Below are 55,446 nucleotides of genomic sequence, written 5' to 3' on the forward strand. Positions count from 1 at the left end.
TGGAAACCTTCCGCCGTGTGCTGAACACAACTGCGATCAAGCTACCGGATGGACAAGCCAGTCATGTACTGCGCCATACCTTCGCCAGCCACTTCGTCATGCGCGGGGGAAACATCCTGGTCTTGCAGCGCATCCTCGGCCATTCGTCGCTGACAATGACCATGCGCTATGCGCATTTGGCACCGGACCATTTGCAGGAAGCCGTCCAGCTTAATCCTTTCGACGGTTCTTCGACACCTGTCAGGGGCGGAAAATAAAAAGCCCCGAAAACTTCTTGGTTTTCAGGGCTTTATATATCTGAAAGTGGCGGTGAGGGAGGGATTCGAACCCTCGATACAGTTTCCTGTATACACACTTTCCAGGCGTGCTCCTTCAACCGCTCGGACACCTCACCGGATCTCGCTGGACCATCAGGTCCGTCGAGGCGCGCTAATCTAGCCGAACGGATCGCTAAAGGCAAAGTTTTTTTTCAGGAGATTCATGCGCTTAAGGGAAAGCGCGGAGATTCGCCGCTTCGCCCCCACCTGGCGCCCTTGGGGCTGGTGAATGACCGACCAGTCCGACGGCCTGCTTTACCCGGTGAGGAGGGATGGGTAACGTCTGCCCACCGCATCAATCACCGCCCAACCTTAAGGATTCCCCCATGAGCGACCTGATCAGCTACCAGTTGGAAGATGGCATCGCCACCCTCACCCTGAGCAACGGCAAGGTCAATGCCATCTCGCCGGACGTGATCGCGGCCTTCAACGCGGCGCTGGACCGCGCCGAGCAGGACCGCGCGGTAGTGATCATCACCGGCCAGCCGGGCATCCTTTCCGGCGGCTACGACCTCAAGGTGATGACTTCCGGCCCACAGAACGCCATCGACCTGGTCGCCGCCGGCTCCGCCCTGGCGCGTCGCATGCTCGCCCATCCGTTCCCGGTGATCGTCGCCTGCCCCGGCCACGCGGTGGCCAAGGGTGCCTTCATCCTGCTCTCGGCCGACTACCGGATCGGAGTCGAGGGGCCGTTCAGCATCGGCCTGAACGAAGTGCAGATCGGCATGACCATGCACCACGTCGGCATCGAGCTGGCCCGTGACCGCCTGCGCAAGTCGGCCTTCCACCGCTCGGTGATCAATGGCGAGATGTTCGACCCGCAAAGCGCGGTGGACGCCGGCTTCCTCGACAAGGTGGTGCCCGCCGAGCAGTTGCAGGCCACTGCGCTCGCCGCCGCGCAGCAACTGAAGAAGATCAACATGACCGCTCACCGCAACACCAAGCTGAAGGTGCGCAAGGCCCTGCTGGAAACCCTCGACAAGGCCATCGAGCTGGATCGCCAGCACATCGCCTGATCGCGACAGCGGCCCCGTCCTCTCCAGGGCGGGGCTTTCCATTCAGAGTCTCCGAAATGAGAACTGGCTGGAACTTTCCATGCTTGTACGGTAACCGGGTCTACCGCAGACTGCCTCCTCTCGTCCTCGCGCTCCATGTCCGAGGCCGCATTCCAATCCAAAACCAGCCGTCTCTTTGCTCGCACAATGCGAGTTCCGCCCTCACCGTCCGCTGAGGAAAGCGGCGGCTGCTCGCATTTCCGGAGGGACCCAATGCTCAGATCGTGCGCCGCGGCGCTTGCCGCGCTATCCATTCTGTTTTCCTCGACCGCCCTGGGCGCGGACGGCCCCATCGTCATCAAGTTCTCGCACGTGGTGGCGGACGACACGCCCAAGGGCAAGGGAGCGTTGCTGTTCAAGAAACTGGCCGAGGAACGCCTGGCCGGCCAGGTGCAAGTCGAGGTCTACTCGAACTCCAAGCTGTACGGCGATGCGGACGAGATGCAGGCATTGCTGGATAACAAGGTGCAGATGCTGGCGCCGTCGCTGTCCAAGTTCGATCCCTACACCAAGCAATTGCAGGTGTTCGACCTGCCGTTCCTGTTCGACGACGCCGAGGCGGTCAAGCGCTTTCAGAAGCGCGAAGCGAGCAACAAGCTGCTGAACTCGATGTCCGGCCACGGCATCTACGGCCTGGCCTACTGGAACAACGGCCTCAAGCAACTGTCCGCCACCCACGCACTGCACCAACCGGAGGACGCCGCCGGCCTGTCGTTCCGGGTCCAGCCGTCCAAGGTGCTCGAGTCGCAATTCGAGGCGCTGAACGCCAAGACCGTGCGCCTGTCCTTCAGCGAGGTCTTCAAGGCGCTGCAGGATGGAACGGTGCAAGGCGCCGAAAACCCCTGGTCGAACATCGCCAGCCAGAAGCTGCATACCGTGCAGCCCTACATCACCGAGAGCAACCACGGGATGCTCAACTACATGCTGATCACCAACTCCAAGTTCTGGCTCGGCATCCCCTTCGCCGTGCGCAGCGAACTGGAGGGCATCATCCAGGAGGTCACCCAGGCCGTGAACAACGAGGCCGAGGCGCTCAACCGGCGCGACCGCGAGCGGATCCTGGCTAGCGGCACACAGGTGCTCAGTCTTACCCCGGAAGAGCGCCAGCGCTGGCGCGAGAAGATGCGGCCGGTGTGGGAAGCCTACGAGGCGGAGATCGGCGCGGACGTGATCCGCGCGGCCCAGGCGGTCAATCGCCAGCGCTGAAAGGCATCGTCCCCGCAATCACGACCTCGGCTCCAAGGAACCGCCCAGCCAGTCACGGCAATTCCAGTTGCCCCGCTGGCCGTGGCGGGCGCCCCCGCTACCTGGCCGCCACGTGCACGAAGTCGACAACCTACGGGACCATCACGGCGCCGCGATCAGGCCGCGCTGTAAAATTAAGTAAATCGATATTTACCATTGAGATTGCGCGCTAATTAATTCGAAACAATCAATATAAATTTGTGCTCACCGATCAACCACGGTCCTGGAGAGCACAGCAATGAACAGTCCCGCCCGCTACGTCCGCAACGGTGCCTTCGCCGGCATCGGCCTGTATTCGATCATCGTCCTCGTCCTTCTCGCCCAGAGCCTCGTCCAGACGGCTCCGAGCGCCGACTTCCAGTTCGGTCAGCCCATCGCGAGCGACCGTGGGGGTGCCAGATGAGAAGACAAAGACGCAAGTTACTGTTCATGGCCGGACTGGCGGTGATGACCAATATGTTCACGTTGCTCGGCATCAACCATGGCTCGGCTGGCGCGATCGCCCGCACCATCGAGAACGCCCACAACCTGTCGCGCGACCTGACCGTTTCCGAAGCCTTCAAATACCTGCCTGGCGATCCGCCCAAGCGCAGCCAGCCGCGCCTCGACGTCACGGCCTTCATCTGCAACGACTCGATCTGCGCGGCGAGCTGATCAGGCCGTCCGCGTCAACCAGCCAGCAACCCGTTCTGTCACCATCTGCGGTGCCTTCAACCAGGCGCTGTGCGGGTTCTCGCTCGGCGGACGTGGCGATGGCAAAAGCTCGACGTGCGGGCTCACCTGGATCAACCCGGCCAGACCGCTGGTAGATGCCGGCGGCGCGAAGGTATCGCCTTCGATGGCCAGGTACAGCGAAGCGATCGGATTGTCCCGGCTTTCCACCTGGACCAGGCCGGTATGCCGGAAGTGCCCGCTCCAGGCCACCCTCCCCCAGTCACGCATCAGGCTGCGCGCCTCGTGACCGCCGAAGCCGATACGCTTGCCCGGCAGGTAGCCGAGCAGCGCGGTGAGCGTGTTGAAGGCCAGCGCGGCGCTCGGCGTCATCAACCGTCGCCAGCCATCCCAGTAGCGGTAATGGATGTTGCCGCAGGCCACCCCGATCACCGTCACTCCGCTGTGCGGTTGCGCGGCAGCGTACAGCGTGGCGACCTGGCCACCCAGGCTGTGCCCGAGCAGAGTCTGCGGGCTGTCGGGAAAGTGCCGCTCGGCGGCGGCGCGCAACTGCGGTACGAAGTCCTCGACCAACTGTCGATAGCCGTAGTCGAAGCGCCGGGACGGACGTGGCCGGCTCTCACCCTGGCCGGGCCAGTCGGCCGTCAATACGTTCAGGCCGGCCTGCGCCAGGTTCTGCGCCAGCGTCTCGTACTTGCGCGCAGCAACCCCGAGCGCCGGCAGGACGATAACCACCGGCGCGCCGGGCGCGGCGGAATACGGATGGATCGGACACTGGCAACGTCCATCGGCGAACGGCACGGCATCGGGCATGGCAATCAGTCCTTGTTCTTGTCGGCGACAATGGTGCGAATCTAGAGCAATTGCTCCAGCCCCACCATAACCCCTCAGGTAAAGACATCTGCCATGCTGGATAGCTGGATAGAATGGCCCGATCGCCGTACTTCAGGAGAACGAGAACGACATGGCCCAGGTCGTAGCCGCAGCGGTTTATTCCAAAGGCAGGAAAGTCACCGACATCACCCTAGAACAAGGCGCCGAGTGGGCTTCCAGGGAAGGTCACTTCGTCTGGATCGGCCTGCACGACCCCGGCACCGAAGAACTGCTCAGCCTGCAGCGGCAGTTCCAGTTGCACCCGCTGGCCGTGGAGGACGCCCTGCTCCAGCACACCCGGCCGAAGCTGGAGACCTTCGGCGACGCGCTGTTCATGGTGGTCTATTCGCCGGTGCTGAGGGATGACGAACTGGTATTCATCGAGACCCAGTTGTTCGCCGGCAAGGGGTACGTGATCAGCGCCCGCTACGGCGACTCGCCCTCCTACGCGGCGGTCCGCCAGCGCTGCGAGGCGCAGCCCCACATGCTGGAGCATGGCGAGGACTTCGTCCTCTATTCGCTGCTGAGCTTCGTGATCGAGAACTACCGACCCGTGCTGGATATCTTCCACAGCCACCTCGAGGACATGGAGCAGCGGGTGCTCAACCATCCATTGACCCAGGCCGACGTCGAGGGCATCCAGTCGATGCGCCGCGACCTGCTGCGCCTGCGCCGCTATCTCGCGCCGCAGGGGGAAATCTGCCAGGAGCTCCAGCACCTGGACTTCCCCTTCATCGACAAGCACATGCGCCCGTATTTCCGCGACGTGGCGATCCACGTCCAGCGCCTGCTGGAAGACCTCACCAGCATGCGCGAGATGGCCGACCACGCCATCGAGATCGGCCTGCTCCTGGAGGCTTCGCGACAGAGCATCACCCAACGCAAGTTCGCCGCCTGGGCGGCTATCCTCGCCTTCCCGACGGCCATCGCCGGCATTTACGGGATGAACTTCCACAACATGCCGGAGCTGGACTGGCAGTATGGTTACTTCGGGGTTCTGGGGATCATCGCCGTGGGTTGCGGTGGGTTGTATGCCAACTTCAAGCGGATGAATTGGCTTTGAGCGCGTGGCCCGGATGCAATTCGGCCGGGGGTATTTCCCGGATTGCATCCGGGCTGCGTGGTTTTAGGGGCGGGGGAAGAATATGAGGTTCCGAGCGCTATAAAGCCCTCCCTCTCCAAGCCCTCTCCACTAGGCGTGCCCCCATAAATAAGAGAGGGGGCAGGCCGTGCGGGCTGGCAGGTTATGTGGCTTGGAGTGAGGCCGAGGGGCTAGCCAGGTCGTTTCCGGATTGCACGGACAGTTGGCATTCGCAGGACCAGTCCCCTCCCCCTCCGGGAGAGGGTTAGGGTGAGGGACGGAGTTCCGGTACACCACGAAGCCATGCCCCCCAGACTGCATCCAGCACCCCATCAGGCCGACCGCTTCTCTTTCTCCCGACCATTGGCAACGAAACGCATCATCCACTCGGCCACCACATGGCCGTCATGGTCGCGCTCCAGGCTGGCGATGCCCTGCTGGTAGATCTGCTCGCCAAGATGCTGCTGGCGGATTTCCAGCAGCGAGCGCGAATAGTCGTGGACGAATTCCGGGTGGCCCTGGAAGCACAGCACCTGGTCCTCGATGGCGTAGGCGGCGTGCGGGCAGAAGTCGCTGGAGGCGATCAAGCGGGCATTCTCCGGCAGGGCGGTGACCTGATCCTGGTGGCTGATCAGCAGGGTCAGGTCGTCCACCGTCGGGCTCATCCAGGCCGGCTGGTCGGCGATGCGGTACTGGTGGGTGCCGACGCCCCAGCCCTGCGCGGCGCGCTCGGCCTTGCCGCCCAGCAGCAGGGCGAGCAACTGGTGGCCGAAGCAAATACCCAGCAACTTGTCACCGCGCTCGTAACGCTCCAGCAGGTAGGTCTTGAGGGTCTGGATCCATGGATCGCTGCCGAAGGAGTCGGCCTTGCTGCCGGTCACCAGATAGGCGTCGAAGTGCTCGTCATCCGCCGGGTACTGGCCCTCCACCACGTTGTAGGTGATGAACTCCGCGGGAATCGGCTGGCGGCTGAAGAGCTGCTCGAACATCCGCCCGTAGCCCTGGTACTGGTCGATCAGTTCAGGGCGGAGGATATCGGTTTCCAGAATGCAGATGCGAAGCGTCATGAAGATGTCCTGATACCGGTGGGGATTGCCAAATGTGCAATTTATTTAACACAAGCCGCCTTACAAGAGAACAGCCCGCCGATGCAAATCCCCGAACATTTCTGGAGCGATCCCATCCCTGGCCGCCTCAGGCGTCAATAAAACACAACAGCCCCAAAACCATCATCCACCTCGATAGTCACCATGAAGGGCATTCACTTCTGGCTCGGCGGGGCTTGGGCAATTATCCCTCTCACGGGGCCCGCCCCTCCCAACCGACGAGGACATCGCCATGAGCAAATACGCCGCCATCGCCAGCCTGATCGCCGCTTCCGCCTTCACCTCCAGCAGCGCACCGCACCACTACCAGGTCAAGTCGCAAAGCAACGAGAAGCGCGAGAAGAAATCGCAGTAATCCCCCTGGCGCCGCCCGGCGGCGCAGGCATTACGGAGCATCCGCCATGACCATTGCCGAACCGCTTTCCAGCCGGCAAGCCTATGGGGTGACCTACGCCAGCCTCGAGGACGGCCAGTTGCTTTTCGAATCGGAACTCGCCTTCCAACTGGAAGACGGCAGCCTGCTGACCCTGCACCTGCCGACCCCGCCCGGTGAGCGCCAGGCGATCCAGCGGGCGGTCTTGAGGCAGATCGACAGCGTCCCTCCGGGCTGAATGCCCTCGGTCATCCCCCGCACTCCCCAATGAAAAACCGGCCACGAAGGCCGGTTTTTCATTGCCGGAAGCGCCTCAGAAAGCCTCCCCCTTGGCGGCCTTGTCCAGCAGCAGCGCCGGCGGTTCGAAGCGCTCGCCGTACTGCTCGGCGAGGTACTGGGCGCGGGCGATGAAGTCCTTCAGGCCGTACTGGTTGATGAACTGCAACGCGCCGCCGGTCCAGGCGGCGAAGCCGATGCCGAAGATCGAGCCGATGTTGGCGTCGGCGGTGGACAGCAGCACGCCCTCCTCCACGCAACGCACGGTCTCGATGGCCTGGATGAACAGGATGCGGTCGCGCACGTCGACGGCCGGGATCTGCCGGTCGGCCTTTTCGAAGCGCGCCTTCAGCTCGGGCCAGAGGTACTTCTTGCCGCCCTGCGGGTACTCGTAGAAGCCGCCGCCGGCCGCCTTGCCCGGACGCTTGTACTCGTTGACCATCAGGTCGACCACCGCGAACGCCGGGTGCTCGGGCATCGTCTTGCCTTCGGCGGCGAGGTCCTTGCGGGTCTGCTCGCGGATGTGGGTCATCAGGCTCATGGAGACTTCATCGGAAACCGCCAGCGGGCCGACCGGCATGCCGGCCTTGCGCGTCTCGGTCTCGATCATCGCGGCGCTGACGCCCTCGCCGAGCATGGCCAGGCCCTCGTTGGTGAAGGTGCCGAACACCCGCGAGGTGAAGAAGCCGCGGCTGTCGTTGACCACGATGGGCGTCTTCTTGATCTGCAGCACGTAGTCGAAGGCGCGGGCCAGGGTTTCGTCGTTGGTCTTGGCGCCACGGATGATTTCCACCAGCGGCATCTTGTCCACCGGGCTGAAGAAGTGCAGGCCGATGAACTTCTCGGGCTTCTGCACGGCGCAGGCCAGGCCACTGATCGGCAGGGTCGAGGTGTTCGAGGCGATCACCGCATCCGGCAGCGCGGCGGCTTCGGCGGCGGCGGTGACCTTGCCCTTCAGCGCGCGATCCTCGAACACGGCCTCGATGACCAGGTCGCAACCCTCGAAGTCGGCTTCCTTGTCGGTGGGCTTGATGCGCGCCAGGATGGCGTCGCGCTGCTCGGCGGACAGCCGGCCACGGGACACCCGCTTGTCGAGCAGGCCGGCGGAATAGGCCTTGCCCTTCTCCGCCGCCTCGACGGAGACATCCTTGAGCACCACCTCGATGCCGGCCTGCGCCGACACGTAGGCGATGCCCGCGCCCATCATGCCGGCGCCGAGCACGCCGAGCTTCCTGGTCACGTACTGCGGCTGGCCCTGGGGACGGGACTTGCCGGCGTTGATCTCATTGAGCTGGAACCAGAAGGTTCCGATCATGTTCTTCGCCACCTGGCCGGTCACCAGCTCGGTGAAGTAGCGCGCCTCGATGAGCTGCGCGGTGTCGAAGTCGACCTGCGCGCCTTCGACGGCGGCGCAGAGGATCTTCTCCGGCGCCGGGAAGCAGCCTTTGGTCTTGTCGCGCAGCACCGACGGGGCGATGGCCAGCATCTGCGCCACGTTGGGGCTGGACGGCGTGCCGCCGGGGATCTTGTAGCCCTTCACGTCCCAGGGCTGCACGGCGGCCGGGTTGGCGGCGATCCAGGCGCGGGCCTGGGCCAGCATGTCGTCGCGGTCGCTGGCGATGGCGTGGATCAGGCCGGCCCGGAGGGCATCCTGCGGGCTGACCCGCTTGCCTTCCAGCAGATACGGCAGGGCCTTCTCGATGCCCAGCAGGCGCACCATGCGCACTACCCCGCCACCGCCCGGCAGCAGGCCGAGGGTGACTTCCGGCAGGCCGAGCTGCACGCCCTTGTCGCCCAGGGCGATGCGGTGCTGGCAGGCCAGGCAGATTTCCCAGCCGCCGCCCAGCGCGGCGCCGTTGATCGCGGCGACCACCGGCTTGCCGAGGGTTTCCAGGGTGCGCAGTTGCGCCTTGAGGCCCAGCACGTGCCGGTAGAACTCGGCGGCCTCGGCCTTGGTGACCTTGACCAGGTCGTTGAGATCGCCGCCGGCGAAGAAGGTCTTCTTGGCGGAGGTGATGATCACCCCGGCGATGGCGTCCTTTTCCGCCTCCAGGCGGGCGATGGTCTTGCCCATGGCCTCCACGTAGGCGGCGTTCATGGTGTTGGCGCTCTGGCCGGGCATGTCGATGGTCAGGACGACGATATTGTCCTGGCCCTTTTCGTAACGGATGGCGTCAGTCATTGTCTTGTTCTCATCCCAAGGTGGGGACGTAGGATGGGTGGAGCGCAGCGATACCCATCCCACGGTTCAGATACGTTCGATGATCGTTGCGATACCCATGCCGCCACCCACGCAGAGGGTGGCCAGGCCGTAGCGCTTGTTGCGCTTCTCGAGCTCGTCGAGCAGGGTGCCGAGGATGGCGCAGCCGGTGGCGCCGAGCGGGTGGCCCATGGCGATGGAGCCGCCGTTGACGTTGACCTTGTCCTCCGGGACGCCCATGTCCTTCATGAACTTCATCACCACCGAGGCGAAGGCTTCGTTGACCTCGAACAGGTCGATGTCGTCGACCTTCAGGCCGGCCTTGGCCAGCGCCTTGCGGGTGGCCGGCGCCGGGCCGGTGAGCATGATGGTCGGGTCGGTGCTGGTCACCGCGGTGGCGACGATGCGCGCGCGCGGCTTGAGGCCGAGTTCCTTGCCCTTGGCGGCGGAGCCGATCAGCATGGCGGCCGCGCCGTCGACGATGCCCGAGCTGTTGCCCGGGGTATGCACGTGGTTGATGCGCTCGACGTGGCTGTACTGGCGGATCGCGGTGGCGTCGAAGCCCATCGCGCCCATCATCTCGAAGCTCGGCTTGAGCTGGCCGAGGCCTTCCAGCGTCGAGTCGCCACGGATGAATTCGTCACGGTCGAGCAGGACGATGCCGTTCTGATCCACCACCGGCACCAGGGACTTGCTGAACGAGCCGTCGGCGCTGGCGCGCGCGGCCTTCTGCTGGGAGCGCAGGGCGAACGAATCGACATCCTCGCGGCTGAAGCCTTCCAGGGTGGCGATCAGGTCGGCGCCGACGCCCTGGGGCACGAAGCTGGTGTGCAGGTTGGTCGCCGGGTCCATCGCCCAGGCGCCTCCGTCGGAGCCCATCGGCACGCGCGACATGGACTCCACGCCGCCGACCACCACCAGGTCCTCGAAGCCGGAGCGGACCTTCATCGCACCGAGGTTCACGGCCTCCAGGCCCGAAGCGCAGAAACGGTTGAGCTGCACGCCGGCGACGCTGATGTCCCAGTCGGCCACCATCGCGGCGGTCTTGGCGATGTCGCCGCCCTGGTCGCCGACCGGGCTGACGCAGCCGAGCACCACGTCGTCGACCTGGCTGGTGTCCAGGTTGTTGCGTACCTGCAAGGCCTTGAGCAGCCCGGCGATCAGGTCGACCGGCTTGACGCTGTACAGCGAGCCGTCCTTCTTGCCCTTGCCGCGGGGCGTGCGCACCGCATCGAAAATGAAAGCTTCGGTAGTCATGGTGTCCTCTCGCCTCCGTTGGGGAGGAGTCGGTGGCAGTGCGAAATCGGGCCCGCGCCCGAAGACCACTCGTTATTGTTTTAGAGCGATTACACCTTACGCGCAGGCCGGGGATGCTCAATGACCTAAGCGCTCAGCGCCATTGACTACAGCGCTCAGACGAACGGTCAAAGATGGCCATCTGCCCAGGAATCTGGAAAAACATGTCTGGCCTGCGGGTCAGGTCGCGCCGGCGCGCAAAGGCCATAACCCGACGGCGCTAGAACGCCTGGGCTTGAAACCAAGACTTCTAAAGAAAGTGTGATCCTGCCCCTAGATTTGTCAGGGCAAGGTGCCGCCGCCGGGTTTTGCCGGGGCGGTTTTTTTGTCCACGCCTCGGCGTGACGCTATTGCCCGACAGGCCGTTAGTGCGGGCTGAGGACGCCACCGAACAACAACAAAAGGCATTCGGCCATGGCTAGAAAAACCAAGTTCCGCCAAGCGGGCCTGATCCTGCTCACCACCGCCGTGGTGCTGATCCTGCCCAACCTGACCCGTCTCTTCACCTGATCCCACCACCGCTCGCGGCACCGGATAACACCCGAGTCGTGTTATCTGGCCGCGGGCAACAGCCACAGCAACAACAGCGGCAGAAAGATGAAGGCCAGCAAGGTCGAGCACAGCACCAGGCTGGCTACCTGCTCCGGCGAGCGTCCCGCGCGCACCGCGAACAGGTAGTTGAACACCGCCACCGGCATCGACGACTGGAGGATCAGCACGCCCTGCTCCAGCGGCGTCAGGCCGAGCGCGGCGCCGATCCCCCAGCCGACCGCCGCGCCACAGAGGATGCGCAGCGCGCCGAGCAGCATGCCGTCGCCGATGTGATGGACGCGGATGCTCGCCAGCGACACGCCGAGGGTGAGCAGCATCAGCGGAATGGTCATGCCGCCCAGCAGGCCGATGGTGTTGTCCAGCCAGCGCGGCAGCTCCAGGTCGAAATACACCAGCGGCACGGCCAGCGCCAGGCTGATCAGGATCGGGTGGGTGAACAGCTTGCGCGGCGAGCGCTCGGCCCCCGAGAGGATCAGGCCGAGGCTGAAGTGCGCGACCGACAGTACCAGGAAGAACGCCACCGCCAGCGCCAGCCCCTGCTCGCCGAAGGCGTACAGGCTCATCGGCAGGCCCATGTTGCCGGAGTTGGGGAACAGGTAGGCCGGCATCAGCACTTTCCAGTCGTGCTTGAACAATCGGCTCAGGGCCAGGCCGATCGCCCCCATCACCAGGGTCACCAGGGCGCAGGCCAGGGCGACCTGGCCGAACGCCTGGCGGTCGATCTGCGCCTGGCTGAGGGTCGAGAGCACCAGGCATGGCGTGCCGACGTAGAGGACCAGGCGAGCGATGAACTCGGTCGGATAGGACTGCCCCGAGCGCGCCCATGCGTACCCGATGCCGGCGGCGATCATCACCGGCGCCATGACTGCGAACAACTCGGCCAGCATGAGCCTTCCCCCAGGCAAAAGCCGCATGCTAGCGAAGCGTGATCGTCCCGGGCAATGTGTTAGGGTTCCGCAATTCTGACTTTCGGAGCCATCCCTGGATGCGTTTTCTCGTCGCCTGCCTGGGCCTGTTGGCCAGCTCTCTGCTTGCGGCCGCCGAACTGAACCTGGAACTGCCGACAGGCACACGGACCTGGGACAGCGGCGCCCTGCTCGCCCATCCCCAGGCACGGGACATCGAGATTCCCGCCGACGTCGCCTACAAGCGCGCCATGCACTACCGCGCCGTGCCGCTGGCCAGCCTGCTGGACGGCGTGCAGGCGGGCGATCACCTGCAGGTCGTGGCATTGGACGGCTTCGCCGCCGAACTGCCGGCCGCGCCGTTGCTGGCGCAGAGCGGCGCGCGAGCCTGGCTGGCGGTGGAAGACCCGGCCCGGCCATGGCCGGCCCTGGGCACGGGCAAGCCGAGCGCCGGGCCCTTCTACCTGGTGTGGAGCGATCCGCAACAAGGCGACATCGGCCCCGAGCAGTGGCCGTTCCAGGTCGCCCGGATCCGCCTGCTGGAACCGGTCGCCACACGCTTCCCCGTGCTGCTGCCGGCCAGCGATGCCAGCGCGGACGTGCGGGCCGGCTTCGCCCAGTTCCAGAAGAACTGCCTGGCCTGCCACCGACTCAACGGCGCCGGCGACTCGGCCTTCGGCCCGGACCTGAACCTGCCGCACAACCCCACCGAATATTTCAGCGGCGACTTCCTCGCCCGCTACATCCGCGCCCCGCAGAGCCTGCGGAACTGGCCGCAGGGGCGGATGCCGGGGTTCTCCCGGGAGGCGTTGAGTGACCGACAGTTGGGCCAGTTGCTGGCCTATCTGCGGCACATGGCGGGAAGGAAGGTCGAACCCGGACGGTAGCCGTAGGAGCCGGCTTGCTGGCGATCATGACGCCTCGGGATCGCCAGCAAGCTGGCTCCTACGCATGAGGCGCATGGGGGGCAGGCTCTATACGTTATACCCCGCCGGCGGCGCCGGCAGCGCGGTGAGCAGTTCCTGCAGGCCGGCGGCCCAGCGCTTGCGGATGTCGCTATAGTACTCGTCGTCCTCTTCGACCCGGTAGCCCATCGGGAGGATCAGGCTGTCCTTGTGATAGACCAGCAGGTCCAGCGGCAGGCCGACCGACAGGTTACTGCGCACGGTCGAGTCGAAGGACACCAGCGCGCAGCGCAGGGCCTCCTCCAGCGGCGTGTCGAAATGCAGGTTGCGGTCGAGGATCGGCTTGCCGTACTTGCTCTCGCCCAGTTGCAGGAACGGCGTGTCCGGCGTGGCCTGGATGAAGTTGCCCTGCGGATAGATGCTGTAGAGCTCCGGCGGGTTGCCGGCGACCTGCCCGCCGACCAGCAGCGAGCAGGTCAGGTCGGTGTTGCCGGCCAGCGGCGCGCGGTCACGGTCCACCACCTCGCGGATGGTCTCGGCCACCAGCGCGGTGGCGTCGTAGATGGTCGGCACGCTTTGCAGGTTGGGCTGGTTCGGGTCGTCCAGGCGCTGCTTGAGCAGGTTGATCACCGACTGCGAGGTGGCCAGGTTGCCGGCAGTCTGCAGGACGATGATGCGCTCGCCCGGCACGCCGAAGGTGAACAGCTTGCGAAAGGTGGCGATGTGGTCGATCCCCGCGTTGGTGCGCGAGTCGGAGACGAATACCAGGCCATCGGCCAGGTTCATGGCAACGCAGTAGGTCATGGACGTGCATTCCTGTGCGGTTGGTCGGGAGGACTATATCCCGTCCTCCGTTTCGACCCTGTGGCAGCCACCGGCGTTCCGGGACGCCGCGTCGCCCGTTTCCCCGGATTACATCCGGGCTACTGCTCCTGGACCAGCATCAGCGGCGCCACCAGCACCTTGGCATGCATCTGCTCGCCCCCGCCGCCACGACGCATGCCGCGCACCGGGCAGGCGTCGAGGTAGTCGAGGCCGACCGCCAGCTTGAGGTGGCGCTCCGGGCGGGCCAGGCCGTTGGTCACGTCGAAGCTGTACCAGGCGCCGTCCAGCCAGGCTTCGGCCCAGGCGTGGCTGGCCAGGTGGCTGTCGTTCTCGGTGTACAGGTAGCCGGACACGTAGCGCGCCGGGATGCCCAGGCTGCGCGCGCAGGCCAGGAAGGCATGGGTGTGGTCCTGGCAGACCCCGGCGCGCGCGGCGAAGGCTTCGGCGGCCGTGGTGTCGACCTTGGTGGCACCCGGCTTGTAGACGATCTCGGCGTTGAGCGCTTCCATCAGGTCGATCAGCGCGGCGCGATCGCGGCGGCTGTCGCACTGTTCCAGGGCGAACTCGCTGAGCGCTTCGTCGGCGACGGTCAGCCGGGTATGGCGGAGGAACGGCAGCGGCGACCCCGGCTCATGCTCGGCTTCGCGCTTCGGGTCGATCTCCACCTGGCCACGCGCGCCGATGACGATGGACTCGTGCGGCTCGTCGAGGGTCAGCACGTGGAGGATGTTGCCGTAGGGATCGAGTTGCGCGCGCACCGGACGCGGCAGGCTGAGCTGCCAACTGATCACTTGCTGGCGCTCGCTGTCGTGGGGCGTGAGGCGCAAATACTGGATGCTCGCACGCACCTGGTCATCGTAGCGGTAGGTGGTGTCGTGACGGATGGACAGTCTCATACGACCTCCAGATAGGAGCTGTGGATGGCACGGGCCAACTGGCGGACCAGCAGGATGAAGTCGGTGAGCCAGGCATGCAGGCCCTCGTCGAGGATCTCGGTGATGCCGGTGTAGCGCAGCCGCGCGTCCAGTTCGGCGGCCAGGCGCTGGGCCGGACGGCCGTTCTCGCCGGGCAGCGCGGCAAGGATCAGGTGCAGCTCTTCCACGCAGGAACGCAGCGAGCGCGGCACGTCCGGGCGCAGCAGGAGCATCTCGGAGACCTTGCGGGCGTTCGGCGAGCCCCGGTAGATCTCGGCGAAGGCTTCGAAGGACGACAGCGCGCGCAGCAAGGCGCTCCACTGGTAGTAGCTGTGCGCGGTGCGGTCGCTCATTTCGTCGGCTTCCTCGCCGAGCATCTCGTAGCGGGCGTCGAGCAGGCGCAGGGTGTTGTCGGCGCGCTCGATGAAGGTGCCCAGGCGGATGAAGCGGTAGGCGTCGCTGCGCATGATGGTGCCGAAGGTGGCGCCCCGGAACAGGTGCGAGCGCTCCTTGACCCACTCGCAGAAGCGGCTGATGCCGTAGCGGCCCAGGCCCTGCTCGGCGATGCCGCGGATGTCCAGCCAGGTGGCGTTGATGTTCTCCCACATGTCGGCGGTGATCCGCCCGCGCACCGCGTGGGCGTTGGTGCGCGCGGCTTGCAGGCAGCGGTAGATGCTGGCCTGGTTGTCCTCGTCGAGGGCGAAGAAGAACAGCATGCGCTCGGCGTGCAGTTGGCCGTGGCGGCTCAGGTATTCGTCCAGGGTGCCGGTGATCAGCAGCGGCATGGCCAGTTCGTCGAGGCCGTCGCCACGGCCGGCCTGCGGCATCAGCGACAGCGAATAGCTGACGTCGAGCATGCGCGCCAGGTTCTCGGCACGCTCCAGGTAGCGCGACATCCAGTACAGGTCGGAGGCAGTTCTCGAAAGCATGGTCAGTCCTCTACCACCCAGGTGTCCTTGGTACCGCCGCCCTGCGACGAGTTGACCACCAGCGAGCCCTCGCGCAGCGCCACGCGGGTCAGGCCGCCGGGCACCAGGCGGGTTTCCCGGCCGGAGAGCACGAACGGGCGCAGGTCGATGTGGCGCGGCGCGATGCCGTTCTCGACGAAGGTCGGACAGGTCGACAGGCACAGGGTCGGCTGGGCGATGTAGGCCTCCGGCCTGGCCTTGAGGCGCTCGCGGAAGGCTTCGATCTCCTTGGCGCTGGCGGCCGGGCCGACCAGCATCCCGTAGCCGCCGGAGCCCTGGGTCTCCTTGACCACCAGCTCCGGCAGGTTGGCCAGCACGTGGGACAGCTCCTCCGGCTTGCGGCACTGCCAGGTCGGCACGTTCTGCAGGATCGGCTCCTCGTCCAGGTAGAAGCGGATCATGTCGGTGACGAAGGGGTACACCGACTTGTCGTCCGCCACCCCGGTGCCGATGGCGTTGGCCAGTACCACGTTGCCGGAGCGGTAGGCGGCCAGCAGGCCGGGCACGCCGAGCATCGAATCGGGGTTGAAGGCCAGCGGGTCGAGGAAGGCGTCGTCGAGGCGCCGGTAGATCACGTCCACCTGGCGGGCGCCGGCGGTGGTGCGCATGAACACCTTGTCGTCGCGGACGAACAGGTCGGCGCCCTCCACCAGCTCGACGCCCATCTCGCGGGCCAGGAAGGCGTGCTCGAAATAGGCGCTGTTGAAGCGCCCCGGGGTGAGCACCACCACGCTGGGGTTGTCCAGCGGGCTGGAACTCTTCAGCGCGTCGAGCAGCAGGTTCGGGTAGTGGTTGATCGGCGCGATACGCTGGGCGGCGAACAGCTCGGGGAACAGCCGCATCATCATCTTGCGGTCCTCGAGCATGTAGCTGACGCCACTCGGGGTGCGCAGGTTGTCTTCCAGCACGTAGTAGGTGCCGTCGCCGTCACGCACCAGGTCGACGCCGGCGATGTGCGCGTAGATGTCGCGGTGCAGGTCGAGGCCCTGCATGGCCAGTTGGTAGCCGTCGTTGACCAGCACCTGCTCGGCGGGAATGATCCCGGCCTTGATGATGCGCTGGTCGTGGTAGAGGTCGGCGAGGAACATGTTCAGCGCCTTGACGCGCTGGATGCAGCCCTGCTCCACCATGCGCCACTCGCTGGCGGGAATGGCGCGGGGGATCATGTCGAACGGGATCAGGCGCTCGGTGCCCTGGTCGTCGCCATACAAAGTGAAGGTGATACCCGCCCGGTGGAACAGCAGGTCGGCTTCGCGACGGCGCTGGGCCAGGAGCTCGTCCGGTGTTTCTTCGAGCCAGCGGGCAAATTCCCGATAGTGCGGACGGCATTCGCCATCGGCTGCAAACATCTCATCATAAAAAATACGGGTCATGCCGAACTCCTTGTCACGCGAGCACAGTGCTCATCGCAAGCCCCGTGCCAGCAGATCAAGCCCTTTATTTTCAATAGCTTGGGCAGAACCCACGGCATGTACGCACCATTTTCGTGCGCACCATGAACCCACAGGATGGATCGCGCCCTATTCCACGGCAACTCCCATCCGACGAACCTCGACCGGCCGGTCACTTTTCATCGGAGTCAACGGCGGGGCAAAGGTTCGCCCGGAGCGGGGAACGAGCATGGGGCTGGCTAAAGCCCAGGCCGGGTCGACACCCGGCTCCAACGGAATCGGCGGCATTCCCGGACTGCCTCCGGGATATGCCTCAGACGAGCCGGGCCAGGCCCAGCCAGTGGCGGTAGAAATGTTCGGCGACACTGTTCAGCGCGGCGACCTTCTCCGGCAGGCCGCTCAGCATCTGCCGCCGGCCCTGCTGGCTCGACTGGGTTTCGTCGAGCAGGTGCGCCCAGTCGCTGAGCCAGTGACGCACCAGTTCCTCGGTCATTTCGGGATGCCCCTGCAACGCCAGCACCTTGTCGCCCCAGGAGAAGGCCTGGTTCGGGCACCAGGGGCTGGAGAGCAGGCGTTCGGCGCCCTCGGGCAGGTCGAAGGTATCGCTGTGCCACTGGTAGACGACGAACTCCTCGGGCAATTGCCCGAGCCAGGGGTTGTCGGCCACCCCGGAGCGGCGCAACGGCTGCCAGCCCACTTCGGTGTAGGGCATGCGATGCACCCGCGCGCCCAGGGCCTTGGCCAGCAGTTGACCGCCCAGGCAATGACCGATCATCGGGATGTCGCGGCGGATGAAGTGCCGCAAAGCGTCGATTTCCGTCGCAATCCACGGCAGCGGGTCATTGACGCTCATCGGCCCGCCCATCACCGCCACCGCCTTGGGGCGGTCGAGGTCGCAGCCGTCCAGCTCGCCGAGATCGACGCGCAGGACCCGGAAATCCACCTGGTGTTCGTCGAGCACCCGCGCCAGGTGGCCGGCCGGGCAATAGTCGATGTGCGTGAGAATCAGAACATCTGTCATATCTGAACTACCTCCGTGGGCACAGTCCAAGGCAAAGCGCGTGCCGGAATCGAGGTAGCGGAAATGCCGTCGAGGCGACCACCACTCCACTTCAACGGAATGGCGGCGCGCCTCCCTGGCGACGGATCAGGCCCTTGGACCCCGTATCTCCTGGGTCACGCCCCAACCGTCGAGCACCCCGCCCAAGGGGGTGACCAGTGTTTCCATGTTCTGCGCGAAGTCGCCGATGTCCTCGTAGGTGGCATACATCACCTTGCTCACCGACAGTTGCCAGTCGCCGTTCTCGCCGGCGCAGACCTGGGTATTCAGCGATTCGCCTTGCCGGAACTTGCCTGCCGCCATCCGGGCCCGCTCCTCATCGGGGAAGATGGCGTAGAACTCGATTGGATGGAACCGGGTGAAATCGAAGCCACCCTCTTTCATGCGGCGCAGCACTTTACCGCTGACATCATCGTGGAAGGCTGTGCTCATAACATGACCTCCTTTCAAGCGATGTGATGAAGGGTTCCGCATTTCACTACTGATGGCCGGCCTCTGTGACCGGCACGGCGACACAGGAAGGACGTGCCGCGACCCTGCAGGCGTCAGACCCGGAACGGCTGGGTCCGTGCGGGGTGGCCGTCACGCAAGTGGCTGGCCAGAGCCCTTCCTGGAGCTTAGCGCCCGAAAACGGGGTTTGCCGCTATCGACCGGAGATGGCGGACAGGCGGCTAGCCTTCCTGTGTCTGCGGCGCCGCCTCGCGCCCGGCCAGCGAGCCGAGCGCGATGGCCCCCAGGACCAGCGCCATGCCGAGCACCTGCCCCGGCGCCAACGCCTCGCCCAGCAGGCCGATGCCCACCAGGGCGGCGCCGACCGGCATCAGGCCGGTGAACAGTCCGGCGATATTGGCCGGCACCGCGCTGATCCCGCGATACCAGAGCAGGAACGACAGCACGCTGGCGCTGATCGCGTAGAACACCGTCCAGCCCCAGGTGCCGGCGCTCGGCCCCGTCCAGTCGAACGCCAGCGCTTGCGGCACGGCCAGCGGCAGGAACAGAAGCAGCCCGGCGAGGTTGACGCCGAAGGCCATGCACCAGGGATGCAGCGACAGCGCCAATCGCCGCGAATAGATGGCGAACAGCGCCTCGGCGAGCACCGCGCCACCCACCAGGGCGTTGCCGAGCAGGCTATCCGCCCCGCCCGCCCCGCCCGTCCCGCCGCCCAGCAGGTTGAGCACGGCGATACCTCCCACCGCCAGGGCGATGGCCAGCAGGCTGTGCGCCCCTACCCGCTCGCGCAGCCATAGCCAGGCGAGCAAGGCGATCACGCTCGGCGTGGCGCTGGTGATGATGCCGGCGCTGGTGGCGCTGGTATGCAGCACGCCGTAGAGCATGAACAGGCTGAACAGGAAGCAGCCGAAGAACGCCTGGAGGAACAACCCCCGCGCCGCCTGCACGTCCAGCCCGCGACGCACGCGCGGGCGCAGCATGCCTGGCAGCAGCACCAGGGTGGCGATGAGAAAGCGCAGGAAGGCGAACAGGAACACCGGCACTTCGGCCAGCACCAGCTTGCCGACGGCGATGTTTCCGCCGACCAGCAACATCGACAGGGCGAGACAGAAATAGGCGAATCCGAGCGGCATACCGGCAGCATCCTTGCGTGAGCCCCATGGCGGGACATCGGGCAAGGCTAGGCTATTCCGCCGCAATCTCAAGAACTCGCAGGATGCGCCGCGTGCACCGTTTCCCGCGTCTCGCCGGAAACAGCGGGGCTGCCGTCCTATCGGTGCGCGCGGCGCCCCCTACCAGAACGCCCCGGCGGCAGAGTTCACCCTTCGCGGCTCAACCAGCCCATCACCGCCCTGTTCAACCAGCTCGGCGAAAGCTGCCCCGACCAATACATCAGCTTGAACGACCAGCTCACCGGGCGATGCACCGCCGGGCCCCGGGCCTGCCTCCAGACCGCTTCAGCGATGTCCCCGGCCTTCAGCCTGACGCCCAGGCGGCGCAGGGTCGGCGGTTCGAAGCGCTGGTTGTCGACCATCGGCGTGCGCACGAACGGCGGCATCAGGTCGCCGACCCGGATGCCATGCCGGCGCCACTCCAGATCCAGCGCCTCGGTCAACCCGCGCACGGCGAACTTGGAAGCCGAGTAGCTGGCCATGTGCGGCGTGCCGTACAGGCCGGAAGCCGAGCCCATGTTGATCACCTGCGCGCCCGGCGTGGCCTTGAGGTAGGCGAAGGCCGCATGGGTCGTCTGCAACAGGCCGCGCACGTTGATGTCGAGGATGCGCGCATGCTCGTCCAGGCCGATCTCCTCGAAATGGCCGAAGCGCAGCACGCCGGCGCAGTTGAACAGCAGGCGCAAGCGGCCGTCGTGACGGGCACAGAACCCGGCCAGCGCCTGGCGCACGGCCTCCGCATCGGTGACGTCCACCGCCACGTACCAGGCGCCGTCCAGCTCGCCGGCCAGCCCGGCCAGCGCGTCCCGGTCGACGTCCAGCAGGCCGACCGCCCAGCCTCGCGAGTGGAACAGCCGTGCGGTCTCCGCCCCGATGCCCGAGGCGGCGCCGGTGATCAGGATGTTAGGCATCGGCGCGCCTCCGTTGCTGGTCGATGAACGCGGCGATCCGCGCCAGGGCCAGGTCGGCGCTGCGCAGCATGCCCGCGTGCGCCTGGAACACGTGCCAGAGCCCCGGATAGCGTTCCAGCGTCACCCTGACGCCAGCCGCCCGCGCCCGTTCGGCCAGACGCAGGCTGTCGTTGAGCAGCACCTCGTCCTCGGCGACCTGGATCAGCAGCGGCGGCAGCCCGGCCAGCTCGCCATACAGCGGCGACAGGCCGGGATCGCGGCGATCCAGATCCGGCGGGCAATACAAGGCGATGGCCTGGTCCATCCAGGACCGGTGCAGCAGCGGATCGCCAGCCGGCGGCTGGTGCAGGTGCTCGCCGGTGGCGTCGGTCAACGGCGACAGGCAGACCAGCCCGGCGGGCGGCGGCAGGCCCTCCTGGAGCAGGCGCAGCGTGGTGACCAGGGTCAGGTTGCCGCCGGCCGAGTCGCCGCCGATGAAGATCCGCTCCGGCCGGTGGCCGTTGTCCAGCAGCGCCCGGTACGCGGCCAACGCATCATCGCGGGCGGCCGGAAAGGGATGTTCCGGCGCCAGCCGGTAGTCCAGCGCGCACACCGCCAGGCGCCCACGTTTGGCCAGGCTGGCGCAGATGGAGCGGTGGGTGGACGGCCCGCCGATCAGGTAGGCGCCGCCGTGCAGGTAGAGCAGCACGCCGTCCTCGCCCTGCTCGGGCCGGTGCCACTCGCAGGGCCGTCCGGCCAGTTCGCCGGCCGTGCGGGTCACGCCGCGCGTCATCACTGGCGTCGCGGTCAGCATGCGGAGCACCAGGCGCTGCCCGGCGATCGGCATGGGCGGCCGTACCAGGCCACGGAACAGCAGGCGCAAGGCGCCCCGCAGGATGGCGCGCAGCAGCGGCTGGTCCGGAGCGGGTGCGGTGAATTCAGCGGACGCATTCATAGTCGGCAAGCTCCGGGTGACGGGTCAGTTTGCGATAGGCGAAGGTGAAGCCGGGCCAGTTGTTGGTGTTCTTGCCGTCGGCGGTCTTGTACCAACTGGTGCAGCCCTGCTCCCACACGGTGTGGCGTACCTGATGCTGCAAGCGCCGGTTGAACTGCCGCTGCACCTCCGGCTTGACGTCGAGGTAGCGCAGGCCACGCTCGTCCAGCGCGCGCAGGCAACCAAGAACGTAGCTGAACTGGCTCTCCAGCATGTAGAGGATCGAGTTGTGGCCGAGGTTGGTGTTCGGCCCGTAGAGCACGAACAGGTTGGGGAAGCCGTTGACGCTGATGCCGAGGTAAGCCTCCGCGCCGTCCCGCCAGGCCTGGTTCAGCTCCAGGCCACCGCGCCCGGTGATGTGCATCGGCGCGAGGAAATCGGTGGCGGCGAAACCGGTGCCATAGATGATCGCGTCGACCTCCCGCTCCCGGCCATCGGCGCTGACCAGCCCGCGCTCGGTCACCTCGCGGATCGCGGTGTCGACCACTTCCACGTTGTCCCGCGCCAGCGCCGGGTAGTAGTCGTTGGAGATCAGGATGCGCTTGCAGCCCAGCGGATAGTCCGGCTCCAGGCGCCGGCGCAGCTCGCGGTCGGGAATGCCGCGCGCGAGGTGCTTGTGGAAGCTCAGGCGCATCATCTTCATCAACGGCGGGAACACGCTGAACGCCAACACCCGCGACTCGTGCTGGATGTACTTGAGCAGCCGGTCGACCTTCTGCAACGCGGGGAAACGCTGCATCAACGCCAGCTCCCAGGGCCGGTAGGCGCGGTCCGGCTTGGGGATCACGTAGGCCGCCGAGCGCTGGAACAGGTGCAACCGCGCGACCTGCGGGGCGATCTGCGGCACGAACTGGATGGCACTGGCACCAGTGCCGACCACCGCCACACGCTTGCCGGCCAGGTCGTAGTCGTGGTTCCAGCGCGCCGAATGGAACACCTCGCCCTGGAAGCGCTCGATGCCCGGCAGGCGCGGATAGAGCGGCCGGTTGAGCTGGCCGCAGGCGCTCACCAGCGCCCGTGCGGCGAAGGTCTCGCCAGCGGTGCTGGTCACCCGCCACAGCCCCTCGGCTTCGTCGAACGCGGCACCGGCCACTTCGATGCCGAAGCGGATATGCCTGCGCAGCCCGTAGTCGTCGGCCAGTTGCCGCTGGTAGGCGTGGATTTCCGCCTGCGGCGCGTACTTGCGCGACCAGTCGGTCTTCGGCGCAAAGGAAAAGGAATACAGGTGCGAAGGCACGTCGCAGGCCGCGCCCGGATAGCTGTTGTCGCGCCAGGTGCCACCGACCTCGCCGGCCTTTTCCAGGATCAGGAAATCGTCGATGCCGGACTGCCGGAGCCGGATGGCCAGGCCTAGTCCACCGAAGCCGGCGCCGATGATCAGCACCCGCACGGGCGATGGGGAATTGTTGTGCATTGTTGTCTCCCAGGTTCTACGTGCCCCGAATCGATGTCCCGAGGCTGGAACCGATGCTAAGGAGTTGCCCCCCGGGTTGTTTATGGCATAGTCGGCCAAAAATTGTGAGTTCCGGACAAAGCCATGCCTTGCCCTCGCCGTAGTGCCATCAGCGTGCAATTGCTCACCCAGTTCGGCCTCGACCACGGCCTGTCCATCGATGCCTGCCTGGCCGGCACCGGCCTGGACTGGCGCCTGCTGGCCGATCCCGGCGCCGAGGTCGATACCGAGCAGGAGTTGCAGTTGCTGCGCAACCTGGACCGACACCTGGGTCCGCAACCCGGCATCGGCCTGGCGGCCGGGCGTCGCTATCAGCTCAACAGCTACGGCATCTGGGGTTTCGCCCTGCTCAGCAGCCCGACCTACAGGGACGCCGCCCGCCTCGGCCTGCGCTACCTGGACCTGACCTATGCCTTCCATGGCATGCGCCTGGAGGAGCATGGCGAAGAAGCGCACCTGCTGCTGGACGACGACGGTGTGCCCGAGGACCTGCGCACCTTCCTCCTCGAACGCGACCTGGCCGGGATGCTGCAAGTGCAGCGCGAACTGTTCAATCGCGACCCGCCGGTCCTGCGCGTGGAACTGCGCCTGCCGGCTCCGCCGGATCCCCGCCCCTATGTCGAGGAGATCGGCGTGCTGCCGCTGTTCGACCGGCCGCACAACCGCTTCGTCTTCCCCCGCCATCTGCTCGACCTGCCGTTGGCCGGCGCCAGCCCGCAGACCGCGCAGTTGTGCGAGATGCAATGCCAGCAGTTGCTGGCCAAGCGCCAGCAGCGCGACGGCCTCGCCGGGCGGGTTCGCGGCCGGCTGCTGGAACGCCCCGGCCGCCTGCCGGACATGGAGCAGGTAGCAGCCAGCCTGCACATGACCTCGCGCACCCTGCGCCGCCGCCTGGACGATGAAGGCACCAGCTTTCGCCTGCTACAGGAGGAAGTGCGCCAGGCACTGGCGGAGGAACTGCTGGCGCTCGGCAGCCTGACCCTGGAGGAGATCGCCGAGCGCCTGGGCTACAGCGAGGTGTCCAACTTCATCCACGCCTTCAAGCGCTGGAAGGGCGTGACGCCGCGGCGCTATCGGCCCTAGCGTGTGGGTTGTTTGGTTTAGTGGATCCCCGCGTGCGCGGGGATCCAATGAATAGCCAGGACCACGATCCGGGCCCTCTCGCTGCACCGGGATCGCCAGCAAGCTGGCTCCTACAGAGCGGAGCCCCGACGCTGTCGCCGATCCGCGGCGTCTTGATTGGATCCCCGCGTTCGCGGGGACCCAATGAACAGCCCGGGAACCGCTCCGTGCATTCCACCGCCCTGGACAGGACGGCGGGCGGGTCTCACTTGCTGTCCTTCACCCCGGCGGTGTTGTCCAGCAGGCTCGTCGTGGCCGTTTGCAGGAAGGCTTCGAGATACTGCTTCAGCTTCGGATCGATCGCGCCGGTCTCGCGCTCGGCCTTCGGCTCGGCGCCAAGGCGATAGCGGTACTGGCTCGGCTCGAAGTCCTTGGGCTGCACCAGGATGCGCTCGGCGGTAACGATGGCCACGGTCTGGTCGCTGCCGGACGGCTTGATCACGCCGATGCCGGTATCGCCTTCCGGCAGGTTCAGCAGGTCGCGTCCCCAGCACTGGTGGCGCGTCTCGCCGCCCAGGCGGCCCATGATGGTGGGCACCACGTCGACCTGGGTACCGACGGTGTGGTTGACGCTGCCGAACTTCTCCTGCACGCCCGGCCCGATCAGCAGCAGCGGCACGTTGAAGCGGAACAGGTCCATCTCGGTGAGCTGCTGGTGGCCGCCGAAGCCGTGGTCGCCGACCAGCACGAACAGGGTGTCCTTGTAGTACGGCTCCTTCTTCACCTTGTCGAAGAACTGGCCGAGCGCCCAGTCGGCGTAGCGCATGGCGGTCAGGTGATCGTTGAGCCCGCCCTGGTCGGTGACCGGCTCCACCGGCAGGTTCTCGGGCAGCGCGTAGGGCGTGTGGTTGGAGAGGGTCTGCAGCAGCGCGTAGAACGGCTTGTCGGCGGGCATCCTGGCCAGCTCGGCGGCGCCACGGTCGAACATGTCCTGGTCGGAAACGCCCCAGGTCGGGTCCATGAACACCGGGTCGATGAAATCCTCGCGGCCGATGAAGCGGGTCATGCCCTGGTTGCTGAAGAAGCCGGACTGGTTGTCCCACTGGAAATTGCCGTTGTAGACGTACAGGTCGTCGAAGCCCCGCGCGCTGAGCTGCTGCGGCAGGCCGGAAAACTGGTGGGCGCCCTCGGGCATGCGCATCAGGTACTCGAAGCCCGGCAGGTTGGGGAAGCAGGCCATGGTGGCGAACATGCCCTGGTGGGTATGGGTGCCGTTGGAGAAGAAGCGGTCGAACAGCAACCCCTCCTTGGCCAGGCGATCGAAGTTCGGCGTGATGCCCTCGATCGGGCTGCCCAGCGCGCCGACGGAGTGGCCGGCGAAGCTTTCCATGAGGATCACCACCACGTTGCGGATCGGCAGCGTGCCTTCGGCCGGCGGGGTGGAGTCACGACGGATCACCGCGCTGTCGGCGTCGACCAGCTTGTCGTGGGGCGTCAGCAGCATCTCGCGGGTCAGCGCGCGGGCCTGCTCGTCGGGCATGGTCGCCTTCCAGGCGTTGTCGCGATGGGCGCCGAAGTGGTGCTTGGCGGCGTCCGCCAGCGACAGGCTGGCGTTGAGGCCGAGGTGGTTGGCGAAGATCGAGTCGGTGGTGTAGGCATCGCCCCAACGCAGCGGCGGGCCCTGGCGCACATGGCCACGGGCGGCGATCACCGCTACCACCAGGCAGAGGAAGAACACCGTGCCGCGCATGTACCAGGGCGCGCCGTGGTGATGCGCGGCAACGACCCTGGGCCGGCTCGCCAGGTCGATACGCGCGAACAGCCAGTACAGCAGCCAGGTCGCCAGCGCCCAGGCCAGGAGGTAGCGGCCGACCGGGAAGCCGTTCCACAGCATGCTCGCCACGGTGCGCAGGTCTTCCTGGAAGTACTGGAACACCAGGCTGTTCAGGCGCTGGTGGAACTCGCGGTAGAAGTCCAGCTCGGTGATGCCGAGGAACAGGGTGAGGCTGGCGAAACCGGTCAGCCACAGCCGGTGGAAGCCACGCGCGACCATCGCCCGGTGGCTGAGCAGCGAGAGCAGCAGCGGAATGCAGGCGAACACCACCAGCCGCAGGTCGAAGCGCAGGCCGTTGAAGAACGCCTCGGCGAACACCGCCGCCGGGCTGTCGCCGATCAGGTCGCGGTTATAGGCCAGCAGCGCCACCCGCAGCAGCGTGTAGAGCACCAGCAGGGCCAGGCCGCTGTACAGGGTGAAGGTGAGATGGCTCTTGAGGGTGACGACGGTGGGCTGACGGTTCGGGACATCCGGTGAGGTCATTGCAGAGCGTGATCCATGAGGTGGCGGTGAACGATGGGACCGGCCTGGGGCCGATGAAATTCCGCGATTGTCCCTTCCGCGCCGTGAAAAATTCGTCATGCCCGGAAACCCTGGGCGGCAGCCGTCTCCGTGCACCGAAGTCCCCACCACGACTTGACCGAACCGACAACGACGTCCAGACCTATTGGGCCGTCGCGCCATTCGCGACATTTCCCGGAACAGGAGCCCCCCATGAAAGTCAGCGCCCGCAACGTCTTCAAGGGCACTATCAGCCGCCTGGTGACCGGAGCGGTCAACGCCGAAGTGGTCATCGGCCTGGCCGGCGGCGACAGCCTGGTCGCCATCGTCACCCTCGAGAGCGTGAAGAGCCTCGGCCTGGCCGTGGGCAAGGAGGCCGTGGCGCTGGTCAAGGCCCCCTGGGTGATGCTGATGACCGACGGCAGCGACATCCGCCTGTCCGCCCGCAACTGCCTGGCGGGCACGGTGGCCTCGGTGGAAGACGGCGCGGTGAACGCGGAAGTGGTGGTCACCCTGCCCGGCGGCAACCAGGTGACCGCCATGGTGACCCGCGACGCGGTGAAGGAACTGGGGCTGGCGCCAGGCGTGGCCGCGACTGCGGTGATCAAGGCCTCCCACGTGATCGTCGGCGTGCCGGCCTGAGACTTCCTCCCTGTCGCGGTTTTCCGGCCCGGCACAGGTCACAAACGCGGCGGCTGGTTCGTCGAGTGGATGTCATCCCCTCGACCAGGAGTACACCATGACCACCACGACCGCCGTGAACTACCAGCAAGTCATCCCCGACGTCCTCCAGGCCATGGGCCAGGTCCACGTTCATCTGGACGCCCACGGCCTGGACCGTCCCCTGCATCACCTCGTGCAGTTGCGCGCCTCGCAGCTCAACCAGTGCGCCTACTGCGTGAAGATGCACACCCGCGAGGCACGCGAGGATGGCGAGACCAGCCAGCGCCTGGACCGCCTGGTGGTCTGGGCGCATTGCGATGACTTCAGCCCGCGCGAGAAAGCCGCGCTGGCCTGGACCGAAGCCCTCACCCGGCTCGACGCCGCCACCGACTACGCCACGCTGCGCACCACCCTGCGCGAGCACTTCAGCGAAGTGGAGATCGGCGCCTTGACCGCCACCGTGGCGATGATCAACCTGTGGAACCGCATCCAGGTATCGAGGCATTGAAGATGACCGCAATCGACAGCGCGGCGTTCTTCGAGGAGCAGCGTCGCTACCTGCTCAACCTCGCCTACCGCCTCCTCGGCTCGCGCGCCGAAGCCGAGGACGCGGTGCAGGACTGTTTCCTCAAGTGGCGGGAAGCCGACCACGCCAGCCTCGACAACCCGCAGGCCTGGCTGACCACCCTGTGCACCCGGCGCTGCATCGACCTGCTCAGGTCGGCGCGGCGGGCGCGGGTCGACTACGTCGGCACCTGGCTGCCGGAGCCGCTGCCCACCGGGGACGAGGGTTCGCCCGAACAGGCGCTGGAACTGGCCTCCTCGCTGTCCACCGCCTTCCTGCTGCTGCTCGAACGGCTCACCCCGAAAGAACGCGCGGCCTACCTGTTGTTCGAGATATTCGACCACGACTACCCGGCCATCGCCGAAGTACTGGGCGTGCAGGAAACCGCCTGCCGCAAGCTGGTATCCCGCGCGCGTAGCGGGCTCGCCCAGGACAAGGTTCGTCACCTGGCGCCGCGCGACCGCCAGGAACAACTGCTCGACGCCTTCCACGCCGCACTCGCCAGCGGTGCCACCGGACAACTGGTGACCCTGCTCGCCGAGGACGTCGAACTGTGCGCCGACGGCGGCGGCAAGGTGCCCACCCTCGCCCGCATCCTGCACGGCAAACCGGCGGTGCTGGAATTCATCCTCGGTTCGCTGCGCGGCTACTGGGCCGACTACGCCTGGCAGCCGAGCGAACTCAACGGCGGTCGCGGGGTGCTCCTGCTGTCCGGCGAACGGGTCGTCGCCAGCGTCACCTTCGCCTACGACGAAGCCGGCCGGGTCAGCAACATCTACATCCTGCGCAACCCGGACAAGCTCGAAATGCTCCCTACGTAGAACGATTCCCTGGCGCGAACTGCACCAAGGCTCGGGCTCAGTCGTTGCTCGGCTTGCCGATGGCCTGCAGCACGTACTGCGGCAGGGCGAAGGCGCCCAGGTGGATTTCCGGGTTGTAGTAGCGGGTGACGATGCCGCTGCCGGCGAAGCGCTGGCGCAGGGTTTCCAGCGGCAGCTTGCGGTGTTCGGGGTCGATGCTGCCCCAGGCGAAGGTCATGCTGCCGCCGATGTAGGTCGGCACCGCGGCCATGTAGAAGTGCCAGTCGGGGAACAGGCCGTCCATGCGTCCGGCGGTGGTCTGCACCTCGCCGAGCTGCATGAACGGGGTGCCGTTCTGGGTGACCAGGATGCCGCCGTCGTTCAGGCAGCGGCGGCAGGCCTGGTAGAAGTTCTCGGAGAACAGCACCTCGCCCGGGCCGATCGGGTCGGTGGAGTCGGAGATGATCACATCGAACTTCTCGCGGGTGTTGGCGACGAAGTTCATGCCGTCGTCGATCACTAGGTTCAGGCGCGGGTCCTCGAAGGCACCGCAGGAGTGGTTGGGCAGGAACTCCTTGCACATGTCCACCACGGTGCCGTCGATCTCGACCATGGTGATGCTCTCGACGCTGCGGTGCCGGCGCACTTCGCGCAGGATGCCGCCGTCGCCGCCGCCGATGATCAGCACGCGCTTGGCCGCGCCGTGGGCGAGGATCGGCACGTGGGTGAGCATCTCGTGGTAGATGAACTCGTCGGCCTCGGTGGTCTGGATCACTCCGTCCAGGGCCATCACCCGGCCCATCCGGGCGTTCTCGAAGATCACCAGGTGCTGGTGCTCGGTACGCACTTCATGGAGCAGCTTGTCCATGCTGAAACGCTGGCCGTAGCCTTCGTAGAGAGTTTCCAGATAATCGCTCATGGGTCGATCCCCCTGATGGCTGAAGGTGGTGGCGCGCGGCCCAAGGAAACGGAACGCGGCGTTCCGGGAAAAAGGGGCGCATTCTACGATGGCCGGGATGACAGGTCGAACCGCGCGATGGAATTCGATGGCCGGATTCGGAGCGACAAGCCGACGTGGCGGGGTTATCGTCTGGGCATGAACGAAACCCTGACCTCCGCCCCGCTGCGCCTGGCCTATCGCGAACCCTGGAGCTGGCGGCAGTTCCACGACCATTTCGCCCTGCGCCGCCTGGCCGGTGTCGAGCGCCTGGAGACGCAACGCTACACCCGCAGCTTCCGCCTCGGCGCGCGAAGCGGCTGGTTCAGCGTGCGCCCGTTGGCCGGCGAGGCGGCGCTGGAGCTGAGCCTGGCGCCGTCCTGCAGCGACCTCGTCGATGTTTTGACCCCCAGGGTGCGGCGGATGTTCGACCTGGACCGCGATCCCGCCGCCATCGCCGCGCACCTCGGCCGCGATCCGCAGCTCGCCGCCCTGCTCGCCCGCGCGCCGGGGCTGCGCCTGCCGGCCGCGTTCGATCCGTTCGAGCAGGCGGTGCGCGCCATCGTCGGCCAGCAGGTGGCGGTCAAGGCCGCGGTGACCATCACCGGCCGCCTGGTGCAGCGCCTCGGCGAGCCGCTGGCGGAGCCGCCAGACGCCGAGCCGATGCGGCTGTTCCCCACGCCACAAGCATTGGCCGCCGACCCGCTGGACAACATCGGCATGCCCGGCAAGCGGGTGCAGACCCTGCGCCACTTCGCCGAAGCAGTGGCCAGCGGCGAACTGGAGCTGAGCGTCTCGGACGGCGTCGAGACGCTGGTCGAACGCCTCTGCGCACTGCCCGGCATCGGTCCCTGGACCGCCGAATACATCGCCCTGCGCGCCTTCGGCGAAGCGGACGCCTTCCCCACCGCCGACCTCGGCCTGCTCAAGGCGCCGCTGTGGGGCGCGGGCGGCATCGATCCACGCTCACTGGCCGCTCGTGCCGAGGCCTGGCGGCCATGGCGCGCCTATGCGGCGGTCTATCTCTGGCACGACTACGCGAGTGAATGAACATGCATTACCGCTACCACGACAGCCCGCTCGGGCCCCTGTTGATCGCCGGAGACGAAGAAGGACTGCGCCTGCTGCACATGGACGCCGCCCAGCCCTGGGAACTGGCCTCCGACTGGTATCCGGACGCCGGCGAACTGGACGAGGCCTGCCGGCAACTGGACGAATACTTCGCCGGCCAGCGCGAACACTTCGAGCTGCGACTGGCCCCTGCCGGCACCACCTTCCAGCGCCGGGTCTGGCAGGCCTTGCAGGAAATCCCCTACGGCCGCACCTGGAGCTACAGCGAGCTGGCCCGCTACATCGACAAGCCCGAAGCGGTGCGCGCGGTGGGCACCGCCAATGGCGCCAATCCGATCGCCATCGTGATCCCCTGCCACCGGGTGATCGGCAGCAACGGCACCCTCACCGGCTACGCCGGCGGGCTGGAGCGCAAGCAACAACTGCTGCAACTGGAGGGCGCCTGGCTGCTCTGAAAGCGGCGACACCTGTCGGCAGGCTTTCCTGACCGCTCTGTCAGGACTAGACTAGCGCTTCCCCCTGCAAGTCCTGCCGCCATGCGGCACGAGTGCCCGGAACGCACTGCCGTCATAGTGCCATTCGAACCAGGATGGTCCCGTGTCCTCCGCCCCCTCCCGCTTCGCCCGTCTCCGGCGCGAGCTGCGCGCGCTATTGACCCTCGCCGCGCCGATCATGATCGCCCAACTGGCCGTCACCTCCATGGGCTTCGTCGATGCCGTGATGGCCGGCCGCGTCAGCCCCCGCGACCTGGCCGCCGTGGCCCTCGGCAACTCGATCTGGGTTCCGGTGTTCCTGTTGATGACCGGCACCCTGCTGGCCACCACCGCCAAGGTCGCCCAGCGCTTCGGCGCCGGCCAGCCGGAACGGATCGGCCCGCTGGTACGCCAGGCCCTGTGGCTGGCGCTGGCGGTCGGCCTGATCGCCGCGGCGCTGCTGGCCCTGGGCGCCGAGCCGGTGTTGCACCTGATGAAGGTCGACGCCGAGCTGATCGCGCCGAGCATGGGTTACCTGTACGGCATCGCCATGGGCTTCCCGGCGGTGGCGCTCTATCACGTGCTGCGCTGTTTCAGCGACGGCCTCGGCCGCACCCGGCCGAGCATGCTGCTGGCCGTCGCCGGCCTGCTGCTGAACATCCCCCTGAACTACGTGCTGATCTACGGCCACCTGGGCTTCCCGGCCCTCGGCGGGGTCGGCTGCGGCTGGGCCAGCGGCGCGGTGATGTGGTTCATGTTCCTCGGCATGCTGGGCTGGGTCCGCCGCGCTCCGGCCTACCGGAGCAGCCGGCTGTTCGAACGCTTCGACTGGCCGCAGCGCGAACCGATCCAGCGCCTGCTGGGCATCGGCGTGCCGATCGGCATCGCGGTGTTCGCCGAATCGAGCATCTTCGCGGTGATCGCCCTGCTGATCGGCAGCCTCGGCGCCACCGTGGTCGCCGGCCACCAGATCGCCCTGAACGTCAGCTCGATGGTGTTCATGATCCCCTACGCGCTGAGCATGGCGATCACCGTGCGGGTCGGCCAGGCCCTCGGCCGCCACGAACCGCGCGAGGCGCGCTTCGCCGCCGGGGTGGGCATCGCCACGGCGCTGACCTACGCCTGCCTGTCGGCCAGCCTGATGCTGCTGGGCCGGCACGCCATCGCCGGCATCTACACCCCCGACCCGCAGGTGATCTCGGTGGCGGCGACGTTGCTGGTGTATGCGGCGCTGTTCCAGTTCTCCGACGCCGTCCAGGTCAGCGCCGCCGGCGCCCTGCGTGGCTACCAGGACACCCGCATCACCATGCTGCTGACCCTGTTCGCCTACTGGGGCATCGGCCTGCCGGTGGGCTACGCGCTGGGGCTGGCCGACTGGCTCGGCGAACCGCGCGGACCGAGCGGCCTGTGGCAGGGATTGGTGGCCGGCCTGACGGTAGCCGCGGCGATGCTCATGCTGCGCCTGGCCAGCAGCGCGAAGCGGCACATCCGCCTCGCCAAGACGTAGGGTGGGCTTCAGCCCACCAGCCATGGTTTTGACGTGAGTCGGTGGGCTGAAGCCCACCCTACGGTCAGGCTTCGATCTTCTTGCGGATCCAGTACAGGTAGGTGCCGGCCTCTTCCTGCTGGTCGAGCAGTTCGTGGCCGAGGAACAGGCAGAACTTGGGAATATCGCGGCGGGTCGAGGGATCGGTGGCGATCACCTTGAGCAGGCCGCCGGCAGCCAGGTCGCGCACTTTGTTGTGCAGCATCATCACCGGCTCGGGGCAGTTGAGGCCGCTGGCGTCGAGCACGGCATCGACCGGCAGATCATCGGTTCGGGACATCGGGGCACTCCGGAAACAGGCGCTCATTGTCGCGCAAAGCTGACCTTCAGGTCACCTTCCCGTCGGAAAATGCTCCATCAGCGCCTCGCAGGCCTTGTCGGCGCGCACCTCGGCCTCCGCCAGGGCGGCCTGCCAGCCGGGCATCAGGGGCGCGAGATCGGCTTGCTCGCCGGCGCGGGCCAGCCATTGCAGATGGTCGTGCCAATCGCCGAGAGCCGACTGCGCGGCCTTCAGGGCCGTCCAGCCGTCGTCGGCCACCGGCGACAGCGCCGGATAGGCTTCGTCGCCATAGCGCACCCGCTTGATCAGCAGGCGCAGGCGATGACGGTCGTGGGCCGGGTCGACCAGGGCTTCGGCCAGCCGCGCGGACTGTCGCCGCAACACCTTGCGGGCCCGCTTGCGCAACCCTTTCAGCCCGCCATCGGAATCCGCCCGGCGCACCAGCCCCGGCCAGTTGTCGAGCACCCGGAACAGGTGCCGCAACTCGGCACTGCGCAGCAGGGTTTCGTAGCCTTGCTCCAGGGCAACGCGCCGCGCGCCGAGCAGTTCGCCGTGCCCCTGGCGCTCCAGCTCGGCGAGCAGCACTTCGAGATCACGCAACGGCCCGCTGAGCACGCCGAGCGCGGCGGCGGCCTCCTCCAGCGGCATGACGACCGGTTGCTCGCGCAGTGGCCGCAACAGGCTGCGCAACTTGCGCAGGTTGATGCGCAAGTCGTGCAGAGCCTCCGTGTCGGTGCGCGCAGCGAGACGTTCACGGCAGGCGCGCAGGGCGATGTCCAGACTCAGCACCTGGGCGACCAGATCGTCTACGAAACGAGACATGGAGCAATCCTTGGACGAACGTTCGATCAGCTTAGTGGAGCGCCCCGGGGCGGCAAGTGACGGATTGTCACAGATGCTCGAACCCTACTCCCCTGTAGGAGCCAGCTTGCTGGCGATCCCCGATTCATTCCCCCGCAGACGGGAACCGGTAGTCATTGGATCCCCGTGTACACGGGGATGACGGATGGTTCCCCGCTGGAGCCTTGCCTAGCTGACCAGCCAGGGCAAGGCCCGGCGCAGATGACGCAGGTGGCGGCGCAGTTCACTCGCCGAGTGCGGCCGGCCGCCATAGCGTTGCGCTTCGTAGGCCTCGGCGAAAGCGCGGATCGCCTCCGCCTGCGCCGGCAACACCTGGCAGGCGCGCTCGGCGAAGGCGCGCGGCCCCTCGCCCACCCCGCGACGCAAGCCATGGCGGACGAGTAGTTGTTCGAAGCGTCGGAACTGGCGTTGCCGGGCATCCTGCTGGCGACGCCAGGGCTTGAACAGCCAGAGCGCCAGGACGCCGAGCAGCAGGCCGCCGCCACCGACCAGCGCCAGGGCGAGATCGCGGCCGTCGATGCGGCCGAACCAGCCTTGCAGGACCTCCAGTTGGCGCTCGCCCTGGTAGCCGAGCACCCAGCGCTGCCAATCGTAGTTGAGCTCGTCCCAGGTCAGGCGCAGGCGGTTCAGCCAGCCGATCTGCCGATAGCGCAGCAGCGACATCGGCGACCCTTCGAGGAAGCTCTGCTCGTCGGCGATGGCCTCCTCCAGCCCCTGCTCGATGCGTTCGGGCGCGACCTGGAAGGTCGGGTCGACGCTGGTCCAGCCCTGCTCCGGCAGCCAGTATTCCACCCAGGCGTGGGCGTCGAACTGGCGCACCTGCAGGTAACGCCCGGTCGCGTTCCACTCGCCGCCCTGGTAGCCGGCCACCACCCGCGCGGGAATCCCCGCCGCGCGCAGGACGAAGACCATGGCCCCGGCATAGTGGGCGCAGAAACCGCTGCGGGTATCGAACAGGAAGCTGTCGACGGTATCGCTCCCCAGGGCCGGCGGCCGCAGGGTGTAGCGATAGGGCTCGCGATTGAAGTGATCGAGCAGCGCCTTCACCAGCTCCTCCGGACGTGCATGCCGCTCGCGGAGCTCCAGCGCCCAGGCCCGGCTGCGCGGGTCGCCCTGTTCCGGCAGTTGCAGGGCGCGCCGCAGTATCGGCGGCGACGCCTGCGGTTCGCGCACGGCCTGCGGCCAGGAGGTCACCCGGTATTGCAGGGGACGCTGCACCGGCCGGCTGCGTTGCAGGCGGAAGTCGCCCATCAGGCGGGCGTCCGGCAGGTCGGTGTCGGCCACGTCGAGGGCGAACAGCCAGCGCTGCGCGCTGGGCTGCATGATCACGTCGTAGGTGTAGGTCGGGCCGCGCCGGGTCCACTGCGGCACCGGCGCGAAGGCGATGGCCTCGGATTGCGACCAGCGCCGGCCGTCGAAACGGTCCAGGGTCAGCGCCCGCCAGTAGAGTTGCGAGCGCGGCGGTGGCTGCCCTTCGAAACCGGCGCGGAAGGCCAGTTCGGCGGAGCGGCTGAGCTCGGCGATATCCGCCGGTGCCATGCTGTCGGCCAGGCCGGTGATGCCCTTGTCGCTGGGCAGCGGCAGCGCCCACAGCGGCCCCATGCGCGGGAAGAACACGAACAGCAGGATCATCAGCGGCAGCGCCTGCAACAGCATGCCGGCCGCCAGCCGCAGGGTCGGCCAGGGCCGTTCGGCGAAGGCGCTCTGTTGCAAACCGATCAGCGCGGCGAGCAGCACCGTCACCGGCAGCAGGCTGTACAGCGCGGCGAAGATGCCGTCCTGGAACAGATACGAAGTCACCACCGCGAAGAAGCCGAGCAGGATCAGCACCAGGGCGTCGCGCCGGGTGCGCAATTCCACCAGTTTGATGATGAAGGTGGCGATCAGCAGCACCACGCCGGCGTCCAGGCCGACCAGGCCGCCACGGGAGAGGAAGACGCCGCCGAGCACGGCCAGCATCAGCCCCAGCTTGACCCAGCCACTGGGGAACTGCGCGCGCATGAGGAAGATCTGGATACGCCAGGCGGCACAGCCGAGCCACAGGCCGATGATCCACAACGGCAGGTGGCCGAGATGGGGGATGATCACCAGTGCCTGGGCGACCAGCAGCCAGGTCAGGCCGATGCGCGGGATCGGCTGCGCGGCGCTCACGGGCGCTCCCCGTACAGCGCCAGGGCGCGCAGGCAGGCCTCGCGGTGGTTGTCGCCGATGTCCGCGGCCAATTGCACGCCGGGCAGGCGCAGGGCGAACGGCTGCTGGCGTTCGGAGAGTTTCAGCACCCAGTGGCAGAGCAGCGACAGGCGCTCTTCCACGTCACCTTCCAGCGCCTCGAAATCCAGCCACAGGTCGCGGCCGCTGAGCGCCACGAAGTCCTTGACCAGCAAGCCCTGGCCACGCGAATAGGCCTTCCAGTGCAGGCGCCGCTTGGAGTCGCCGGGCTGGTAGTCCTTCAGCCCCTGGAAGTCGTCGGCACCGGAGCCCGCGCGGCGCGCGCCCTCCTCGTCGGGATCGACATCGACGCCGGCGGACAGCGGCAGCTCGCCCTCCTGTGGGTGCGGATAGACCAGCAGCGCCTGGTTCAGGTCGACCCAGCTCCAGGCCACCAGCAGGCCCAGCGGGAAGCGGCTTTCCACCCGCAGCCGCCCCGGACGCAGCCAGCCACGGCGCGGCGCCGGCCGGTCCAGCTCGCACTCGACCACGCCTCGCTCCGGTACGTCCAACGCCTGCAAGGGAGCCGGCGGCCAGCCAAGGGCGATGGCCTGGTGGGCGCGCTCGTCGCTTTCCAGGCGCACGCGGAAGCGCGCCTGTTCGCCGACGAACACCGCCGGACCGCCCGCGGCGCTAAGACTCAGGCCAGCCAGGTTACGGTAGGTGTGCAGGATGGCGACGATGAACAGCGCGCCGAGCAGGAAGGTCAGGCCGTAGGCCAGGCTGTTCTGGTAGTTGATCGCCGCCAGCAGCATCAGCATCAGCGCCAGCCCGAAGGCCGCGCCGACCCGGGTGGGGACGATGAAGATGCGCCGCTGGGTCAGTTGCACCCGGGCCGCCGCCGGCAGGCGCCTGGCCTGCCAGCGTTCCCAATGTGTCCGTAGCGCGGCGATCAAAGCGCCGGCACCTCGCGCAGCAGCCACTGCACCAGCGCGCCGCCACCATGCCCGGCCGGATCGGCGCGCTCGCGCAGGCGATGGCCGACCACCGGCGGCAGCACCGCTTGCACGTCCTCGGGGATCACGTAGTCGCGCCCGGCGAGGAACGCCCAGGCCCGCGCCGCCGCCAGCAGCGCCAGGCTGGCGCGCGGCGACAGCCCCCAGGCGAACTGCGGCTGGGTGCGGGTGGCCTCGACCAGGCGCAGCACGTAGTCCACCAGCGCGTCGCTGGCGCGCACCTGCGGCACCTGGGCCTGCAGCGCGGCAAGCTGCTCGTGGCTGAAGATCGGCTCCAGCCTGGGCAGCAGTTCGCGACGCGCCTCGCCGAGCAGCAGCGCCTTCTCCGCCGCCTTGGCCGGGTAACCGAGCGACAGGCGCATGAGGAAACGGTCGAGCTGCGATTCGGGCAGCGCGAAGGTGCCGCCCTGGCTCACCGGGTTCTGGGTGGCGATCACGAAGAACGGCTCCGGCAGCGGCCGGGTCGCGCCCTCGATGGTCACCTGGCCCTCTTCCATGGCCTCGAGCAGCGCGCTCTGGCTCTTCGGCGTGGCGCGGTTGATCTCGTCGGCGAGCACCAGCTCGGCGAAGATCGGCCCGGGATGGAACACGAACTGGCCGCTGTCCTTGTCGAACACCGAGGTACCGAGGATGTCGCCGGGCAGCAGGTCGGAGGTGAACTGGATGCGCTGGAAGCTCAGCCCCAGCACCCTGGCCAGGGCATGGCTGAGGGTGGTCTTGCCCATCCCCGGCAGGTCCTCGATCAGCAGGTGACCACGGGCCAGCAGACAGGTCATGGCCAGGCGCACCTGCGCCTCCTTGCCGAGCAATACCTGATTCACCGCGTGCAGACAGGCGTCCAGTGGGTTCGACATGCAGCCTCCTCGTTCGTCGGAAGGCCGATGCTACTGGGCGCCAGCCCCGTGGCAAAGGGCTGGCAACCTTTAGTCACCAAAGCCGGGAACTGGTACTCACCGCTTCCGCATGAGGAAAGGTCCTACGGGCGGATCATCGAGAAGCGGTCGCGGGTGGTGCAGTAGTTGCTGCCACCGAGGCGGCCGACCAGGTCGAGCGCCTGCGGGTCGATATGCCGGCCGTCGTTGATCAGCACCTCGTCGGCGATATGCGCCAGCAGCACGCGGGCGAACACCAGGTGGCAGTTGGGCGTCTCGCGCGGATAGGGCTGGACCTCCGCCACCACGCACTCGAAGGCCACCGGCGCGCCGGCCACCCGGGGCACGCCGACACGCTCGCCGGGCAGGCTGGGGATGTCGCAGTGCGCGAACTCGCTGACCCCGTGCGGAAGCACCGCCGCCGAGGCGTTCATCGCCTCGGCCTGGGTGGCGCCGACCAACTGGATGACCAGTTCACCGGTCTCGCGCACGTTGCGCAGGGTGTCCTTGAGGCTGCCGTCGTCGCGCGTGGAGATATTGACCATCAGAGTCGGCGGCTCGTCGCTGATCACCTGGAAGAAGCTGAACGGCGCCAGGTTGCAGCTACCGTCGGCCGCGCGGGAGGACACCCAGGCGATGGGCCGGGGCGTGACCGTGGAGGCCAGCCAGCGGTAGGCCTCCGATGGAGTCAGGGCGTTGAAGTCGATTTGCATGCAGGTACCGGCTTGAGCGGAACGATCGGCGCAGTATGCCAGCAAGTCGCCGTTTCCGCGTATCACCTGCGAACCACGAAGGATCACGAGATGGACCGACGATCGGTAGCGGTCAAAGGCCGAATTTCTCTTCCCTTTAACAGTTTCGCCACTAAACTGACACAAAAGAAAATGTCAAGAGATAAAAGACATTTTTTTGGCGGCAAGATCCACGTTTTAGCGGTAAATGGAGGGGCATTACATGGCCGTACACCTCCCCGAGGCGAAGCCGAACGCATACAACAAGAGCAGGGACGACATCGCCCGCCTCCTGCTCCGTTACCAGATGCCGGCTTTCCAGTACGTAGAGATACAGAAACTGCAGGATGTGGCCACCGCCGTCGCGGAGTGGCCACTGCTACAGGAGACCCTGCTCCCTCTCGTCGAACTGCTCGAGTCCCGATCTCTCGGCCAGGACGAATGAAATGCACATCGTTGCCGTGCAGGGAATCCGCGGCGGCTGTGGACCGACCTCCATAGTCGCCGGGCTGGCTTCCGCGCTGGAGCGCCTGGGCAAGCCGGTGCTGGCCATCGACCTGTGCCCCAGCAACCTCCTCGGCCTGCATTTCGGCCTGCCCTTCGATGAGCCGTCCGGCTGGACGCGACGGACGCAGCAGGCCGCGTTCCGGCACAAGGAGCTGATTTCCGTCCTGCCCTATGGCCGCGACGCGTCCCCCTCCAGCGAGCCCACGCTGGAACACCTGGCCCAGGTCCTCCAGCAACTGCAGCCGGCCGACGACACCTACGTGCTGCTGGACGCCCCGACCGACCTGGATATCCGCAACCAGTTGGAGCACAACCGGCAGGTTCACCTTCTGGAAGTGGTCGAGGCCGATCCCTGCTGCCACGTCCTGCTCAACTACCAGCTCAATGACACTCCGCGACTGCCGAAACGCCAGCACTTCCTGATCAACCGTTTCCAGCCGGCCCGCCGGCTGTCCCACGACCTGCTGCAACTCTGGCGACTGATCCTCGGCAACGAGCTGCTGGTCCCTTGCGTCATCCACGAGGACGAAGCGATACGCGAAGCCCTCGCCCGCAAACAGTTGCTGGGAGAAAGCGCGCCGCAGTCCCTGGCCATGCAGGACTTCCTGGCCCTGGCGCACTGGTGCGTCAGAACGGTAGAAGCGTCATGAACCAGGACGGCGAGCATGGGGCGGCGCAGCCCCTGCTGGCAAGGCGCTGGCGTCAGCAGCGACGTCGACGCTCGCCTCTTGGGGTTGCCATGGCCACCTGTGCCTGGCTCCTCGGCTGGACCCTGTTCCGCCTCGAATCCCCCGGCTGGCGCTGGCTGCGCAGTCAGCGACAGCAGCTCTATCCGCAGGCCTCCGACGCGGGCCTGCGCCCCGGCGACCCGCTGCGCATGCTGGTGCAGAGCCTCTGGCTGCTGGCGGTCAGGCCGGCCGCTCCCCGTCGCGCGCGCGGGCCACGCCCGGGCGGCTCGCTCCTCTCCCCGCTGCATCGCCGGTTCCTGCGCGCGCGGCTGTCGCTCCAGCGCCTGGCAGCGCATCTGGCGGAGCGGAAGCCAAGCTTTCCGCCTCCCGAGCCAGACCGGCGGGCCGAGGGATGGCGCAACGCCCTGCTGCTGGTCGTCGGCCTGCCGCTGCTCGCCCTGTGCGTCACCCAGCCCCTGGAACTCCACCAGCAGGCCCTGTTCGCCGGCCTTCTCTGGCTGATCGCGCTGGGCCTGGGGAAACTGCCGGGACGCCACGTGACCCTGATGCTGATCCTGCTGTCGGTCCTGGCCTCCAGCCGCTACTTCTGGTGGCGCTACACCGCCACCCTCAACTGGGACGACCCGCTCGACCTCGGCTGCGGACTGCTGCTGCTCGCCGCGGAAAGCTACTCCTGGCTGGCCCTGCTGCTCGGCTACCTGCAGACCGCCTGGCCGCTCAACCGCCCGCCCTGCCCGCTGCCGGACGACAGCGACCTCTGGCCCAGCGTCGATATCTACATACCGACCTACAACGAGGACCTGTCGGTGGTGCGGCCAACGGTCTTCGCCGCCACGGCGCTCGACTGGCCGCAGGACAAGCTGCGGGTATGGATTCTCGATGACGGCCGGCGCGACGAATTCCGCCGGTTCGCCGAGGAGGTCGGTGTCGGCTACCTCAGCCGCGCGGACAACCGGCACGCCAAGGCCGGCAACCTCAACGCGGCGATGCGGCAGACCCACGGGGAATTCATTGCCGTCTTCGACTGCGACCACATCCCGACCTGCTCCTTCCTGCAGATGACCATGGGCTGGTTCCTGCGCAACCCGAAGCTCGGGGTGCTGCAAACGCCCCACCATTTCCTTTCCGCCGACCCGTTCGAGCGCAACCTCGACAACTTCCGCCGCACGCCGAACGAGAACACCCTGTTCTACGGCCTGACCCAGAACGGCAACGACATGTGGGATGCCGCCTTCTTCTGCGGCTCCTGCGCCATCCTGCGGCGCAGCGCGCTGGAGAGCATCGGTGGCTTCGCGGTGGAAACCGTCACCGAGGACGCCCATACCTCGCTGCGCCTGCACCGGCAGGGCTGGACGTCGGCCTACATCCGCATCCCCCAGGCGGCCGGCCTGGCCACCGAAAGCCTGTCGGCGCACATCGGCCAGCGCATCCGCTGGGCTCGCGGCATGGTGCAGATCTTCCGCCTCGACAACCCGCTGTTCGGCAAGGGCCTCTCGCTGGGCCAGCGCCTTTGCTACTTCAACGCCATGCTGCACTTCCTCTCCGGAGTGCCGCGCCTGATCTATCTCACCGCGCCGCTGGCCTTCCTGATCCTGCACGCCTACATCATCCACGCATCGGCCCTGCTCATCCTGCTGTTCGTGACGCCCCACATCGCCCACAGCATCCTGGCCAACTCGCGCATCCAGGGCCGATACCGCTACTCGTTCTGGAGCGAGATCTACGAAACCGTACTGGCCTGGTACATCGCCCGCCCCACCTGCGTCGCGCTGCTCAACCCGCGCAAGGGCAAGTTCAACGTCACCGCCAAGGGCGGCCTGATCGAAAGCGACCTGTTCGACTGGAGGATGGCGAAGCCCTTCCTCATCCTCGCCGCGCTCAACTTCACCGGCCTGCTCTTCGGCCTCTATCGGCTGGGCTGGGGAGCCGCCGACGAACGCGCGACCGTGCTCATCAGCCTGTGCTGGGTGCTGTACAACCTGGTCATCCTCGGCGGCGCCCTGGCGGTGGCCACGGAGGCCCGGCAGATCCGCCACTCGCACCGGGTGGACCTGAGCCTCCCCGCGGCGATCCGCCTGCCCAGCGGGCACGCCTATCCCTGCACGCTGCTGAACTACTCGACCAGCGGCGTCAGCGTCCGCGTGCCCGAAGACCTCGACCTCGCCATTCCGGGGACCTCGCCGCTCGCCCTGGTGCTCAGGATCGGACACGATGAATTCGAATTCCCCGCCCGCGTGCGCAGCACCCGCGACAGGACCATCGGCCTGGAGCTGGAACCGATGGACGTGCGCAGCCAGTCACGCTTCGTGCAATGCACCTTCGCCCGGGCCAACACCTGGGCCGACTGGCACGACGGCTTTGCCCAGGACCGTCCCCTGGGCAACCTGCTGACCATCGTCCGTATCGGACTCGGCGGTTACCGGAGCGCGCTGCACGCCATACCGCCCCATGCCCACCCGGCGCTGCGCCTCGGCCTGAACACTTTCCAATGGCTCGCCTCCTTCCGGCCGGTCACGCCGGTCTTCAGCAGTCACCCTGGAACATCGCCATGAACACTCCGCACCTGATCCGCTCCGCCCTCCTCGGCGTCGCGGCGGCCTTTGCGCCACTCGCCGTCCTGGCCTCGCCCGCTCCCACTGTCGATGCCACGGAGGTCGTCCTCGAGCGCAGCATCGGCCTGGCGGAACTGTCCTCTCCCGGGGCACTGGTGGTGCGCAACGTGCTGCGCAACCTCTACGCCGAATTCGGGGTGCGCAGCGACGAGTTGATCAGCGCCGCCGAACTCCAGTTGATCTACACCCCTTCGCCGTCGATGAACACCGAGCTTTCGCACATCAAGGTGTACCTCAACGACGAACTCATGGGGGTGCTGCCGGTCCTGCGCCCGGACCCGGGGCGGGAGATCGAGCAGCAGGTCCGGCTGGATACCGACTTCGTCCGCGACTTCAACCACCTGCGCCTCGAACTGGTCGGCAGCCATGACCGGGGCAGCGCGGAAGACCCGCTGCACGCCGGCCTGTGGGTGGACTTCAGCGCCAACAGCCGGTTGCGCCTGGAGGTTCAGCGGCTGCGCCTGAAGAACGACCTGGCCATCCTGCCGGAACCCTTCTTCGATCACCGAGACAATTCCCGCCTGGACCTGCCCTTCGTCTTCGCCAGCGCCCCCGGCCCCAGCGCGCAGACCGCCGCCGCGATCCTCGCCTCGTGGTTCGGCATCCACAGCAGTTGGCGCGGCGCGTCCTTTCCCGTTGCCTTCGACGCGCTCCCGGACAATCGCTCCGCCGTGGTCTTCGCCAGCAATGACCGGCGGCCGGCCTTCCTGCGCGACTACCCCGGCGTCGACGCGCCCACGGTGGCCATCATCGACCACCCCGCCAACCCCTACGCCAAGCTCCTGCTGGTGCTGGGCCAGGACGACCAGGCGCTGATCACCGCCGCTCGCGCCATTGCCCTCGGCGGCTTCGGGCTGAAGGGCCAGAGCATCGAGGTGCGCGAGCCGATCGAGACACCCCGCCAGCCCTACGATGCCCCGAACTGGGTCAGAAGCGATCGCCCCACCACCTTCCAGGAGTTGCTGGACAACCCGCAGCAACTGGAGACCACCGGGCTGATCCCGCGTCCGCTGACCCTCAACCTGAACGTTCCCCCGGACCTGTTCGTCTGGCACAGCCGTGGCGTGCCCATGGAGTTGAGGTACCGCTATACGCCGCCCCTGCAGAAGGAGTCGTCCCTGCTCAGCATCAGCCTCAACGACCACTTCATCCAGGCATTCCCGCTCGACGACCGCGAGCCCAGCCTGGCCGCCGGCCTCGCGCAATCCAGCCTGCCGCTGTTCACGTCCGGTCCGGGAGGCCGCAAGGTGCTGATTCCGCCCCTGCGCATCGCGCCGCGCAACGAGCTGCGCCTGGACTTCACCTTCAACGCCCTGCCCGGCTGCCGGGACACCAGCAACTGCGCCACCAGCCTGCCGATGCAGATCCAGGCGGCCGTCGACCCGGAGTCCAGCATCGACTTCTCCGGCTTCCATCACTACAAGGCCATGCCCGACCTGCAGGCCTTCGCCGCCGCCGGCTACCCGTTCAGCCGCCTGGCCGACCTGTCGCAAACCCAGGTGCTGATGCCGGCGCAGGCCAGCCCGCCCCAGTTGGCGCTGCTCCTCGCCCTCCTCGCGCGCATAGGCGCCTACACCGGCTACCCGGCGACCGGCCTGCACATCGCCGACGACTGGCAGCAGGCCCGGCAGTCGCTCGACCTGCTGCTGATCGGCACGCTCCCGGAGGCGTTCGTCAATGAACTGCCCACGGAGCAGAACGCCCTGCTCGAACGCACGGCCGGGGCCGCGCCGGTCGGCCTGGTCGGCTTCCAGTCGCCATTCGACGACCAGCGCAGCGTGGTCGCGGTGCTGGCCGGGGAAGACGAGGGGTATCGGCTGCTCGAACAGAGCCTGCGCTCCCCGGAACGCCTGGCACGGATCGGCGGCGCCACGACGCTGGTCAGTTCCGGGCGCATCGAATCCCTCGCGGCGGCCGATCCCTACTACGTCGGCAGCCTGCCCTGGTGGCTGCTGATCTGGTTCCACCTGGCCGACCACACCCTGTTTCTCCTGCTGCTTGCCGTGCTGGGCACGCTGCTCCTGGCCAGCGCGATATTCAGCGCCCTCAGCCTGCTGGCCAGGCGGCGCCTGCAAGAGTCCGACTGAGGTGCCGCATGAGGTCCGTCACGGCCGCCCTGCTCTGCCTGACACTCGCCGGCACGGCGGATGCCGGCTGTGCCTGGCCGTTGTGGGAGCAGTTCCGGCACGGCTTCGTCGATGCGGGCGGGCGGGTGATCGATCACTCCGATCCCCGCACGATCACCACCTCGGAGGGCCAGTCCTACGCGCTGTTCTTCGCCCTGGTCGCCGGAGACCGGCCAGGCTTCGAACGCCTGCTGCGCTGGACCGAGAACAACCTCGCCCAGGGCGACCTGCAACGCCACCTGCCGGCCTGGCTGTGGGGGCGGACGGAAGACGGTCGCTGGCAGGTGCTGGACGACAACTCGGCCGCCGACGCGGACCTCTGGATCGCCTACAGCCTGCAGGAAGCCGGCAGGCTATGGCGGCGGGACGATTACGCCGAGCTTTCGACGCGGCTGCTGGCACTCGTCCGCCAACACGAGGTGGCCGTCCTGCCCCAACTCGGTCCGTTGCTGTTGCCGGGAGCGCACGGCTTCGCCAGTGACGGGCGCTGGACCCTGAACCCCAGCTACTCGCCCCTGCCGCTGCTGCGCAGCTTCGCGAAGCGCCATCCGCGCGGCGACTGGCCCGAAGTGCTCGCCGCCACGCAACGCATGCTCGCCGAGACCACCGCAAGCGGCTTCGCCCCCGACTGGGTCGATCGCCAGGACGACCGCTGGCAGCCTTCGCAGCGCAGCGGCTGGCTGGGCGACTACGACGCCATCCGCGTCTACCTCTGGGCCGGCATGCAGGCGGACGCCGACCTCCAGCGCTACCGGCCCATGCTCCGCTATCTCGAAGAACACGGATACCCGCCGCTGCGCACCGACAGCCAGGCCGGCACGGCCGAAGGGCAAGGGCCGCCGGGCTTCTCCGCCGCGCTGCTGCCGCTGCTCGGCAACACCCCGGACAGGCAGTCGCTCGAACGGCAACTGGAGCGCCTGGCCAATACCTCACTCGCGCCACAAGCCTACTACGACCACGTGCTGAGCCTGTTCGGGCTGGGCTGGCACGAGGGCCGCTATCGCTTCACGGCGGATGGATTCCTGCTGTTGCCGAACGCGGAGGAATGCCCATGAATCGCGCATCCTGCTGGCTGCTGCTCGCGCTCCTGAGCCTGGGCACCCTGGCCGACGACCTCGACAGCAACCGGCAACGCCTGCTGGAGCAGATTCGCACCGGCGAAGCCCGCAACAAGGTGGAGCTGATCGAGGACAGCCTGAACCGCCTGTTCAAGCTCAACGAGAACGACCCCGACGGCCTGGTCGCCCTGCTCCGGCTACAGGTCCGGCGCGGCCAGCTCGACGAGGCCGAGGCCACCCTCGAACGCCTGCGCGGCAGCGCTCCCGACAGCGAGAACCTGGCGCTGGCGACCCTGTACCTGCGACTGCACCAGCCGGAAGCCCGGGCCCGCCTGCAACAGGCTCGTCTCCTGGCCCGCGCCGGCCGCCCCGAGGAAGCGCTGGCGATCTATGACGAGCTGTTCCAGCCAGGCTTCCCCAGCGCCGACCACGCGCTGGAGTACTGGCAGACGCTGGGCAATACCGAGCAAGGCCAGACCAGGGCATTGAAGGGCCTGGAAGAACTGGTCAGGGACTATCCGCACAGCAGCACCTACCGCCTGGCTCTCGCCCGCCAGCGTCTGTCCCTCGACCCCTACAGCGAAGCCGGGCACGCCGACCTGGAGCGCCTGGCCGGCGATCCCTATGCCCGCCAGGGCGTCGCCGGCGTCTGGCTGGACCGCCTCGAACGGCTCCCGATCGACCCGCGCAGCGCCGCACTGTGGCGCCGCTACCTGCAGCAGTACCCGGACGACGAGCGCGCCAGGCAGGCCCTGGCCGAGCAGGAACGGCTGCTCGCCAACCCCGCCTTCCAGGCCAGGCAGCGCGCCCTGACGGCGCTCGAACAGAGCTCACGGGACTACCCGCGCATCGAGCGGGACCTGCGCGCGGCGCTCAAGGGCTTCCCGGAAGACTCGCAGACCCTCGGTGCCCTGGGCCTGCTGCACCAGCGCCAGGGACGCCAGGCGGAAGCGCTGGCGCTGTACCAGCAGGCGCTGGAGCACGAAGAGAACATCGACCAGCGGAGCAAGTGGCAGACGCTGATCGCCGAGGCGCGTTTCTGGAGCACGCTCAAGAGTGCCGATGCCGCCCTTCAGCAAGGCAACCTCGAACTCGCCGAGCGGCACTACCGGCAAGCGGCGGCGCAGAGACCCGACGCGACCGCGCCGCTCAACGGCCTGGCCGCCGTGCAGGTCCGGCGCAACGACAACGCCGGCGCCGAGCGCCACTACAAGGCCGCGCTGAGCCGCGACCGCAATGATTCCACCGCCAAGCGCGGCCTGATCGACCTCTACAGTGCCGAGCAACCCGAGCGGGCGCGGGCGCTTGCCGCCACCCTGCCCGCCGAGCAGCGGCAACGCGTCGTTTCCGAACTGGACCGCCAGGAGGCTGCCCGCCTGGTAGCCAGCGCGGAACAGCATGCCGACCAGCAGCGCTGGGCCACCGCCAGGCACCAGTTGGAACAGGCCCAGCGCCTGCAACCGGACAATCCCTGGATCGCCTACGAACTGGCCAAGGCCCGCGCCGGCCTCGGCGACCGCAACGCCGCGCAGAGCTTCGACGCCCTGCTGCAACGATCGCCGCACGACCGGACGGCCCGCTATGCCCATGCCCTGTTCCTCGCCAGCCAGGACCAGCCCCGACAGGCGCTGGACAGCCTGGACAAGGTTCCCGCCGAGGCCCGGGACGACAGCGTCCGCGCCCTGGACAAGCGGCTGCGGCTCGACCTGGCCATGCGCCACGCCCGCCAGTTGTACGCGACCGACCGCCGTACGGAAGCCGCCGCCTACCTCGAACAACGGCAGCGGGAGTTTCCCGGCGAGGCCGCCATCGCGCTGACCCTCGGCGAGTGGGCCGAAGCAGCGGGCAACCGCCAGGATGCCGAGCTCCACTACCAGCAGGCCCTGCGGCTCGACCCGGAGAACAGCGAAGCCAGGCTCAGCCTGATCGAACTGACGGCGCAGCGGGGGGACGGAGACGTCCGCGAACGCCTCGCCGCTTTCGCGCCGGACGCCCCTTCGCCAGGGCAGCAGCGCCGTATCGCCAACCTCTGGCTGAACCTCGGCGAAACGAAACGGGCCGAGCGGAACATGACCGCCGCCCGCCAGGCCGCCCCGCAGGATCCCTGGATCTGGCGCGACAGCGGCCGCCTGGCCCGGGCCAGCGGGCAGCCGCGCGCGGCGCTGGACGCCTACCGCGAAGCCATGCGCAACAGTGGCCTCGACACCCCGGACGGTGCCCTGGCGTTCACCCGCAACACCCGCGAGGAAAACGCCGACGACTGGCTCCTGCGCAGCATCCGCAGCGACGCGGCGGCGCTGTACCAGCAGCAGTCACCCACCGCGACCCTTCAGTACAGCTACCTGGAAAGCAGCGGCACGCCCGGATACTCCGACCTGCGGGCCGACTACCTGCAATTCGAGGCGGCCCACCCACTGGGCAGCGGCCAGGGCTTTTTCCGCGCCGAGCAGGTGATCCTCGACAACGGCAGTTTCCGGGATGCCGACGCGGCCCTGGAGTTCGGCAGCTCGGAGCTCTGCCAGCCACGTGGCGAAGCCTGCGACCAGGGTCACCGGCAGCAGCGCCAGGAAGGCACCTCGGTGGCCCTGGGCTGGCGCGGCGAGCGGCTGGAATGGGATATCGGCAGCACGCCGCTGGGGTTCCCCGTGGAGAACCTGGTGGGCGGGGTGAGGGTCAAGGGCGACCTCGCCGACCTGGGCTGGCGCCTGGACCTGTCGCGCCGGCCACTGAACAACTCGCTGCTGTCGTTCGCCGGCAGCGAAGACCCGCGCACCGGAACGACCTGGGGCGGAGTGCTGGCCAACGGCGTGCGCCTGGGGCTCGGCTATGACCAGGGCGGCCCGTTCGGCATCTGGTCGAGCCTGCAAGCGCACCGGCTGACCGGCCGGCACGTCGAAGACAACGACCGCTACCGCCTGATGGCCGGGGTCTACTTCCGCCTGATCGACAGCGCCGAGCGCCGCCTGCGCCTCGGCGCCAACGCCATGTACTGGCACTACGACAAGGACCTGAGCGGCTACACCTTCGGCCACGGCGGCTACTACAGCCCACAGCGGTACCGTTCGCTGTCCGTGCCGATCAATTACGCCCAGCGCCGAGGGGACTGGTCGTTCTACGCGGAGGCCGCGACGGGCTATGCCTGGGCGCGCAGCGACGACTCGCCCTACTTCCCGACCCGCCCCGACTGGCAGGCCGAGGCCGGCAACCCGATGTTCCGTGGCGGCGAAAGCGACGGTTTCAGCTATCGCTTCAGCTTCAGCGCGGAACGCCGGCTCACGCCGAACTGGTTCGTCGGCGCCAGGCTCGGCATGGAACAATCGGTCGGCAGCGACTACGAGCCCCGTGGCGCCCTGCTCTACCTGCGCTACAGCTTCGACCCGTGGGACGGTGACCTGAAGATGCCGGTGGAACCGCTGGAGGAATACGCCGAGTTCAACTGAGGTGGCTCAACGCTGCGGGTACTTGATCCAACTGCGATCCTCCATCCGCAGGTAGTGCTCCCCCTGGACCTGCATCATCACGCTGCCCTCGTTCTCCGCCACGACCATGTCCAGTTTCGGCAGGTCGCGGAACGCGGCGGCCAGGTCGAAGTCGGCGGAGGCATAGGCCTTGCCGTCGACCAGCCGGGCGATCAACTCGGACAGGGCCTGATAGCTGCTGGGGGCGTCGATGCGCAGCGGCGTCTCGGGCAGGCGCGCCTTGGCGTTGATCAGCTTGACCCCAGCGGGAATCCGCGTCACCGACGGACTGGGTATCTCGCGCATGCCGCGCACCTGCATCCGGTCGCCGCGCAGGGCCGCGCCATGCTCGGAGACGATGACCAGCAGCACCGGCCGGCCGGAGGCCTGCAACAGGTCGATGAAGCGTTCGAGATCGTCGAGCAACTGCTCCAGGGAAGTCCGGTAATCGGCGCTGACCGTCTTGCCCGTGGCCTTGTCCACCAGGCGGTTGCCGTCGTGCAGGGTGATGGAGTTGTAGAACAGCGCCTCACGCGGCGATGCATCGGCGAGCCGCTGCTTCCACCAGTGGTCAAGCACTTCCAGGTCGCGATAGATGGGCGAGCCGTCGAACCCGGTCAGGGTCGGCCGCAGGCTCCTGGACAGGCTGTTCGGGGCCTGCACGCCAGCGTCGCGCAACAGCCCCAGCAGGTTGTCGAACTGCCCGGTGTGGTTCAGCAGCAGCGCCTCCTCGAACCCCAGCCGCTTGAGGTTCTCGAACAACAGGCATTCCTTGGCGACGGAGTTGTAGAGATCGGCGTTGGACGACTGCCCGCAACTGGCCCGCAACACACGCAGCACGGCCGGGCCGCTGTAGGTGGCGGCGGAGTTGAAGTTGTCGAACAGGACATCCATCCGCCCCCACAGGGGATGCTGGGTCAGCCCCACTTCCTCCAGGTCGTCCCAGGCCATGGAACAGATGTTCAGCAGCAGCACATCCACCGGCGGCACATCCGCCCCGAGGCTCTGCGGGAATACCGTGACCTGCCGCCGCTGCCCGCCATAGAAATCCTCCAGGCGGTCGTTCAGGAAGGCATCGGAAATCTCCACCGGAGTAGCGCCCGGCGTTTCCTGGCGCACCACCGCGGCCGCTTCCGGCGCCACGGCCTGGGGCCGCGAAAACAGTTGCTGGTCGCCGATCACCAGCACGGCGACCAGGGCTGCCACGGTGAAGCTGGTGATCCGCAGCCACTGGCTGAGGAACAGGTAGCCGACCAGCAGGATCAGCCCGACGGCGACCCAGGTCGGGTTGATGAACCGCCCCACCAGCTCCAGCAGGTAATGCGCGCTGAACTGCGACACCAGGGACGATTGGTCGAGCAGCCGACTGAACGGCGGCAACCAACTGTCGTAGTAGTAGAGAGCAATCCCAAGCGGAATCGCGACCACATGGCGCAGGCGATGCAGCCACAGCGGTGGCAGGGGCATGAGCAGGAATGCGGCGAACGCCAGGTTTTCCAGCGCATGGAAATCGAGCTGGCCGTACCACAGCAGGACGAACTTGGTGATGAAATAGAAATTCCACAAGCCAAGGCCCCGCCAGATGCTCAATGCTCTTGGCGGGCTCAGAGCATCACTCTCCCGCATGCTCCCTCCCCGGCCCGTCATCGGGCTCTATCCCAGGCATGGCCCCGCGCGGCCATCGCTCCAAGCATTGCCCATCAGGAGGAAAATACAACCGGCTCTTGTAGGGTGCGCCACGGCACACCCTACAAGAGCGTCAGTGCCGGCATAGGCTAGCGCCCGGCGCGCGACTCGCGGATATAGAAACGCGCCCGCTCGGACTTCGCCGTGCAACCTTCGTAGCTCTCGAACTGCTGCTGGGTCTTCGCCGCGGTGAGCAGCGACAGTGCTTTGGAATAACTGACCGTACCGGCGAAGCCCTCGGCCTTGGCAATATCCAGCTCCTTCCAGGCGGCGTCCAACTGGTTGGCACAGGTTTCGCGGTAGGCGGTCTTGCCTGCGCAACCGGCCAGCAGAAGAGCGAAAACAGGCAGGTAGATCAGGGCTTTCATGGGGGTATTGCTCCTTGGATGAGAGAACCGTTGCCAGTTAGGACAACGCGCCAACGAAAACGATTCCACGACGACTGGCCGGATTTTAGCCGCCCTGCGCCTTGGCGTGCCGCGAACGCGCGCGTATGTTCGAACAATGGCTGTGCTGGAAGGGGGAAGTGCCATGACAAGCAAGCGAGTAGCCCTGGTGCTGGGGTCGGGTGGCGCACGCGGTTACGCGCACATCGGCGTGATCGCCGAGCTGGAGGCACGCGGCTACGAGATCGGCTGCATCGCCGGGTGCTCGATGGGCGCGGTGGTCGGTGGCATCTACGCCGCCGGCAAGCTCGACGAATACCGCGCCTGGATCGAGAGCCTGGACTACCTCGACGTGCTGCGCCTGCTCGATGTCAGCTTCCGCCTCGGAGCCATCCGCGGCGAGAAGGTGTTCGGGCGGATTCGCGACATCGTCGGCGAGATCGATATCGAAGACCTCAACATCCCCTACACCGCGGTCGCCACCGACCTCACCAACCAGCAGGAAATCTGGTTCCAGGAAGGCTGCCTGCACCAGGCCATGCGCGCCTCGGCAGCCATCCCCAGCCTGTTCACCCCGGTGATCCAGGGCAACCGCATGCTGATCGACGGCGGCCTGCTCAACCCCCTGCCGATCGTGCCGGTGGTGTCCAGCCACTGCGACCTGATCGTCGCCGTCAACCTCAATGCCACCAACCAGAAGCAGTACCACCTGCCGGTAATCGAGCGCTCGCCGGCCCTCAAGGGACGCATCGACCAGTTGATGGCCTCGCTCAGCGCGCGCCTGCCCTTCCGCGCGCGCGGCAACGATCAGGAACAGGATGTGCTACTGCTCGAACGCAGCGCCGAGCTGCAGCCGCCAGAACCCAATCCCTGGCTCGAGGAATCGGCCTCGCCCCAGGCCCAGCAGCCCGCCGCCGCGCCGGAAAGCGAGGGCGCCCCGAAGTCGGCCGAAGGCTCGGTGGTGGTCAGCAGCATCGGGCCCGCCTCGCTGCTGGACCTGATCAACCAGAGCTTCGAGGTCATGCAGACCTCCCTCGCGCAATACAAGATCGCCGGCTACCCGCCGGACCTGGTGATCAACGTGCCGAAGAAGGTCTGTCGCTTCTTCGAGTTCTACAAGGCGCCGGAGCTGATCCAGTTGGGCCGGCAGATCGCCAGCGACACGCTGGACCGCTACGAGCAGGAGAACGGCTGAGGGCACTCCCCGCGCTGTTCATTGGTTCCCCGCGAACGCGGGAATCCAAAAAGAACGAAAGGATTCCTCCGCCGTCAGACCGGCGGCTTCTCCGTCACCCGCTCGCCCACCGTCTCCACGTTCTGTTGCTGCGCCGGATCGTGGGCGATCCAGTCGCCGACCAGGCTATAGGCCACCGCCAGCAGGGTCGGGCCGAGGAACAGGCCCATGAAGCCGAAGGCCACCAGGCCGCCGAACACCCCGAGCAGCACCACCACCAGCGGCAGGTTGCCGCCACGGCTGATCAGGTAGGGCTTCAGCACGTTGTCCACGCCACTGATGATGAACGTGCCCCAGATGGCGAGGAACACCGCGTAGCCATACTCACCCTGCCAGACCAGCCAGGCGGTGGCGGGAATCCAGATCAGCGGCGGGCCCATGGGGATCAGGCTCAGGGCGAAGGTCAGCAGGCCGAGCACCAGCGCCCCCGGCACGCCGGCGATCCAGAAACCGATCAGCGCCAGCAGCGCCTGCGCGGCGGCGGTGCCGATCACGCCGTTGACCACCCGCTGCACGGTGCCGGCCACCAGTTCCAGGTAATGGTCGGCGCGGTCGCCGATCAGCCGGTGCAGGCCGCTGTGCACCAGGGTCGCCATGCGCGGGCCGTCGCGATAGAAGAAGAACACCAGCACCAGGCTCAGGGCCAGTTCGAGCACTCCGGCGCCGATCTGCGCACTGCGCGCCAGCAACCAATTGCCGACCTGCCCCATGTAGGGCTTGAGGCTGTCGAAGAACTCCGCGCCCTGCTGGTCGATGGTGGCCCACAGCGCGACCAGCCGCTCGCCCACCAGGGGGATGTCGTCCAGCCAGGATGGCGCCGCTGGCAAGCCGCGCAATTGCAGGTCCTTGACCAGGTCCATGGCGTCGCGGATATGGTCGGCCAGGTTGAAGCCGAGCATCACCAGCGGCACCGCCACCAGCAGCATCCAGCCCAGGGTGAGGATAGTCGCCGCCGCCGTGACGTGGCCTTTCAGCGCGCGGGTCAACAACGGCATCAGCGGCCAACTGGCGAACGACAGCACGGCGGCCCAGAACAGCGCCGACCAGAACGGCGCCAGCACCCACAGGCTGGCGCCCAGCAACGCCAGCACCAGAATCTGCAGCAACAGGCGGTCGTTATTGGGCATGGGGGCACTCCTGGGATAGCGAAGAATTCGGTGAGACCGGGTCAGTGGCGCACAAGATGACCGACCCGGGTCTCGCTATCAAGGAGTGGAATGCTCTAGCGCAACAATTTGAGGCTCAGTCCCGGTGTCTCCTGACCGGCGTCCAGTTCCAGGCGCGCGGCGCGTACCCGGAGTTGCACCAAAGCCTCGCGCCAGGCCTCGGCATGGGCTCCGGACAAGCTGACCCGCAAGGTGCTGTCGAGGTTCAGGCTGCGCGCCAGCAGCTCGCTCCAGGCCGGCTGCGGCTCGCCATCGAGACGCGGCAAGGCCAGCTCGCCGGTGGCGCGCAACTGACGCAGCAGGGTTCCCGGGGTCGGCAGCAGATCGCCCAGCGGCTGCGCGGCCCGGACCTGCTCGACATGCAGGTAGGCGCGGCGATTGCCACGGGTGATGCCGTACAGCGCCAGCAGGCTGTCCTCGTCCAGGCGCATCAGCAGGTAGTCCTGCTGATCGTCCGGCCCGTACAGCGTGGCATTGCCGAACACCGCATTGGCCCACAGGCTGCTGGAGCCGCAGTCGCGCCCGTCGCACCAGTAGAGCAGCTCGGCGCCCTGCTCCTGCAAGGCCTTGCGGGTCGCCTCGAAGGCCTGCTCGCCCAGGTGCTCGCGAGGCAGTTGGTAGGTCACCGCGGTGAGCTGGCCCTGCACCTCGACCTGCTCCTCGTAGCGCACCTGGTTGCTGATCCGGCGAACCGGTCCCTGGGGATAGACGCGCTGCACATCGCCGACCTCGCGGAAGCCGACGATCCCCGCATTCGGGAAGCGCGGCACCTCGGGCAGATCCCTGCTACCCGGCAGATCGGCCGCCAGCGCGCTCATCATGCCGAAACAACCGGCCAGACATAGAGTCCATCGCATCGGCCGCTTCACTTCATCAGCATCGATTGGGCGGACGCGACAGCTTTCTCGTCCGGTTCGCGGCGTTCGGGCACCCGCAGGCCACGCTGCACCGCCGGGCGCGACTCGATGGCCGCCAGCCAGCGCTGCAAGTGTTCGAGACCGTCGATCGGCACCCCCGCCCACTCGTACAGGCGCACCCAGGGGAAGGTGGCGATGTCGGCGATGCTGTAGTCGCCGGCCAGGTATTCCGCCTCGCCCAGGCGGCCGTCGAGCACTTCGTAGAGGCGCCGGGTCTCGTGCTGGTAGCGGTCGATGGCCGGCTGCAGCTTCTCCGGGAAGTAGCGATAGAACACGTTGGCCTGGCCCTGCATCGGGCCGATGCCGCCCATCTGGAACATCAGCCACTGGATCACCCGCGAACGTCCCTTGACGTCCTGGGGCATCAGTTGGCCGGTCTTCTCGGCGAGGTAGATGAGGATGGCACCGGACTCGAACACGGCGAAGCCATCATTGTCGCGATCGACGATGGCCGGAATGCGGCCGTTGGGATTGATCCTGAGGAATGCCGGGGCTTTCTGCTCCTTCTTGTCGAAGCTCAGCGCGTGCACTTCGTAGGGCAGGCCTAGCTCCTCGAGGGCGATGGATACCTTGTGCCCGTTCGGCGTGGCGGCGGTGTACAGCTCGATCATCGTGATCTCCTTGGCAGTCCGTGTGCAGACTTGCCGTTCAGCCGCCCTGCGTCAAGTCGCCTGGAAGAAGCGATTGAAACAGTCTGCAACCGCCTGCGCGCCCTCCTCGTCTTCGAGGTGCAGATGATGACAGCCGGGAATCTCGGTGATCTCGATGGGCAAGTCCTTGAGCAACTCCTGGGCACCGGGAGTCTTCTTCATGATGCCCTGGCTGGCCAGCACCAGGCTCACCGGGCAGGTGATGCGGTGCACGAAAGCCAGCGCCTGCGGCAATGTCAGGCGGATCGGCGTGGGCAGCGTCAGGCGGTTGTCGGTGCGCCAGATGTAGCCTCCCGGCACCGGCATCACGCCGCGCTGGGCGAGCAGTTCGGAAGCCTCGCGGTTGACCGGGACCTTGCCCTTCATGCGCGCCTCGATGGCCTTCTCGAAGCTGTCGTGGACGCGCTTGCGCTTGCCGGCCAGGGCCCTTTGCGCCTCCAGCGCCTTGGCCAGCTCCAGCGGCGTGTCCTCGGGCTGGGCGGTCGGCGGGACGATCGCATCGATCAACGCCAGGCGCTCGACGCGCTGCGGCATGGTGCCGGCCAGCAGGGTCGAGACGATGGCGCCCATGGAGTGGCCGAGCAGCGAGAAGCGCTCCCAGCCGAACTGGTCGGCAACCTGGAG

Annotated in this window: 52 protein-coding genes and 1 tRNA gene (2 of these 53 cut by a window edge); 23 read left to right on the forward strand and 30 right to left on the reverse strand. The window is 67.3% G+C overall.

What is annotated here, in order from left to right:
* Positions 1 to 257 carry the end of a phage integrase gene (locus PSEWESI4_RS19490; protein WP_187672880.1) on the forward strand. 754 nt of this gene lie to the left of the window's left edge, so the window shows 257 of its 1,011 coding nt (coding positions 755-1,011); its start codon lies off the left edge, out of view; its stop codon occupies positions 255 to 257.
* A gap of 47 nt (positions 258 to 304) precedes the next feature.
* On the opposite strand, the gene PSEWESI4_RS19495 is transcribed toward PSEWESI4_RS19490, so the two are convergent.
* A tRNA-Ser gene (locus PSEWESI4_RS19495) sits at positions 305 to 394 on the reverse strand.
* Positions 395 to 643: 249 nt separating this feature from the next.
* Between PSEWESI4_RS19495 and PSEWESI4_RS19500 the strand changes: the two genes are divergently transcribed.
* The 4 genes from PSEWESI4_RS19500 (at position 644) to PSEWESI4_RS19515 (ending at position 3,271) form a co-directional block, all read left to right on the forward strand.
* Positions 644 to 1,333, forward strand: a complete 690-nt coding sequence (locus PSEWESI4_RS19500; RefSeq protein WP_187672881.1) for a crotonase/enoyl-CoA hydratase family protein — start codon at positions 644 to 646, stop codon at positions 1,331 to 1,333.
* Positions 1,334 to 1,585: 252 nt separating this feature from the next.
* Positions 1,586 to 2,578 (forward strand): TRAP transporter substrate-binding protein, encoded by a 993-nt coding sequence (locus tag PSEWESI4_RS19505; RefSeq protein ID WP_187672882.1) that lies wholly within the window; start codon positions 1,586 to 1,588, stop codon positions 2,576 to 2,578.
* 277 nt (positions 2,579 to 2,855) lie between these two features.
* The gene (locus PSEWESI4_RS19510) at positions 2,856 to 3,020 is read left to right on the forward strand and encodes a hypothetical protein (protein WP_187672883.1); all 165 of its coding nucleotides are present in this window, start codon (positions 2,856 to 2,858) and stop codon (positions 3,018 to 3,020) included.
* A complete protein-coding gene (locus tag PSEWESI4_RS19515; RefSeq protein WP_187672884.1) occupies positions 3,017 to 3,271 on the forward strand; it encodes a hypothetical protein in 255 nt (84 codons plus the stop codon). Before PSEWESI4_RS19510 ends, PSEWESI4_RS19515 begins: the two co-directional genes overlap by 4 nt.
* Here the strand turns inward: PSEWESI4_RS19515 and PSEWESI4_RS19520 are convergent, their stop codons facing one another.
* The gene (locus PSEWESI4_RS19520) at positions 3,272 to 4,102 is read right to left on the reverse strand and encodes an alpha/beta fold hydrolase (RefSeq protein WP_187672885.1); all 831 of its coding nucleotides are present in this window, start codon (positions 4,100 to 4,102) and stop codon (positions 3,272 to 3,274) included.
* A gap of 151 nt (positions 4,103 to 4,253) precedes the next feature.
* On the opposite strand from PSEWESI4_RS19520, the gene PSEWESI4_RS19525 reads away from it, so the two are divergent.
* A complete protein-coding gene (locus tag PSEWESI4_RS19525) occupies positions 4,254 to 5,225 on the forward strand; it encodes a magnesium and cobalt transport protein CorA (protein WP_187672886.1) in 972 nt (323 codons plus the stop codon).
* A gap of 350 nt (positions 5,226 to 5,575) precedes the next feature.
* On the opposite strand, the gene PSEWESI4_RS19530 is transcribed toward PSEWESI4_RS19525, so the two are convergent.
* Positions 5,576 to 6,310 (reverse strand): amidotransferase, encoded by a 735-nt coding sequence (locus PSEWESI4_RS19530; protein WP_187672887.1) that lies wholly within the window; start codon positions 6,308 to 6,310, stop codon positions 5,576 to 5,578.
* A 271-nt stretch (positions 6,311 to 6,581) separates the two neighbouring features.
* On the opposite strand from PSEWESI4_RS19530, the gene PSEWESI4_RS25300 reads away from it, so the two are divergent.
* The gene (locus tag PSEWESI4_RS25300) at positions 6,582 to 6,704 is read left to right on the forward strand and encodes a hypothetical protein (protein ID WP_268960803.1); all 123 of its coding nucleotides are present in this window, start codon (positions 6,582 to 6,584) and stop codon (positions 6,702 to 6,704) included.
* Positions 6,705 to 6,750: 46 nt separating this feature from the next.
* Entirely contained in the window at positions 6,751 to 6,960 is a 210-nt protein-coding gene (gene ptrC / locus PSEWESI4_RS19535; protein WP_187672888.1) for a type III secretion system co-regulatory protein PtrC, read from the forward strand.
* 75 nt (positions 6,961 to 7,035) lie between these two features.
* Here ptrC and PSEWESI4_RS19540 read toward each other — a convergent pair whose 3' ends face one another.
* From PSEWESI4_RS19540 to PSEWESI4_RS19550, 3 genes are all read right to left on the reverse strand, one after another.
* Entirely contained in the window at positions 7,036 to 9,180 is a 2,145-nt protein-coding gene (locus tag PSEWESI4_RS19540) for a 3-hydroxyacyl-CoA dehydrogenase NAD-binding domain-containing protein (protein ID WP_187672889.1), read from the reverse strand.
* A gap of 66 nt (positions 9,181 to 9,246) precedes the next feature.
* Complete coding sequence (locus tag PSEWESI4_RS19545; protein ID WP_187672890.1) at positions 9,247 to 10,455, reverse strand: acetyl-CoA C-acetyltransferase; 1,209 nt, start codon at positions 10,453 to 10,455, stop codon at positions 9,247 to 9,249.
* A gap of 590 nt (positions 10,456 to 11,045) precedes the next feature.
* Complete coding sequence (locus PSEWESI4_RS19550) at positions 11,046 to 11,933, reverse strand: AEC family transporter (protein ID WP_187672891.1); 888 nt, start codon at positions 11,931 to 11,933, stop codon at positions 11,046 to 11,048.
* 98 nt (positions 11,934 to 12,031) lie between these two features.
* On the opposite strand from PSEWESI4_RS19550, the gene PSEWESI4_RS19555 reads away from it, so the two are divergent.
* Complete coding sequence (locus PSEWESI4_RS19555) at positions 12,032 to 12,838, forward strand: c-type cytochrome (RefSeq protein ID WP_187672892.1); 807 nt, start codon at positions 12,032 to 12,034, stop codon at positions 12,836 to 12,838.
* An 87-nt stretch (positions 12,839 to 12,925) separates the two neighbouring features.
* Here the strand turns inward: PSEWESI4_RS19555 and PSEWESI4_RS19560 are convergent, their stop codons facing one another.
* The 10 genes from PSEWESI4_RS19560 to PSEWESI4_RS19605 all read right to left on the reverse strand — a co-directional run bounded on the left by PSEWESI4_RS19560 (position 12,926) and on the right by PSEWESI4_RS19605 (position 22,934).
* Positions 12,926 to 13,660, reverse strand: a complete 735-nt coding sequence (locus tag PSEWESI4_RS19560) for a proteasome-type protease (RefSeq protein WP_187672893.1) — start codon at positions 13,658 to 13,660, stop codon at positions 12,926 to 12,928.
* Positions 13,661 to 13,779: 119 nt separating this feature from the next.
* On the reverse strand, positions 13,780 to 14,577 hold the full coding sequence (locus PSEWESI4_RS19565; protein WP_187672894.1) for a transglutaminase family protein: 798 nt from the start codon (positions 14,575 to 14,577) through the stop codon (positions 13,780 to 13,782).
* Complete coding sequence (locus PSEWESI4_RS19570) at positions 14,574 to 15,524, reverse strand: alpha-E domain-containing protein (protein WP_187672895.1); 951 nt, start codon at positions 15,522 to 15,524, stop codon at positions 14,574 to 14,576. Before PSEWESI4_RS19570 ends, PSEWESI4_RS19565 begins: the two co-directional genes overlap by 4 nt.
* 2 nt (positions 15,525 to 15,526) lie before the next feature.
* Entirely contained in the window at positions 15,527 to 16,936 is a 1,410-nt protein-coding gene (locus tag PSEWESI4_RS19575; protein WP_187672896.1) for a circularly permuted type 2 ATP-grasp protein, read from the reverse strand.
* Positions 16,937 to 17,267: 331 nt separating this feature from the next.
* Entirely contained in the window at positions 17,268 to 17,975 is a 708-nt protein-coding gene (locus PSEWESI4_RS19580) for a type 1 glutamine amidotransferase (RefSeq protein ID WP_187672897.1), read from the reverse strand.
* Positions 17,976 to 18,101: 126 nt separating this feature from the next.
* Positions 18,102 to 18,446 (reverse strand): ribonuclease E inhibitor RraB, encoded by a 345-nt coding sequence (locus PSEWESI4_RS19585; protein WP_187672898.1) that lies wholly within the window; start codon positions 18,444 to 18,446, stop codon positions 18,102 to 18,104.
* Positions 18,447 to 18,685: 239 nt separating this feature from the next.
* Positions 18,686 to 19,597: a DMT family transporter gene (locus tag PSEWESI4_RS19590; protein ID WP_187672899.1), complete on the reverse strand. Its 912-nt coding sequence runs from the start codon at positions 19,595 to 19,597 to the stop codon at positions 18,686 to 18,688.
* 185 nt (positions 19,598 to 19,782) lie between these two features.
* Positions 19,783 to 20,547, reverse strand: coding sequence for an SDR family oxidoreductase (locus tag PSEWESI4_RS19595; protein ID WP_187672900.1), 765 nt, complete (start codon positions 20,545 to 20,547; stop codon positions 19,783 to 19,785).
* Entirely contained in the window at positions 20,540 to 21,481 is a 942-nt protein-coding gene (locus tag PSEWESI4_RS19600) for an alpha/beta hydrolase (RefSeq protein ID WP_187672901.1), read from the reverse strand. The genes PSEWESI4_RS19595 and PSEWESI4_RS19600 overlap by 8 nt, the downstream gene beginning before the upstream one ends.
* Positions 21,465 to 22,934, reverse strand: a complete 1,470-nt coding sequence (locus tag PSEWESI4_RS19605) for a flavin-containing monooxygenase (RefSeq protein ID WP_187672902.1) — start codon at positions 22,932 to 22,934, stop codon at positions 21,465 to 21,467. Before PSEWESI4_RS19605 ends, PSEWESI4_RS19600 begins: the two co-directional genes overlap by 17 nt.
* Before the next feature lie 123 nt (positions 22,935 to 23,057).
* Here PSEWESI4_RS19605 and PSEWESI4_RS19610 point away from each other — a divergent pair, with 123 nt between their 5' ends.
* On the forward strand, positions 23,058 to 24,056 hold the full coding sequence (locus PSEWESI4_RS19610) for an AraC family transcriptional regulator (RefSeq protein WP_187672903.1): 999 nt from the start codon (positions 23,058 to 23,060) through the stop codon (positions 24,054 to 24,056).
* Positions 24,057 to 24,300: 244 nt separating this feature from the next.
* Here the strand turns inward: PSEWESI4_RS19610 and PSEWESI4_RS19615 are convergent, their stop codons facing one another.
* Complete coding sequence (locus PSEWESI4_RS19615; RefSeq protein WP_187672904.1) at positions 24,301 to 26,352, reverse strand: LTA synthase family protein; 2,052 nt, start codon at positions 26,350 to 26,352, stop codon at positions 24,301 to 24,303.
* Between the two features lie 231 nt (positions 26,353 to 26,583).
* Between PSEWESI4_RS19615 and PSEWESI4_RS19620 the strand changes: the two genes are divergently transcribed.
* The 3 genes from PSEWESI4_RS19620 to sigJ all read left to right on the forward strand — a co-directional run bounded on the left by PSEWESI4_RS19620 (position 26,584) and on the right by sigJ (position 28,419).
* A complete protein-coding gene (locus tag PSEWESI4_RS19620; protein ID WP_187672905.1) occupies positions 26,584 to 27,012 on the forward strand; it encodes a TOBE domain-containing protein in 429 nt (142 codons plus the stop codon).
* Between the two features lie 97 nt (positions 27,013 to 27,109).
* Positions 27,110 to 27,541, forward strand: a complete 432-nt coding sequence (locus PSEWESI4_RS19625) for a carboxymuconolactone decarboxylase family protein (RefSeq protein WP_187672906.1) — start codon at positions 27,110 to 27,112, stop codon at positions 27,539 to 27,541.
* A gap of 2 nt (positions 27,542 to 27,543) precedes the next feature.
* Complete coding sequence (gene sigJ / locus PSEWESI4_RS19630) at positions 27,544 to 28,419, forward strand: RNA polymerase sigma factor SigJ (protein WP_187672907.1); 876 nt, start codon at positions 27,544 to 27,546, stop codon at positions 28,417 to 28,419.
* 37 nt (positions 28,420 to 28,456) lie between these two features.
* On the opposite strand, the gene speE is transcribed toward sigJ, so the two are convergent.
* The gene (gene speE / locus PSEWESI4_RS19635; RefSeq protein WP_187672908.1) at positions 28,457 to 29,317 is read right to left on the reverse strand and encodes a polyamine aminopropyltransferase; all 861 of its coding nucleotides are present in this window, start codon (positions 29,315 to 29,317) and stop codon (positions 28,457 to 28,459) included.
* A gap of 177 nt (positions 29,318 to 29,494) precedes the next feature.
* Here speE and PSEWESI4_RS19640 point away from each other — a divergent pair, with 177 nt between their 5' ends.
* The 3 genes from PSEWESI4_RS19640 to PSEWESI4_RS19650 all read left to right on the forward strand — a co-directional run bounded on the left by PSEWESI4_RS19640 (position 29,495) and on the right by PSEWESI4_RS19650 (position 32,386).
* A complete protein-coding gene (locus PSEWESI4_RS19640; protein WP_187672909.1) occupies positions 29,495 to 30,385 on the forward strand; it encodes a DNA-3-methyladenine glycosylase family protein in 891 nt (296 codons plus the stop codon).
* Positions 30,386 to 30,387: 2 nt separating this feature from the next.
* On the forward strand, positions 30,388 to 30,861 hold the full coding sequence (locus tag PSEWESI4_RS19645; protein WP_187672951.1) for a methylated-DNA--[protein]-cysteine S-methyltransferase: 474 nt from the start codon (positions 30,388 to 30,390) through the stop codon (positions 30,859 to 30,861).
* 142 nt (positions 30,862 to 31,003) lie between these two features.
* Entirely contained in the window at positions 31,004 to 32,386 is a 1,383-nt protein-coding gene (locus PSEWESI4_RS19650; RefSeq protein WP_235978971.1) for an MATE family efflux transporter, read from the forward strand.
* Positions 32,387 to 32,450: 64 nt separating this feature from the next.
* On the opposite strand, the gene tusA is transcribed toward PSEWESI4_RS19650, so the two are convergent.
* From tusA to PSEWESI4_RS19680, 6 genes are all read right to left on the reverse strand, one after another.
* Entirely contained in the window at positions 32,451 to 32,705 is a 255-nt protein-coding gene (gene tusA, locus PSEWESI4_RS19655) for a sulfurtransferase TusA (RefSeq protein WP_187672910.1), read from the reverse strand.
* Positions 32,706 to 32,756: 51 nt separating this feature from the next.
* Positions 32,757 to 33,527, reverse strand: coding sequence for a CHAD domain-containing protein (locus tag PSEWESI4_RS19660; RefSeq protein ID WP_187672911.1), 771 nt, complete (start codon positions 33,525 to 33,527; stop codon positions 32,757 to 32,759).
* 207 nt (positions 33,528 to 33,734) lie between these two features.
* Entirely contained in the window at positions 33,735 to 35,717 is a 1,983-nt protein-coding gene (locus tag PSEWESI4_RS19665; protein WP_187672912.1) for a transglutaminase TgpA family protein, read from the reverse strand.
* Positions 35,714 to 36,670, reverse strand: coding sequence for a DUF58 domain-containing protein (locus tag PSEWESI4_RS19670; RefSeq protein WP_187672913.1), 957 nt, complete (start codon positions 36,668 to 36,670; stop codon positions 35,714 to 35,716). The genes PSEWESI4_RS19665 and PSEWESI4_RS19670 overlap by 4 nt, the downstream gene beginning before the upstream one ends.
* Positions 36,667 to 37,584: an AAA family ATPase gene (locus PSEWESI4_RS19675; protein WP_187672914.1), complete on the reverse strand. Its 918-nt coding sequence runs from the start codon at positions 37,582 to 37,584 to the stop codon at positions 36,667 to 36,669. The genes PSEWESI4_RS19670 and PSEWESI4_RS19675 overlap by 4 nt, the downstream gene beginning before the upstream one ends.
* Before the next feature lie 122 nt (positions 37,585 to 37,706).
* Positions 37,707 to 38,315 (reverse strand): flavin reductase family protein, encoded by a 609-nt coding sequence (locus PSEWESI4_RS19680; protein WP_187672915.1) that lies wholly within the window; start codon positions 38,313 to 38,315, stop codon positions 37,707 to 37,709.
* A 241-nt stretch (positions 38,316 to 38,556) separates the two neighbouring features.
* On the opposite strand from PSEWESI4_RS19680, the gene bcsR reads away from it, so the two are divergent.
* From bcsR to bcsC, 6 genes are read left to right on the forward strand one after another with little or no spacing between them, the layout of a single operon-like run.
* The gene (gene bcsR, locus PSEWESI4_RS19685; RefSeq protein WP_187672916.1) at positions 38,557 to 38,778 is read left to right on the forward strand and encodes a cellulose biosynthesis protein BcsR; all 222 of its coding nucleotides are present in this window, start codon (positions 38,557 to 38,559) and stop codon (positions 38,776 to 38,778) included.
* A 1-nt stretch (position 38,779) separates the two neighbouring features.
* Positions 38,780 to 39,490: a cellulose biosynthesis protein BcsQ gene (bcsQ, locus tag PSEWESI4_RS19690; protein WP_187672917.1), complete on the forward strand. Its 711-nt coding sequence runs from the start codon at positions 38,780 to 38,782 to the stop codon at positions 39,488 to 39,490.
* A complete protein-coding gene (gene bcsA, locus PSEWESI4_RS19695) occupies positions 39,487 to 42,081 on the forward strand; it encodes a UDP-forming cellulose synthase catalytic subunit (protein ID WP_187672918.1) in 2,595 nt (864 codons plus the stop codon). Before bcsQ ends, bcsA begins: the two co-directional genes overlap by 4 nt.
* The gene (gene bcsB / locus PSEWESI4_RS19700; RefSeq protein WP_187672919.1) at positions 42,078 to 44,228 is read left to right on the forward strand and encodes a cellulose biosynthesis cyclic di-GMP-binding regulatory protein BcsB; all 2,151 of its coding nucleotides are present in this window, start codon (positions 42,078 to 42,080) and stop codon (positions 44,226 to 44,228) included. The genes bcsA and bcsB overlap by 4 nt, the downstream gene beginning before the upstream one ends.
* A gap of 8 nt (positions 44,229 to 44,236) precedes the next feature.
* A complete protein-coding gene (gene bcsZ, locus PSEWESI4_RS19705; RefSeq protein ID WP_187672920.1) occupies positions 44,237 to 45,322 on the forward strand; it encodes a cellulose synthase complex periplasmic endoglucanase BcsZ in 1,086 nt (361 codons plus the stop codon).
* On the forward strand, positions 45,319 to 48,765 hold the full coding sequence (bcsC, locus tag PSEWESI4_RS19710) for a cellulose synthase complex outer membrane protein BcsC (RefSeq protein WP_187672921.1): 3,447 nt from the start codon (positions 45,319 to 45,321) through the stop codon (positions 48,763 to 48,765). The genes bcsZ and bcsC overlap by 4 nt, the downstream gene beginning before the upstream one ends.
* A gap of 6 nt (positions 48,766 to 48,771) precedes the next feature.
* On the opposite strand, the gene bcsG is transcribed toward bcsC, so the two are convergent.
* A complete protein-coding gene (bcsG, locus tag PSEWESI4_RS19715) occupies positions 48,772 to 50,349 on the reverse strand; it encodes a cellulose biosynthesis protein BcsG (protein WP_210768861.1) in 1,578 nt (525 codons plus the stop codon).
* Between the two features lie 209 nt (positions 50,350 to 50,558).
* On the reverse strand, positions 50,559 to 50,837 hold the full coding sequence (locus PSEWESI4_RS19720) for a hypothetical protein (protein ID WP_187672923.1): 279 nt from the start codon (positions 50,835 to 50,837) through the stop codon (positions 50,559 to 50,561).
* Positions 50,838 to 51,000: 163 nt separating this feature from the next.
* Here PSEWESI4_RS19720 and PSEWESI4_RS19725 point away from each other — a divergent pair, with 163 nt between their 5' ends.
* A complete protein-coding gene (locus PSEWESI4_RS19725; RefSeq protein ID WP_187672924.1) occupies positions 51,001 to 52,050 on the forward strand; it encodes a patatin-like phospholipase family protein in 1,050 nt (349 codons plus the stop codon).
* Positions 52,051 to 52,124: 74 nt separating this feature from the next.
* Here the strand turns inward: PSEWESI4_RS19725 and PSEWESI4_RS19730 are convergent, their stop codons facing one another.
* The 4 genes from PSEWESI4_RS19730 to PSEWESI4_RS19745 form a co-directional block, all read right to left on the reverse strand.
* Complete coding sequence (locus PSEWESI4_RS19730; RefSeq protein ID WP_235978973.1) at positions 52,125 to 53,216, reverse strand: AI-2E family transporter; 1,092 nt, start codon at positions 53,214 to 53,216, stop codon at positions 52,125 to 52,127.
* Positions 53,217 to 53,311: 95 nt separating this feature from the next.
* The gene (locus PSEWESI4_RS19735) at positions 53,312 to 54,112 is read right to left on the reverse strand and encodes a DUF4892 domain-containing protein (RefSeq protein WP_187672925.1); all 801 of its coding nucleotides are present in this window, start codon (positions 54,110 to 54,112) and stop codon (positions 53,312 to 53,314) included.
* Positions 54,113 to 54,120: 8 nt separating this feature from the next.
* Positions 54,121 to 54,783, reverse strand: coding sequence for a glutathione S-transferase family protein (locus tag PSEWESI4_RS19740; protein WP_187672926.1), 663 nt, complete (start codon positions 54,781 to 54,783; stop codon positions 54,121 to 54,123).
* 51 nt (positions 54,784 to 54,834) lie between these two features.
* A protein-coding gene (locus PSEWESI4_RS19745) for an alpha/beta fold hydrolase (protein WP_187672927.1) crosses the window boundary here: on the reverse strand, positions 54,835 to 55,446 show its 3' portion. Its footprint extends 252 nt past the window's final position; 612 of the gene's 864 nt are visible here — the last part of the coding sequence; its start codon lies off the right edge, out of view; the stop codon is at positions 54,835 to 54,837.

Origin of the sequence: Zestomonas carbonaria (genome assembly GCF_904061905.1) — a bacterium.
Taxonomy (GTDB): domain Bacteria; phylum Pseudomonadota; class Gammaproteobacteria; order Pseudomonadales; family Pseudomonadaceae; genus Aquipseudomonas; species Aquipseudomonas carbonaria.

Bases quoted from the DNA above. Each gene is read 5' to 3' on its own strand.
- PSEWESI4_RS19505 (WP_187672882.1), top strand. From the start codon at position 1,586: ATGCTCAGATCGTGCGCCGCGGCGCTTGCCGCGCTATCCATTCTGTTT.
- PSEWESI4_RS19510 (WP_187672883.1), top strand. From the start codon at position 2,856: ATGAACAGTCCCGCCCGCTACGTCCGCAACGGTGCCTTCGCCGGCATC.
- PSEWESI4_RS19575 (WP_187672896.1), bottom strand. From the start codon at position 16,936: ATGACCCGTATTTTTTATGATGAGATGTTTGCAGCCGATGGCGAATGC.
- sigJ (WP_187672907.1), top strand. From the start codon at position 27,544: ATGACCGCAATCGACAGCGCGGCGTTCTTCGAGGAGCAGCGTCGCTAC.
- PSEWESI4_RS19570 (WP_187672895.1), bottom strand. From the start codon at position 15,524: ATGCTTTCGAGAACTGCCTCCGACCTGTACTGGATGTCGCGCTACCTG.
- PSEWESI4_RS19625 (WP_187672906.1), top strand. From the start codon at position 27,110: ATGACCACCACGACCGCCGTGAACTACCAGCAAGTCATCCCCGACGTC.
- PSEWESI4_RS19585 (WP_187672898.1), bottom strand. From the start codon at position 18,446: ATGAGCACAGCCTTCCACGATGATGTCAGCGGTAAAGTGCTGCGCCGC.
- PSEWESI4_RS19600 (WP_187672901.1), bottom strand. From the start codon at position 21,481: ATGAATGCGTCCGCTGAATTCACCGCACCCGCTCCGGACCAGCCGCTG.
- PSEWESI4_RS19740 (WP_187672926.1), bottom strand. From the start codon at position 54,783: ATGATCGAGCTGTACACCGCCGCCACGCCGAACGGGCACAAGGTATCC.
- PSEWESI4_RS19620 (WP_187672905.1), top strand. From the start codon at position 26,584: ATGAAAGTCAGCGCCCGCAACGTCTTCAAGGGCACTATCAGCCGCCTG.
- PSEWESI4_RS19560 (WP_187672893.1), bottom strand. From the start codon at position 13,660: ATGACCTACTGCGTTGCCATGAACCTGGCCGATGGCCTGGTATTCGTC.
- PSEWESI4_RS19590 (WP_187672899.1), bottom strand. From the start codon at position 19,597: ATGCCGCTCGGATTCGCCTATTTCTGTCTCGCCCTGTCGATGTTGCTG.
- PSEWESI4_RS19530 (WP_187672887.1), bottom strand. From the start codon at position 6,310: ATGACGCTTCGCATCTGCATTCTGGAAACCGATATCCTCCGCCCTGAA.
- bcsA (WP_187672918.1), top strand. From the start codon at position 39,487: ATGAACCAGGACGGCGAGCATGGGGCGGCGCAGCCCCTGCTGGCAAGG.
- PSEWESI4_RS19735 (WP_187672925.1), bottom strand. From the start codon at position 54,112: ATGCGATGGACTCTATGTCTGGCCGGTTGTTTCGGCATGATGAGCGCG.
- PSEWESI4_RS19660 (WP_187672911.1), bottom strand. From the start codon at position 33,527: ATGTCTCGTTTCGTAGACGATCTGGTCGCCCAGGTGCTGAGTCTGGAC.
- bcsB (WP_187672919.1), top strand. From the start codon at position 42,078: ATGAACACTCCGCACCTGATCCGCTCCGCCCTCCTCGGCGTCGCGGCG.
- PSEWESI4_RS19525 (WP_187672886.1), top strand. From the start codon at position 4,254: ATGGCCCAGGTCGTAGCCGCAGCGGTTTATTCCAAAGGCAGGAAAGTC.
- PSEWESI4_RS19595 (WP_187672900.1), bottom strand. From the start codon at position 20,547: ATGCCTAACATCCTGATCACCGGCGCCGCCTCGGGCATCGGGGCGGAG.
- PSEWESI4_RS19605 (WP_187672902.1), bottom strand. From the start codon at position 22,934: ATGCACAACAATTCCCCATCGCCCGTGCGGGTGCTGATCATCGGCGCC.
- PSEWESI4_RS25300 (WP_268960803.1), top strand. From the start codon at position 6,582: ATGAGCAAATACGCCGCCATCGCCAGCCTGATCGCCGCTTCCGCCTTC.
- speE (WP_187672908.1), bottom strand. From the start codon at position 29,317: ATGAGCGATTATCTGGAAACTCTCTACGAAGGCTACGGCCAGCGTTTC.
- tusA (WP_187672910.1), bottom strand. From the start codon at position 32,705: ATGTCCCGAACCGATGATCTGCCGGTCGATGCCGTGCTCGACGCCAGC.
- PSEWESI4_RS19640 (WP_187672909.1), top strand. From the start codon at position 29,495: ATGAACGAAACCCTGACCTCCGCCCCGCTGCGCCTGGCCTATCGCGAA.
- PSEWESI4_RS19720 (WP_187672923.1), bottom strand. From the start codon at position 50,837: ATGAAAGCCCTGATCTACCTGCCTGTTTTCGCTCTTCTGCTGGCCGGT.
- PSEWESI4_RS19615 (WP_187672904.1), bottom strand. From the start codon at position 26,352: ATGACCTCACCGGATGTCCCGAACCGTCAGCCCACCGTCGTCACCCTC.
- PSEWESI4_RS19550 (WP_187672891.1), bottom strand. From the start codon at position 11,933: ATGCTGGCCGAGTTGTTCGCAGTCATGGCGCCGGTGATGATCGCCGCC.
- ptrC (WP_187672888.1), top strand. From the start codon at position 6,751: ATGACCATTGCCGAACCGCTTTCCAGCCGGCAAGCCTATGGGGTGACC.
- PSEWESI4_RS19545 (WP_187672890.1), bottom strand. From the start codon at position 10,455: ATGACTACCGAAGCTTTCATTTTCGATGCGGTGCGCACGCCCCGCGGC.
- PSEWESI4_RS19580 (WP_187672897.1), bottom strand. From the start codon at position 17,975: ATGACAGATGTTCTGATTCTCACGCACATCGACTATTGCCCGGCCGGC.
- bcsC (WP_187672921.1), top strand. From the start codon at position 45,319: ATGAATCGCGCATCCTGCTGGCTGCTGCTCGCGCTCCTGAGCCTGGGC.
- PSEWESI4_RS19540 (WP_187672889.1), bottom strand. From the start codon at position 9,180: ATGACTGACGCCATCCGTTACGAAAAGGGCCAGGACAATATCGTCGTC.
- bcsZ (WP_187672920.1), top strand. From the start codon at position 44,237: ATGAGGTCCGTCACGGCCGCCCTGCTCTGCCTGACACTCGCCGGCACG.
- bcsQ (WP_187672917.1), top strand. From the start codon at position 38,780: ATGCACATCGTTGCCGTGCAGGGAATCCGCGGCGGCTGTGGACCGACC.
- PSEWESI4_RS19565 (WP_187672894.1), bottom strand. From the start codon at position 14,577: ATGAGACTGTCCATCCGTCACGACACCACCTACCGCTACGATGACCAG.
- PSEWESI4_RS19645 (WP_187672951.1), top strand. From the start codon at position 30,388: ATGCATTACCGCTACCACGACAGCCCGCTCGGGCCCCTGTTGATCGCC.
- PSEWESI4_RS19675 (WP_187672914.1), bottom strand. From the start codon at position 37,584: ATGTCGAACCCACTGGACGCCTGTCTGCACGCGGTGAATCAGGTATTG.
- bcsR (WP_187672916.1), top strand. From the start codon at position 38,557: ATGGCCGTACACCTCCCCGAGGCGAAGCCGAACGCATACAACAAGAGC.
- PSEWESI4_RS19610 (WP_187672903.1), top strand. From the start codon at position 23,058: ATGCCTTGCCCTCGCCGTAGTGCCATCAGCGTGCAATTGCTCACCCAG.
- PSEWESI4_RS19680 (WP_187672915.1), bottom strand. From the start codon at position 38,315: ATGCAAATCGACTTCAACGCCCTGACTCCATCGGAGGCCTACCGCTGG.
- PSEWESI4_RS19520 (WP_187672885.1), bottom strand. From the start codon at position 4,102: ATGCCCGATGCCGTGCCGTTCGCCGATGGACGTTGCCAGTGTCCGATC.
- PSEWESI4_RS19555 (WP_187672892.1), top strand. From the start codon at position 12,032: ATGCGTTTTCTCGTCGCCTGCCTGGGCCTGTTGGCCAGCTCTCTGCTT.
- PSEWESI4_RS19515 (WP_187672884.1), top strand. From the start codon at position 3,017: ATGAGAAGACAAAGACGCAAGTTACTGTTCATGGCCGGACTGGCGGTG.
- PSEWESI4_RS19500 (WP_187672881.1), top strand. From the start codon at position 644: ATGAGCGACCTGATCAGCTACCAGTTGGAAGATGGCATCGCCACCCTC.
- PSEWESI4_RS19725 (WP_187672924.1), top strand. From the start codon at position 51,001: ATGACAAGCAAGCGAGTAGCCCTGGTGCTGGGGTCGGGTGGCGCACGC.
- PSEWESI4_RS19730 (WP_235978973.1), bottom strand. From the start codon at position 53,216: ATGCCCAATAACGACCGCCTGTTGCTGCAGATTCTGGTGCTGGCGTTG.